At 68.6% G+C, this 47,464-nt stretch carries 27 protein-coding genes; 6 read left to right on the forward strand and 21 right to left on the reverse strand.

What is annotated here, in order from left to right; translation table 11 throughout:
• Positions 1-12,132: amino acid adenylation domain-containing protein (locus tag ACFW3F_RS20335; protein ID WP_388060598.1), on the reverse strand; the 12,132-nt coding region annotated here is incomplete at its 3' end.
• Entirely contained in the window at positions 12,129-20,351 is an 8,223-nt protein-coding gene (locus ACFW3F_RS20340) for an amino acid adenylation domain-containing protein (RefSeq protein WP_388060647.1), read from the reverse strand. The genes ACFW3F_RS20340 and ACFW3F_RS20335, both read right to left, overlap by 4 nt.
• Positions 20,352-20,810: 459 nt before the next feature.
• On the opposite strand from ACFW3F_RS20340, the gene ACFW3F_RS20345 reads away from it, so the two are divergent.
• Entirely contained in the window at positions 20,811-21,713 is a 903-nt protein-coding gene (locus tag ACFW3F_RS20345) for a hydroxymethylglutaryl-CoA lyase (RefSeq protein ID WP_388060600.1), read from the forward strand.
• Between the two features lie 58 nt (positions 21,714-21,771).
• Here ACFW3F_RS20345 and ACFW3F_RS20350 read toward each other — a convergent pair whose 3' ends face one another.
• From ACFW3F_RS20350 to ACFW3F_RS20360, 3 genes are all read right to left on the reverse strand, one after another.
• Positions 21,772-22,215, reverse strand: a complete 444-nt coding sequence (locus ACFW3F_RS20350) for a universal stress protein (protein WP_388060602.1) — start codon at positions 22,213-22,215, stop codon at positions 21,772-21,774.
• Between the two features lie 193 nt (positions 22,216-22,408).
• Positions 22,409-24,565: an excinuclease ABC subunit UvrB gene (gene uvrB / locus ACFW3F_RS20355; protein WP_388060604.1), complete on the reverse strand. Its 2,157-nt coding sequence runs from the start codon at positions 24,563-24,565 to the stop codon at positions 22,409-22,411.
• Between the two features lie 20 nt (positions 24,566-24,585).
• A complete protein-coding gene (locus ACFW3F_RS20360; RefSeq protein ID WP_388060606.1) occupies positions 24,586-25,263 on the reverse strand; it encodes a hypothetical protein in 678 nt (225 codons plus the stop codon).
• Positions 25,264-25,376: 113 nt separating this feature from the next.
• Between ACFW3F_RS20360 and ACFW3F_RS20365 the strand changes: the two genes are divergently transcribed.
• Positions 25,377-25,967 carry a DUF402 domain-containing protein gene (locus ACFW3F_RS20365; RefSeq protein WP_388060608.1) on the forward strand — a complete coding sequence of 197 codons (591 nt, stop codon included), beginning with the start codon at positions 25,377-25,379 and terminating at the stop codon, positions 25,965-25,967.
• Between the two features lie 19 nt (positions 25,968-25,986).
• Here the strand turns inward: ACFW3F_RS20365 and ACFW3F_RS20370 are convergent, their stop codons facing one another.
• The 5 genes from ACFW3F_RS20370 to ACFW3F_RS20390 form a co-directional block, all read right to left on the reverse strand.
• Positions 25,987-26,394, reverse strand: coding sequence for a hypothetical protein (locus ACFW3F_RS20370; RefSeq protein ID WP_388060649.1), 408 nt, complete (start codon positions 26,392-26,394; stop codon positions 25,987-25,989).
• A gap of 244 nt (positions 26,395-26,638) precedes the next feature.
• Positions 26,639-27,535 carry a dephospho-CoA kinase gene (gene coaE / locus ACFW3F_RS20375; RefSeq protein ID WP_388060610.1) on the reverse strand — a complete coding sequence of 299 codons (897 nt, stop codon included), beginning with the start codon at positions 27,533-27,535 and terminating at the stop codon, positions 26,639-26,641.
• A gap of 129 nt (positions 27,536-27,664) precedes the next feature.
• Positions 27,665-28,900 carry a zinc metallochaperone AztD gene (gene aztD / locus ACFW3F_RS20380; protein WP_388060611.1) on the reverse strand — a complete coding sequence of 412 codons (1,236 nt, stop codon included), beginning with the start codon at positions 28,898-28,900 and terminating at the stop codon, positions 27,665-27,667.
• 123 nt (positions 28,901-29,023) lie between these two features.
• Entirely contained in the window at positions 29,024-29,770 is a 747-nt protein-coding gene (locus ACFW3F_RS20385; RefSeq protein WP_388060613.1) for a TetR/AcrR family transcriptional regulator, read from the reverse strand.
• Between the two features lie 120 nt (positions 29,771-29,890).
• A complete protein-coding gene (locus ACFW3F_RS20390; RefSeq protein ID WP_388060615.1) occupies positions 29,891-30,106 on the reverse strand; it encodes a hypothetical protein in 216 nt (71 codons plus the stop codon).
• 27 nt (positions 30,107-30,133) lie between these two features.
• On the opposite strand from ACFW3F_RS20390, the gene ACFW3F_RS20395 reads away from it, so the two are divergent.
• Together ACFW3F_RS20395 and ACFW3F_RS20400 are read left to right on the forward strand one after the other, a co-directional pair.
• Positions 30,134-31,594, forward strand: a complete 1,461-nt coding sequence (locus tag ACFW3F_RS20395) for a DEAD/DEAH box helicase (protein ID WP_388060617.1) — start codon at positions 30,134-30,136, stop codon at positions 31,592-31,594.
• Positions 31,591-32,193 (forward strand): SWIM zinc finger family protein, encoded by a 603-nt coding sequence (locus ACFW3F_RS20400; protein WP_388060619.1) that lies wholly within the window; start codon positions 31,591-31,593, stop codon positions 32,191-32,193. Before ACFW3F_RS20395 ends, ACFW3F_RS20400 begins: the two co-directional genes overlap by 4 nt.
• A 77-nt stretch (positions 32,194-32,270) precedes the next feature.
• On the opposite strand, the gene rpsA is transcribed toward ACFW3F_RS20400, so the two are convergent.
• The gene (gene rpsA / locus ACFW3F_RS20405) at positions 32,271-33,752 is read right to left on the reverse strand and encodes a 30S ribosomal protein S1 (RefSeq protein WP_388060621.1); all 1,482 of its coding nucleotides are present in this window, start codon (positions 33,750-33,752) and stop codon (positions 32,271-32,273) included.
• A gap of 225 nt (positions 33,753-33,977) precedes the next feature.
• On the opposite strand from rpsA, the gene ACFW3F_RS20410 reads away from it, so the two are divergent.
• Entirely contained in the window at positions 33,978-34,547 is a 570-nt protein-coding gene (locus ACFW3F_RS20410; protein ID WP_388060623.1) for a 2'-5' RNA ligase family protein, read from the forward strand.
• A 290-nt stretch (positions 34,548-34,837) separates the two neighbouring features.
• Here the strand turns inward: ACFW3F_RS20410 and ACFW3F_RS20415 are convergent, their stop codons facing one another.
• The 9 genes from ACFW3F_RS20415 to ACFW3F_RS20455 are packed head-to-tail and all read right to left on the reverse strand — an operon-like array spanning position 34,838 to position 45,637.
• A complete protein-coding gene (locus tag ACFW3F_RS20415; protein WP_388060625.1) occupies positions 34,838-35,599 on the reverse strand; it encodes a glycoside hydrolase family 16 protein in 762 nt (253 codons plus the stop codon).
• A gap of 32 nt (positions 35,600-35,631) precedes the next feature.
• Positions 35,632-36,843, reverse strand: coding sequence for a glycosyltransferase (locus tag ACFW3F_RS20420; RefSeq protein ID WP_388060627.1), 1,212 nt, complete (start codon positions 36,841-36,843; stop codon positions 35,632-35,634).
• Positions 36,816-37,577: an alpha/beta hydrolase gene (locus tag ACFW3F_RS20425; protein WP_388060629.1), complete on the reverse strand. Its 762-nt coding sequence runs from the start codon at positions 37,575-37,577 to the stop codon at positions 36,816-36,818. Before ACFW3F_RS20425 ends, ACFW3F_RS20420 begins: the two co-directional genes overlap by 28 nt.
• Entirely contained in the window at positions 37,574-38,755 is a 1,182-nt protein-coding gene (locus tag ACFW3F_RS20430) for a glycosyltransferase family 4 protein (protein WP_388060631.1), read from the reverse strand. Before ACFW3F_RS20430 ends, ACFW3F_RS20425 begins: the two co-directional genes overlap by 4 nt.
• Positions 38,752-40,017 (reverse strand): hypothetical protein, encoded by a 1,266-nt coding sequence (locus ACFW3F_RS20435; RefSeq protein ID WP_388060633.1) that lies wholly within the window; start codon positions 40,015-40,017, stop codon positions 38,752-38,754. Before ACFW3F_RS20435 ends, ACFW3F_RS20430 begins: the two co-directional genes overlap by 4 nt.
• Positions 40,014-41,747: a hypothetical protein gene (locus tag ACFW3F_RS20440; RefSeq protein WP_388060635.1), complete on the reverse strand. Its 1,734-nt coding sequence runs from the start codon at positions 41,745-41,747 to the stop codon at positions 40,014-40,016. The genes ACFW3F_RS20435 and ACFW3F_RS20440 overlap by 4 nt, the downstream gene beginning before the upstream one ends.
• Positions 41,744-43,429: a glycosyltransferase family 2 protein gene (locus tag ACFW3F_RS20445; protein ID WP_388060637.1), complete on the reverse strand. Its 1,686-nt coding sequence runs from the start codon at positions 43,427-43,429 to the stop codon at positions 41,744-41,746. The genes ACFW3F_RS20440 and ACFW3F_RS20445 overlap by 4 nt, the downstream gene beginning before the upstream one ends.
• Positions 43,429-44,763: a lipopolysaccharide biosynthesis protein gene (locus tag ACFW3F_RS20450; protein ID WP_388060639.1), complete on the reverse strand. Its 1,335-nt coding sequence runs from the start codon at positions 44,761-44,763 to the stop codon at positions 43,429-43,431. The genes ACFW3F_RS20445 and ACFW3F_RS20450 overlap by 1 nt, the downstream gene beginning before the upstream one ends.
• A complete protein-coding gene (locus tag ACFW3F_RS20455; protein WP_388060641.1) occupies positions 44,753-45,637 on the reverse strand; it encodes a glycosyltransferase family 2 protein in 885 nt (294 codons plus the stop codon). Before ACFW3F_RS20455 ends, ACFW3F_RS20450 begins: the two co-directional genes overlap by 11 nt.
• 485 nt (positions 45,638-46,122) lie before the next feature.
• Here ACFW3F_RS20455 and ACFW3F_RS20460 point away from each other — a divergent pair, with 485 nt between their 5' ends.
• The gene (locus tag ACFW3F_RS20460; RefSeq protein ID WP_388060643.1) at positions 46,123-47,220 is read left to right on the forward strand and encodes a class I SAM-dependent methyltransferase; all 1,098 of its coding nucleotides are present in this window, start codon (positions 46,123-46,125) and stop codon (positions 47,218-47,220) included.
• On the opposite strand, the gene ACFW3F_RS20465 is transcribed toward ACFW3F_RS20460, so the two are convergent.
• The coding region (locus ACFW3F_RS20465; protein WP_388060645.1) for a hypothetical protein at positions 47,170-47,464 on the reverse strand (295 nt) is incomplete at its 5' end. The two genes, ACFW3F_RS20460 and ACFW3F_RS20465, sit on opposite strands and share 51 nt — an antisense overlap.

The following is a 47,464-nucleotide window of genomic DNA, read 5'->3' on the forward strand; positions in this document are numbered from 1 at the left end:
ATCACCCGCCCGCACCACCACCACACCCACACCAGCCGTCTCCAACATGAACCCCACCCGCTCCGCAGGCGCATCCACCTCCACCGGCACATACCGACCACCCACAGCCACCACCGCATGCACCGCAACCAACAACTCCAACGACCGCGACATCACCACACCCACAGCCGAATCCACACCCACACCCAACCCCGACAACCGACGCGCAACACCCCCAACCAACCCACCGAACTCCCCATACGACACCACCCGCTCACCCACCCGCACCGCCACCGAACCCACCGACAACCCCACCCGCTCAGCAACCACCGACCCCACCGAACGACCCGACCACCCCAACCCCACCCCAACACCACGCGACCAACCCTCGACCGTCGAGCGCATCGCGGCCGGCATCGGATCGAGCGCCGCGACCGGCACAGTCGGGTCGTCGATCACCGCGTCCAGAAGGTCGGTCAGCGTCGTCGCGATCACCTCGGCGATCCCGTCCCCGACGACGGCCAGATCAGCCTTGACGGTGAGGCAGAGGTCGTCGCCCTCCGGTGCGGCGATGAGCGCCAACGGATAATGAGTGGCATCGGAGGTGCTCACATCGCGGACCTCCAGGCCCGAGGTCCGCGACCCCTCCACGACCATGTCCACGTCGACGGGATAGGACTCGAAGACGACGAGGGTGTCGAAGAGCCGCGCATGTCCCGTCGCCGCGGTGATGTCGCCGAGCCCGACGAACTGGTGGTCCAGCATCCGGGCGCGGGCGCGGTGCAGTTCATCGATGAGCCCGGCCAGCGACCGACGTGGGTCGACGTCGGCGACCACCGGCACGGTGTTGATGAACAGACCGATCATGCCGTCGGCACCGTCGAGGTCGGCGGGCCGCCCGGACACCGTCTCACCGAAGATGACTCGTTGCTCGCCGGTGAACCGGGACAACACGATCGACCACGCCGCGTGCAGCACCGTGCTCGTCGTCGTGCCCAGCTGACGCACCTTGTGTTCCAGCGCCGCCCGGTTGTCCGCCGGAACCCGAACGGTCACCTGGTGCCGGCGGGGTTCGCCATCGGAGCGGGGGTCCTGCGGGCAGACGAGGGTCGGTCCGATGCCGGCGAGGTGCTCACTCCAGGCAGCCATCGCGGTCGCGATGTCGCGACGGTCGAGCCAGACGAGGTAGGACTCGAAGTCGAGGGCAGGAGTGATCGCAGGCCGGCCGAGATGTGCCGCCAAGAGATCGGCGACGAGAATCGGTCCCGACCAGCCGTCCAGGATGATGTGGTGGGCGGTGATCACCAGCGTGTGAGCCGGGCCGGTCACGGTGTCGTGCGACACCGCAGAGAAGCGGATGAGCGGCGGAGAGTCCAGCACGAACGGGCGACGCAGATCCTCCGCGGCGATCTCCACGATCCTGGCCGCTGCGTCGGCGATGTTCAGATCCGTCAGATCGACACCACGGAAGTCCGGCTCGATGATCGCCGGGTGGTCCTCCGGCGGTACGACCACCACCAGCCGGCCCGACGGGGTGCGGGAAAAGCCCGAACGCAGGACGCGTTGCCTGGCGAGCAGTTCGCGGATCGCCGGCAGGACAGTGTCGACTGGGTGATCGCCGTCGAACTCGATGATCGACTGTGTCACATAGGGATCGGCGCCGGTCAACCGCTCCGACTCGTAGAACAATCCCTGTTGCAGCGGCGTCGGCGGCCAGATCGCGGCCGGCGTCCGAGTGGGTGTTGTCCAGGACTCGGCGGCGAGGACGTGGTCGATGTCCGCCTGATCCAGCCCGCCGACCACATCGGTCTCACTGGGCCCCGGATCGCCCACGGCGTCGACGTACGATGCCAACGACGACAACGCGGACGCCCAGCGATCAGCGATGCCGGCCAGCGCGGCCTGGTCGAGCAACGCCTCCGGGGCGGTGAGGTCCACCCGCAGCACACGACCGCCGGCGGTCACCACCGAGCCGACCGTCACGGTGAGTGCGGCGAGCGCCATCATGTCCCCCCGAACCGACGGCGGAAGTGACGGCGCGTCCGGGACCGGCACGAATTCCATGGCAACCATGCCGGTGTCGTCGATGTCCCCGCCACCCAGCAGCCCCAGATAGTTCACGGTGATCGGAGGGAGGGGCCGACCCCGCAGCGGCGAGTCGGTCCGCAACCATCGCAGGGGTCCGAACGCAATGCCGTTGTCCGGCATCCGAGCCTGGGTGTCCTTGAGCGCCTTCACCATCGCCGCCAGGCGACGCCCCGGGGTGACGTCCTGCGCGGGTTGGACCGGACCCGCGACGCCGGCTGTCTCCGCCGTCCCCGGCACCTCGACGCTCACCGGCACGAACGAGGTGAACCACCCGACGGTCTCGGCCAGGTCGGCACCGGGCGCGACACCCTCTTCACGGCCGTGGTTCTCGATCATCATCGACACCGGACCCGACGCTGTCTCCGAATGCCGGACCGCGAACGCGACCGCGGCGGCCAGCACGGTGTCCGCGCGCGCGCCGAACGCCTCGACGACTGAGCCCAGCACCCGTTCCGCGAGACCGGGTTCGACGACGCGGGTCACCGAGTTCGTGGTGGCGAGTCTGTCCCGGGCGCGATCGACAACCCACCCCGGCGGTGTCGGCGGCAGCTGACGCGACCACCAGTCGATCTCCGTCGTCCGGTCGGCGAGTCCGGCCAGCACGCCCGCCCAGCGCCGGAATGAGGTGCCCGATGCTTCGAGGACCGGGGACTCCCCGTTGCGGTACTGCCACCACGCGCGGCCCAGGCCCGCCACGATGGTCGGCCACGACACGGCATCGACGCCGAGATGATGGGCCGCGATCACCACCCGGCCACTGCCGTCGGCGAATCGGACACCGATCGCGGCGAGCAGGCGCCCGTCGGCGGGCGACAGCGTGGCGAGGGCTCGCGCATGGGCATGCCGGATGGCGTCGTCCACCGAGGGTGCCGCAGGCAACGCGTCCCCGGCGCCCGGACCCGGGATGTCGGAAAGGTCGAGTATCTCGACCGCGACGTCCTCAGGGGTCCCATCACCCGCGCGGACGGTCGGCCCACCGTCGGCATCGACCCGTAGGGACGCGGTCAGCATCGGATGGGCCGAGGCCACGGCCGTCACCACCGCCCGTAATGCCGGCACGTCGGCCTCGGCCGGAAGCGTGAGCACGGTGCTCTGCGAGAAGTCCGCGAGGTCGTCCGGTTCGTCGGCCAGTTCGAGCATCCATGCCAGGCCCGGGGTCATCCCGACCGGACCGTCTGCCCCGCCGGGCAATTCGTCGAGTCCGGCGACCGACTCCGTTCGTGCCACGTGGGCGAGTTCACGGATGGTCGACGCCGCGAAGACATCGCGTGGTGTCAGGTGCAGCCCAGCGGCGCGCAGCATCGACGTGAGCCGGATGGATGCGATCGAGTCCCCGCCGAGCTCGAAGAACGAACGGGTCACCGGCACGTCCTCGAGCCCGAGCACCGACGCGACGATCGCGGCGACCGTCTGTTCCGTCGCCCCGACGGGAGCAGCATCCGTGTCCTCGGCCGCCGACAACGGGTCGAATCGCGGCGCGGGCAGTGATTTCCGGTCCAGCTTGCCGGTGCTGCCCAGCGGGGCGTCGGTCAGCGACACCCACAGCGTCGGCCGCATGTAGGGAGGCAACGACGCGCCCACGGCCTCCCGTGCGTGCCCGACAGATCGCGCACTGTCCGGTCCGATGAGGTAACCCACCAGGTGATCCGAGCCGCCCGGCGCGCTCGCGACGGTGACAACGGCCTGGCGGACGCCCTGCACCTCGGACAGGACTGCCTCGATCTCACCGAGCTCGATGCGCTGACCGCGGAGCTTGACCTGGAAGTCGCTGCGCCCCAGATACTCCAGGTCGCCTGCACGATTGCGTCGGACGAGGTCGCCGGTGCGGTACAGGCGCGATCCACCGCCCGCGGGATCGGCGACGAAGCGGTCGGCGGTGAGTTCGGGACGCGCGGCATATCCACGGGCGAGCTGGACTCCTCCCAGATACAGCTCGCCGGTCACTCCGGCCGGCACGGGCCGCAGCCGCGCATCGAAGACGAAGGTCTGGGTGTTCCACACCGGTCGCCCGATCGGCACCACGTCGGCACCGGGGTCCGGTGTCGCCGCGGTGACCTCGACCGCAGCCTCGGTGGGACCGAACAGATTGACGATGCGCACATGCGGCAGCGCGGCGCGCGTCGCCCGCAGGACTGCCGGGGGCAGCGCTTCGCCGGAGCAGTAGAGGTGGCGCAGGCTAGGCAGAAGCGTACCGGCGCCGGGAGCGGAGCGAGCGGGCCGAATCACACCGGCGCCGCGAGCGGGCCGGAGAGTATCGACGAAGACGGCGAGTAGCGATGGGACGAAGTGCACCGTGGTGATGTGCTCGGAGTCGATCAGGCGGGCGATCGAGTGCGGATCGAGGTGCGCATCGTCGGGCGCGATCACCAGCCTGGCGCCGGTCAGCAGCGGTGTCAGCAGTTCCGGCACGGACACGTCGAAGGTGAAGGGCGTCTTCAACAGGATCGAGTCGTTCGGCCCTATCCCGAATTCCTCTGCACCCCAACGCAACCGGTTCAGCACCGCGCGATGGCTCACTGTGACGCCCTTCGGCCGCCCGGTCGAGCCCGAGGTGAACATGGTGTAGGCCGCGTGCTCGGGGCGCAGCGGCGACCGGCGTTCGATGTCGGCGACCGGGACCGTGTCGAGGTCGACGGGACTCCCGGCGTCCACCACCACCATGCGACCGACGACATCCGCCGCGGGTGCCCGGTCGTCGCAGACCAGAGCGATTGTCGCGCGCGCGGTGTCGACCATGTACCGGACACGTTCGATCGGTGCGTCGGGAGCCACCGGCAGGTACTGTCCTCCGGCGGCGAGTACGGCGTGGACCGCGACGACCAATTCGACCGACCGTGGCATGCAGACCACGACGCAGTCCTCCGGGCCGACCCCCAGATCGATGAGTTCCCGGGCGAGGGTGGCAACCCGCGCGGCGAACTCCCGATGGGTGAGGGTGCGCTCGCCGCAACGCGTCGCTACCGCGTCCGGAGATCGGAGCGGGTCGGCGGCTGCGAATGCCGCCGGCACCGTGAGATCCGGCAGAACAACCGTGCGTCCGATCGAGAATCGTTGTTGCGCAGCAGCTTCGACCGGAGTCAGCACCGGGATGTCGGCGACCGGGAGGTCCACGTCGGCGGCGATGGCGGCGAGTGTCGAGGACAGCGCCGAGGAGATCATCTCCGCGGTCGCCGGATCGAACAGCGCTGTGGCATAGGTGATCGAACCGGTGAGCCCGCCGTCCACGGTTTCGCGAAAACCGATGCCGAGATCGAATTTCGCCGCGGTGTCCTCGATCTCGACGAATTCGGCGTCGAGATCGACGAGTGTGCCGAGCGATGCAGCGCCGGTCGTGGTGTGCACGAGCAGGACCTGCGCGAGCGGTTCCACGTTCTCGATCCGCCTCGGGTTCGCCGCGTCGATCACGCGCTCGAACGGGACGTCGGCGTTGTCGAACGCAGCGAGGTCGGCGTTCTTCACCCGTTCGAGCAGAGCGCCGACAGTGAGGTGCGGCTCGACGTCGACCGACAGGACCACGGTGTTGACGAACATGCCGATCAGCTGGTCGATCTCCTGCCGGCCACGGCCGGCGACAGGTGTGGCGACCGCGATCCGGGTCGTCGAGGTCAGGCGCGCGAGGACCGCGGCGGTGGCAGTGTGCGCGACCATGAACAGGGTGGCGCGCCGTGCGGCGGCGCGATCGCGTAGGCGCGAGACGACCGGTGCGGACAACGACCAACGCACCGTGGCCGCGCGACCGTCGGGCATGGCTGGGCGGGGGCGGTCGGTGGGCAGTGGGAGGACGTCGGGCAGGCCGGTCAGCCGCTCGCCCCAGAATCGCAGCTGTCGTGCCATCAGGGAATCGGGGTCGGTGGCGTCGCCGAGCCGATGTCGCTGCCACACCGCGTAATCCGCATACTGGAACTCCAGGGCCGACCAGTCCGGCGCCCGTCCCGAACGCCGGGCGCGATAGGCCCGGGCGATCTCCGCCGCCAGCACCGGGGCAGACTCACCGTCGGCGGCGATGTGATGCAGAGCGATGACGAGTAGGTGCTCGGTGGCCGACACGGTGACGACGCGAGCCCGGATCGGCAGATCGATCGTCACGTCGAACGTGGCCGTGACGAGCTCGTGGATCTCCTGGCCGACCAACTCGTCGGCCGATGCGACGGCCCGGGGCGTGAGCACCGTGTGACCGATCGTGATGCGCTCGGCCCAGTCGTCCAGGACGTGCGCCACGGGTTCGCCACCGGCCGAGGCAGAGAGGTCCACGGCGCCGGAATCCGGTGATCCGGATTCCACGGGGCCGGCGGGTCCGTCTCCGCCCGCCGGCATCGTCGGGTAGATCGTACGCAGCACCTCGTGCCGGTCGACGACGTCGAGAACCGCCGCGGACATCGCGGACACGTCGAGGTCGCCGCGAAGCCGGACCGCGATCGGGATCACGTAGGCGGCCGAGGCCGGATCGAACTGGTTGAGGAACCACATCCGACGCTGGGCATAGGAGAGGGGCACCGGATCGGGGCGGTGAATCGCCTCGAGTGCCGGCTGGTCGGCGCCGCGAGCGTGATCCCCGGCGTCGACCGCGGCGGCCAACGCCCGTACGGTCGGCGTCTCGAACAGCGCTCGCACCGGAATCTCGACGCCGAGAGCAACTCCCAGGCGTGCCACGACCCGGGTTGCCGACAGCGACGTGCCGCCGAGCTCGAAGAACGACGCCTCGGCCGACACCTCCTCGGCGGAGGCGAGCCCGAGCACTTCGGCGTAGACCGCCGCGACGGTCTGCTCGGTACCCGATTCGGCCCGGACGTGGACGTCCGCGCCGAACCGCGGCGTGGGCAGGGCCTTGGTGTCGAGCTTCCCGGCCGCGGTCAGTGGGATCTCGTCGATCGGCAGGACGACGGTGGGCACCATGTGAGCGGGCAGTCGACGGGCCGCGTGCGCGGCCACATCGCCGGTGTCGGGGGCAACGCCGGCGACACCGTGTACCCAGGACACCAGCACCGTCTCGCCCGACGTCGGGTGCGGCACACCGGCGGTCGTCGAGAAATCCACCGCCTCGTGCTCCCCCAGGACCGCGTCGATCTCTCCGAGCTCGATTCGGAATCCGCGGATCTTGACCTGGAAGTCACTGCGTCCCAGGAAGTCCAGCGTCCACCGCCCGTCGCGTCGGCGCCACCGGACGATGTCACCGGTACGGTACATCCGTGTCCCCGGCGCAGCGAAGGGGGCGGTGGTGACCGGGGCGGCGACGAATCGTTCCGCGGTCAGCGCGGTCTGACCGACGTAGCCGGCCGCAACAGCGGGACCGGCCAGGTACAGCTCACCGGCCACGCCGGCCGGAACGGGGTGCAGGCGCGGATCGAGCACCGCGGCGGTGATCCCGGCGATGGGACCACCGATGGTGATTGCCGACCCCGAGCGCATCGGTGCCGACGACGTCGCCCAGATGGTGGCCTCGGTGGGACCGTACAGGTTTCGCATCGCACGACCGGACGACCAGGTGCGGACCAGTTCTGGCGAGCAGACGTCACCGGCGACGGAGATGACCCCGAGGTCGGGAAACCCGTCGGCAGAGGTCGCGTCGGACACCGTGGCGAGGGCCGTCGGGGTGATGGTCGCGTGCGTGACGTGTTCCCGGCGCAGGATTGCCGCGAGTTCGACACCTCCCGTCACGCCGTCGGGCACCACGACCATCGTCGACGCGGCCGCCACCGCGACCAGGGTTTCGAACACAGTGGCATCGAAACCTGGTGCTGCGAAACGGAGTACGCGTGCAGTGGGCGTGAGTTCGAATCTCGCACGCGCGTCGGCCACCAGATCGGCCAGCCCGCGGTGGGTGACTGCGACACCTTTCGGCCGACCGGTCGACCCGGAGGTGAAGATGACATAGGCGGTGTCATCTGGTCGCGGCGGCCGGGCGGCCGTCTCGATTCCGGTCTCGTCCCTGCCGGTCTCGTCCCTCCCGGTTTTTTCGGCCCCGTGGTACTTCTCGCCGACGATCCACTCCACCGCGGCCGCCAACTGCTCCAGACCTGCGACCACGGCGGCCGAGGCAATACCGAGCCGTGCATCGACGGTGCTCAGCATGTGGCGGAGGCGCTCGCCCGGCAGCGCGGGATCGACCAGGGCGACTGCTGCTCCCGTTCGCGCCACGGCCCAGAACCCCACCGTCCCGCCGAGTGACCTCGGTGTGGCGAGGGCGATCACGGACCCCGGTCCGGCACCGCGCGCCCGGAGCGCACCGGCCAGCCGTCGCGTCCCCTCGTCGAGTTCGGCGTAGGTCAGGTACCGCTGGTTCTCGGTGATCGCGATGCCGTCGGGGTTGAGGGCGATCGCCGCATCCAGCAGTTCGGCCAGCGTCGACCTCGACGGCGCGATGCCCGGTGACGCGACCACCGAGCCCGAATCGTCGTCGCCGGTGGGCAGGTCGCCGACCGGCGTGTCCGGGTGGGCCGTGACCGCTCGCGCGATGGCGATCATCCGACGGAGAAACGCCTCCACCGTCTCGGCGTCGAACAGGGCGGTGGCGTAGGTGACGATCACGCGGGTGTCGTCGTCGTCCGGGCGACCCGGCTCATCGAGAACCGTGACCTGCAGGTCGACCTTGGCCGTGGTGACCGGGGCCTCGATCTCCGCCACGACGAGACCCGGCAACTCGACCGAGGGCCGGGAGGCGTTCTGGAACGCGAGGGCGACCTGGACGAGAGGCGGGTGTGCGGTGTTCCGTACCGCGACGACCTCGTCGACCACGGTCTCGAACGGGAGATCGGCGTGATCGAGCGCGGTCACGTCGATGTCGCGGATGACGTCCAGGAGATCGGTGAATGCGACCTCACGACTCACCCGGCTGCGCAGCGCCAGTGTGTTGACGAACATCCCGATCAGTGAATCCAGATCGCGCTCGCCCCGTCCGGCCACCGGTGTTCCGATGACGAGGTCCTCGTCGGCGCCGGACCGGACGAGCGTGACCGCGAGCAGTGCGTGGACGACCATGAACATCGTCGCGCCGTGCCGGCTCGCGAGCTGTCTCAACCCGTTCCAGGTGACGGCATCGAACACCGAAGACAGTTCGGCACCCGCGTCGTCGCGGAGCGGGGCGCGCGGCCGGTCCACCGGCAACGCGATCAGTTCCGGCACACCAGCGAGGCGGGTCCGCCAGTAGTCGAGTTGGCGTGCCGCGAGAGAGTCGGGATCGGCGGTGTCGCCGAGCCGCGTGTGCTGCCACACCGCGTAGTCGGCGTAGTGGACCGGCAGCGGCGCCCAGCCGGGCTCCCGGCCGGCCACGCGCGCTTGGTAGGCCGCCACGAAGTCGGCGACCATCGGCGCGACCGAACCACCGTCGCTGATGATGTGATGTACGACCAGGACCAAGATCGCGTCGTCGTCTGCGACGCGCAGGAGGCGGGCCCGTACCGGCGCGGCAGCCTCGAGATCGAAACCACGAGTGGTGATCTCGGCGATCGTGGCGGAGATGTCGACCTCGTCGGCGCCGCGCATGTCGATCGGGGACGCCACCCGGACGTCGTGCCGAGGGTCCCCCGCCGGGGCGATCACCTGCTCGGGGACGCCGTCGACCGACACGAACCGCGTGCGCAGCACTTCGTGGCGCGCAAGCAGATCCGCGAGCGCAGCGGCGACGACCGCCGGGTCCGGAGTCCGGCGACCATCGCCGCGACCCGGGCCCGGCGCGGCGCTCAGGCGGAGGACAGCCGGGATCAGGTAGCCGGCGCCACCCGGGTCCAGCGTCTCGAGGAACCAGATTCGACGCTGCGCGGGCGACAGCGGGAGCACGCCGCCACGGTCGACTCGGCGCAGGGGCACCCGACGCGCGGCGGCGCCGGTCCCGGGACCGTCCCGGTCTTCCCGCCCCTCGATGATCGCGGCCAGACCACGCACCGTCGGGTCGGCGAACACCGCACGCGCGGAGACGGTCGTGTCGAACCGCTCGGCCGCCCGAGCAGCCACCCGGGTCGCGGTGAGCGAGTTGCCGCCGAGGTCGAACAGCGACGTGGTGACCCCGACGTCGCTCACGCCCAGGATCTCGGCGACGAGCTCAGCCAGCGCCGACTCGATGGTGGTGGCCGGCGGCTCGGCGACTGCCGGACCGTCGCCGGACCCAGGGTCGGGCAGGGCCCCACGATCGAGCTTGCCGTTCACGGTGAGCGGCAGACGCGGAAGCCAGACGAATCGCGTGGGCACCATGTAGTCGGGCACCGCGTTCGCGAGACGCGCACGAATGTCGTTCTCCGACAGCGTGAAACCATCGGCGACGGCCGAGTCCCCCGCCCCGTCGGCGGCAGCCGACTCCCCAGCCCCGTCGGCGGCGACCAGATAACCGACGAGATGCTCGGTGTCACCGAGCGTGCGGATGTCCGCCCCCGCCGCGTCGATGCCGTTCAGCGCCGACATCGCCGACTCGACCTCACCGAGCTCGATGCGGAAGCCGCGGAGTTTCACCTGACCATCGCGTCGTCCGACGAACTCGATGGATCCGTTGCGGGACACCCCGACATCGCCGGTCCGGTACATCCGGGCACCCGGCGGCCCGAACGGATCGGCGACATACCGCGTGGCGGTCTGACCGTGCCGCCGCAGGAATCCGCGGGTGACCTGGGCGCCGGACACATACAGTTCACCGGGCACCCCGTCGGGCACGGGCGCGAGGCGGCCGTCGAGAACGTGCACGCGCGAGCCGAGCAGCGGGGTCCCGATGTCGGAGGCTCTCGCCCCGTCGACAAACGACTGCGTCAGTTCGCGGCGGGTCATGTAGACGGTGGTCTCGGTCGGACCGTACATGTTGTTCAGTTGCGGGCCCGCGACGTCGGCGCCCGGCCTCGTTCCCGATCCGTCGGCCGCCCGGTCGGACTGCCACTTGCGAACCTGCTCGTAGTCGAGCAGTTCTCCCGAGAAATGCAGGCGTCGGACAGATCCGGGCAACCGTCGGCCGTGGGGCGGCCGGACCGTCGCAGCGAACTGATAGAACGACGACGGGGTGAAGTTGACGATCGTGACCCCGTGCCGGTCGAAAGCCTCGACCACGTCGTCGGGGGCACGTGTCGTCGCGTGGTCGAGTACGAGGAGGCGCCCGCCGGCACGCAGCGCCGCCCAGATCTCGCCGACCGACACATCGAACGCGTAGGAGTGGAACATCGACCACACGTCGTCGGGCGTGCTCTCCACGACGGCGTCGAGTGCCGCCAGCAGCGACACCACGTTGTCGTGGGTGACGACGACGCCTTTGGGCCTCCCCGTCGACCCGGAGGTGTACATCACGTACGCACTCGATTCCGCGCTCACGTGCTCCGGCAGCGGCGGGGGCTGCGCGCCGTCGACGCGGATGTCGTACTGCGCCATCATGTCCTGCGGAGTGCACAGCGGTACGGACATCGTCGCCCAGGCCTCGACCGTCTCGGCCCCGGCCAGGACGACGACAGGCGACGCGTCGTCGACGATGCCGTTCAGCCGCGCGACCGGATGGGTGCGATCGAGCGGCAGATATGCGGCGCCGGTCTTGAGGACCGCCACCAATGCCACGACGAGGTCCACCGAGCGCGGCAGCGCGACACCCACGAGGGTCTCGGGTCGCGCGCCCCGAGCGACGAGCGCATGGGCCATCCGTTCCGATCGTTCGTCGAGTACCCGATAGCTGATCGACGCCCCGCCGAGATCGGAGAGGGCGATGGCATCGGGACGACGACGCGCGGCGATTCGGAAGAGCCCGGGCAGCGACTCGCGGTCACCGGAGCCCAGGATCTCGGCGAACCGCGCATCGAGTTCGTCGACGATCTCGGCCGCGGCGGCGGCGAGTTGCGAACCGCTCAGCCCCGCGCGCGGCATCAGCGCGGTCACCGTCGCGCGTAGGGCGGCATCGGGTGCGACGCCACGTGCGGCGAGGGTGATCGCCGAGGCCGACACCCGGCGGTGCAGGTCGCGAACGGACACCGGGCCCGCCGCACCCGTCATCGCCTCGGCGTCGCCCGCAAGGGTGGCGGCGAGCGCCAGTAGCCGCAGCGCCGAGGGACGGCGCGGCGACGGCGGGACGGGCCCCGCCGACGCGCGGGGAATCGAGGTGTCCGACGTCACGCGGGTCCCACACGATTGCGCGGGACCGCACTCGGTCCGGCGCCTGCGCCGCGGTGCAGCACGGCATCGGCGGCGGTGCGCACGCTCTCGAACACGTCGTCGATCGACCTGTCGGCGTCGGCGAGAAGCGTCGCCACGGCGATCGTCAGGGCCTCCGCCGGATCGTCGTCGGGAACCGAGATCGACATGGCGACGGCAGTCGCCTCGAGGTCGGCGAAGGTCACCTGTGGCGCCCCGGCGACGCCGATCACCGTGTCGGGTGCGATGGCCGCGACCTCCGACACGATCTCGTGCAGCGGTGCGACATCGGTTCCCCGGTGGTCGGCCACGGTCCGCTCCGCCCAGAGGGCGAGATCGCCGACCGCGGTGTCCGGACGCGACACGATGTCGCTCAACAGGTTTCGATACCGCTCGGCGAACAGGGCGACCGTGTCGGGATCGAACAGGTCGGTGTCGAAGGCGATCTGCCCGCCCAGCGCGCCGTTGCGGTCGACGCCGTCGGGGTCGCCCGGATAGAGCATGACCTCGAGATCCACCTTGGCGGGGAACGACGCGGGCAACCGCGAGCGGACGTGCAGGCCGTCGAGTTCGACATCCGGGAATTCGAGGTTCTGGTAGGCGAGCATCACCGAGAACAGCGGGTTGCGTCGCCCCCGGCGGACCAACCCCCCCTCGGTGCGGGCGAGGTGGTCGACGATCTCGTCGAAGGACACGTCGGTGTGTCCCAGGTCGGCGAAGTCGTCGGTGTGCACTCGACGCAACAGATCCACGAAGGGCTCGTCGAGGCGCAACCGCGTGCGCAGTGGCACCGTGGTCGCGAGCATCCCTACCATGTCGGTCAGAGCGGGATCATCGCGACCGGCGAAGGGCGTGCCGATGACGATGTCGTCGCTACCCGACAGTCGTCCGATCAGGACCGCGAGCGCCGCATGCAGCACGGCGAATTGGGTCGTGTTGCCCACCCGTGCCATCTGGGCGAGCATCGTGGCGGTCGACGACGGGATGTCGAGATCGACGACGCCGCCGAGATGGCGCGGTTCCATCGGGCGGGGACGGTCGGTCGGGATCGTCGCCGGCTCCCCGGCTCGGTCGAGGCGCCGTCCCCAGTACTCGAGTTGACGCTGCCTCTCGGTGACACCGTCGGGTCGCATGGTCTGAAGACGTTCGGCATGCCAGATCGCGTAGTCCGCGAACTGAACCCGCTGCCCGACGGCACTCCTCGACCCGGACCGGCCGGTGATGCGGGCGGCGTAGAACTCGGCGAGGTCGCGTGCCAGCGGACCCAGTGAACCGCCGTCGGCGTTGATGTGATGCACGACGAACACCAGTACGTGTCGGTCCGCGCTCAGTCGGAGGATCGTCGCACGGACGGCCGGGGGTCCGGTCAGATCGAAACCGGCTTCGACGACGGCGGCGACCTCGGCGTCCCACCGGTCGCCTGCGGGCACACCGAGCCGGTCCCCGGCGAGGTCGACGAGCGGGATCCGCAACGCGTGCACTGCATCTGCGGCGGGAATGATGAGCTGTACCGGCGCGCCGTCGTGCAGTGGGTAGCGTGTCCGCAGCGACTCATGTCGGGCAACGAGATCGCCGACCGCGCCGGTGAGCGCAGGCACATCCAGCCGGCCGTCGAGTTCCAGGGTCAGGCCGACGTTGTACGCGGGCGAAGCCGGATCGATCTGGTTGATGGACCACAGTCCGCGTTGGACCCCGGTGAGGTCGACGACATGTGTGCGTTCACGCGGTGTCAGCATGCGACCCGCCGCCGCCTGGTCGACCGTCGCCACCGCTGCCACGAAATCCGCCACGGTGGGATTCTCGAAGAGCAGCGACATCGGCACACGACGTCCGATGTGCCGTTCGACGCGATAGGCCACCTTGGTCGCCGACAGCGAGCTGCCACCGAGCTCGAAGAACCCGTCGTGCACGCTGACCTCCCGCACCCCCAGGACATCGGCGAAGATCTGAGCCACGACACCTTCCAGTCGGCTCCGCGGCGCGACGTACTCACGCGCCGGGGATATCTCCACCTCGGGCAGTGCGCGGCGGTCGACCTTGCCCGTCCGTGTCATCGGCATCTCGTCGAGCACCACGACGGTGTGCGGCACGAGGTGCGCGGGGAGACGGGCCGCCGCGTGGTCGAGGATGTGCTCGGGTGCCGGCACTCGGTCGGCCGGGGCGGTCACATACGACACCAGCACCGTATCCCCCGCCGGCGTCGACATCCCGACGGTGACCGCGGTCTCCACATCGGGATGACTCGCGAGAACCCCGTCGACCTCGCCGGGCTCGACCCGCATGCCGCGGATCTTGATCTGGAAGTCGTTGCGGCCGTGATAGACGATGTCGCCGCACGGCGTCCTCGTGACGAGGTCGCCGGTGCGGTACATCCGGCCACCGGCGTCGAACGGATCAGCAACGAACCGGCCGGCCGTCAGTCCGGGCCGACCGTGGTAACCGCGCCCGAGCGCCCGCCCCGACAGATACAGCTCGCCGAGAACGCCGTCCGGCACCGGGCGCAGGCACGCATCGAGGACCTTGACGCCCACTCCGGCGATCGGGCCACCGATCGTGACCGGCTCCGACGGCTCGAGGGGTGCCGAGACGGTGGCCCAGATGGTGGTCTCGCTGGGGCCGTACAGATTCAGCAGCGGGCGGCCCGCGGCACTCCACCTCGTGACCAGATCCGGCGGGCAGGCCTCACCCGCCACCATCACGACTTCGAGTTCGGGCACCGCACCGGGATCGAGCGTGGCGAGCGCGGTCGGGGTCATGATCGTGTGCGTGACCCGATGCCGGGCGATGACGGACTCCAGCTCTGGACCGGCGAAGACGTCCGGCGGGCTGATCACCAGCTGGGCACCCGAACACACCGCGAACACGATCTCCCAGACCGCGACATCGAAACCCGGTGCGGCGACGTGGAGTATGCGCGAGTCCGATGCCGCGCCGAGCCGATGCTGTTGCTCGGCGACCAGCTCGGCGAACCCCGCATGGGTCAACGAGGCAGCCTTCGGACGCCCGGTGGATCCCGAGGTGAACTGCAGGTATGCCGCGTCGTCGAAAGAGATCGGTCTGACCCGCTCGGCGGCGGCAACCGGATTCGACGGCCGCCGCGCGATGCCCAGATCGACCTCGAGGTCGTCGAGGATCAGGTGCGGGACAGAGGACACCGTCGCCGATGACCGGGCCTGCGATGGATCGCTGTCACCTACGGGGGGCGAATCCGCCGTGATCAACAGAACCGCCCCGCTGTCTGCGAGCATCGCCGACCGTCGCGCGACCGGCAGACCGGGGTCGACCATGACGAAGGCGGCGCCACTCACAGCCACCCCCAGCACGGCCAGGACCGAACGGGGTGAGCGGGGGATGCTCACGGCGACGACGTCGCCCGGGCCGATGCCGCGGTCGATCAGGACGCGTGCGATCTGATTGGTGGTGGTCGCGACCTCGGACCAGCGCACTGCGCTGTCCCCCACGAGAGCCGGTGCACCGGGATCGGCGCGGGCCAGACCCTGAGCCAGCAGATCGGCGAGGGTCTGTTCGGGACGCGCACCCCTGGCCGGCACGCCCAGGGTGGCCGTCTCGTCCGGCCGGAGGAGGTCGATCGAACCGATGGTCCGAGATGACTCGCGCACCATCTGCTCGAGGACGAACTCCAGGTGCCCCGCCATGCGCCGGACCGTACCGACATCGAAGAGATCGGTGGCGTAGGCGAATTCGACGTCGTAGCACTCGCCACGGTCGGTCACCGACACGGTCACGTCGTACTTCGCGGACGGCACCCGCGCGTCGAGCACTTCTGCGGACCCGGTCCAGCGTGCGAGCTCGGCGAGCTGGTCGGGCTGTACCGTCAGCGCGACCTGGAACAGCGGTGAGTGCGACGGTGACCGGTGCGGGGCGACAGCGTCCACGACACGCTCGAACGGGACGTCGGCGCACGCCATCGCACGAGCGCACCGGCGATGGGCGGCGGCGACGAGGTCGGCGACGGTGTCCCCCGGATGCAAGGCCGTGCGCAGGACAACGGTGTTGACGAACATCCCGACCAGCTCGGCGACCGCCGGATCGTCCCGGCCGGCCACAGCGGTCCCGATACTCACATCGTCGGTGGCGGCCAACCGGCCCAGCGTGATCGCCAGAGCAGACTGGAAGACCGCGAACGGGGTGGCCGACAGCGACCTCGCGAGCTGCCGGATCCCCGCGGTCAGACCGGGACCGAGCACGGTGTCCACGTGCGCTCCGCTACTCGACATCACCCGCGGGCGCGGGCGGTCCGTGGGGAGCTGCAACAGATCCGGCGCCCCACGCAACTCCGCGCGCCAGAACTCCAGCCCCTCCACCAGGAACGGCGATGGCGACTCCGGTGTGCCGAGGGTCTCGGCACGTTCCACGGCGACGTCGGCGTACTGCATCGGCAAGGGCGGGAAGTCCGGCTCCTCGCCCGCACGCCGGCTGTCGTAGGCGGTCATCAGATCTCGCAACAGCGGGCGGAGTGACTGCCCGTCGGCCGCGATGTGGTGAAGTACCAACACGATGACATCGCCGTCGGGATGGCCTGTCACCAGCCGGTACCGGAACGGAATCTCCTCGGCCAGATCGAATCCCACGTCGGTGATCGCCGCCACGGCGGTGGTGACCTCGACCTCGCTGGCTGCGCTCCCCGCGAGGGTGACATCAGTCCCGAGGCGATCGACGACCGCCTCCAGGTCCAGGATTCGTTGTTCGGGTTCACCGTCGACGACCGGGAACACGGTCCGGAGGATCTCGTGCCGGTCCATGACGTCGACGACGGCTCGCAGCAGAACGTCGGCGTCGGCCGCATGCGACAGACGCAAGGCCCCCGACATGTTGTAGGTGGATTCCGACGGCGACATCCGATTGATGAACCACAACCGGGTCTGCGCCTGCGACAACGGGATTCGGGCAGGACGCGGCGGCCTCGGCAGGTCTGCGGCGGACTGGACCGATGCCGACGTCACAACGGCGCGCGAGGCGAGATCAGCAAGGTCGACGGCATCGAAGACGTCGGTCAGCGCGATCTCGAGCCCATGGTCGACACGAGCGCGGGCCACCATCCGGGCAGCCAGCAACGAGTCGGAGCCCAGTGCGAAGAGATTGTCCGAGACGCTGACACCTTCGCGGTCCAGCGCCTGCTCCACGAGTGACACGATCGCCCGCTCGGCCGGTGTATGGGGCGGCCGGAAACCGGCTGGGACAGAACCGAGTACCGGCGCCGGCAGAGCGCGCCGATCCAGCTTGCCCGACCTGGTGGTGGGGAACGCGTCGAGAACGACCACCCCGAGCGGCACCATGTGCCCGGGGAGTCGACGCCGGCAGTGGGCGCGCACGGCTTCGACATCCACCGCCGCCCGGACGTCCTCGTCGCCGTTCGCGGCACGGGACTCGTCGCCCGCCCCGTCCCGGCGAGCGCGGAGGTAGGCGACCAGGACCGGCGCGGGCCCGAGATCGCTGCGCGCGACCACCGCCACCGCGTCGACGCCCGGCATGGTGGCGATCACCGCCTCGACCTCACCGGGTTCCACACGCTGACCCCGGATCTTGATCTGCTGATCGGTGCGTCCCAGATACTCCAGCTCACCGCCGCCGGTCCAGCGGACCAGGTCGCCGGTCCGATACATCCGTGCACCGGCAGCGCCACGAGGATCGGCCACGAACCTGCTCGAGGTCTGACCCGCCGCGGCGACGTAACAATTCGCCAGCTGTGCCCCCACCAGATACAGCTCGCCCGCGACCCCGACCGGAACCGGACGTAGTCGACCGTCGAGGACCCGCACCACGCTGCCCGGCACCGGGCGACCGATCGGAACGACGGCACGCTCGGTCGTCACCCGCTGGGCGGTCACGTCGATCGCGGCCTCGGTCGGCCCGTAGAGGTTCACCAGCCGGGCGCGGGTGGTGAACCTCACCCGCCGGGCGAGTCCGGCGGACAATGCCTCCCCGGAGGTGAACAGCCATCGCACGTGATCGGGCAATGAGACCCGTTCACGTGCTGCGTCATCGAGTACACGGATGTCGCCGACCGTTTGTCGAGGAGCCGGCGGCGGGCCGCCGGGGTCCGGACCGAGTACGACGTCGAGGTACGCATCGAGCATCGACGGCACGAAGTGCAGGACGGTCACGCGGGAACGCGCGATGAGATCCCGGAGGTAGGTGGGATCGCGGTGCCCACCCGGAGCCGCGATCACCATGTGTGCCCCGACGCGCAACGGCCACAGCAACTCCCAGACCGACACATCGAACGTCGCCGGGGTCTTGTACAACACGGCGTCCCCGGTGGTGATCGGGTGATCGTGTTGCATCCAGGCGAGTCGCTGTTCGATCGCACGATGATCGATCTCGACGCCCTTGGGGATACCGGTCGAACCCGACGTGAAGATGACATAGGCCGCCAGACCCGCCGGAGCCCGTCGATTCCCGCACCGTTCGCGGCCGCCCCCACCCTTCGTCGATATCGGCGTGCCGGAGAGCGGGGAGCCGGCGAGGTCGGCGAGGTCGGCGACGAACCGAGCGTCGACGACCAGGGACGGCGCGACCGCGGTCGTGATCGCCTGTCGACGCTCCTCCGGTTCGGCCGGATCGACCGGAACGTAGGCCGCTCCCAGCCCGATCGCGGCGTAGATGGCGCACACCTGCTCGATCGACCGGTCCAGTGCGACGACGACCCGATCACCGGCCTGCACGCCGAGATCGGCGAATCGGTGCTCGAATTCCGCGCAGGAACGCGCGAATTCGCGGTATGTGAGGGTGGTGTCCCCGAAGGTCACGGCGGGTGCGCCCGGCGTCGCGATGACCTGGCGGTCGAAGGCGGCCAGCACGTGCTCACCCACGGCGTCGACGGCCGGTCCGCCCGAACCGAGATGGTCCAGTGCTGTCGACTCCCCGACCATCAGGAGATCGAGGTCGGCGACGGGTCTGCTCGGCTGGGCCACGAACTGCGTGAGCAGGCTCAGCAGGCGGTTCCGGTGAGCGTCGAGTTCGACCGGCTCGTACAAGGACGGGTTCGCGTGCAACCCGACTTCCAGCGGCGCGTCCGGGCCCGCCGCGAAGACGTTCATCACGAGATCTTCGACCATCCCGGCGGACAACATGTGATAGTGCACGCGGGCGCCGTCGATGACGATCGGCTTGTCGAACAGCAACAGGTTGACCAGCGGACCGAATGACGTACCGAGGGCATCACCGAAACCGGCTGCCGCCCTGATGTCCTCGGACCGATAGCGCTGATGGCGCAGACCCGCGGTGATCTCGGCGGTGACGGCCGCGACGACGTCGGCGCACGTGGCCGACGCGATTCCGTCCACCCTCAGGGGCAGCATGTTGGAGACCATCCCGGCCGAGTGGCGGATGCGGGCTGTCGTGCGCGCGGTCACCGGCAGACTGAGGACGATGTCGTCGCTTCCGGACATACGCGCGAGGAATGCGGCGAACGCAGCGGTGAGGATCGCCGCAACCGAGGCGTCGAGGTCGCGGGCACAGTGCCGGAGCGCCTGATCCAGTTCGGGACCGAGCATCCCGGCGGAGACGATCGTCTCGTTGCGGACGCCGGTGGTCGCGGGATGGGCCGCGAGGCTGACACGCTCGGGTAGTCCGGCGGCGCGCTCGAGCCAGAATTCGCGGTCCTTGTCGAACCGCGAGCTCTGCCGATACGCGGCATCGTCGGCGACCACCTCGGCGACAGTGGCACGCTGCACCGGACGGCGACCGGCGCGCGACGATGCCGGGCCCGGGACATCGACCCCGGCGCCCTGCTCCCGGTGCTGGTTGTACCGTGCCACCGCCTCGTGCAAGCACATCAGCGCGCCGTATCCGTCGAACGCGATGTGGTGACCCCGCATGTACCAGTACGTGCGGTCGTCTGCGACCCGGATGAAGGCGGCGACGGCGACCGGATCGGCGAGCAGGTCGACGGACCGCTGATGGTCGGTGCGCATCCAGTCCTCGGCCGCCGCCACGGGATCCGGTTCGGCCCGCAGATCGACCTCGACGACATCGAACGGCACGGCGAAGTCGATGAACTGATGCGGTGTGCCGTCGACCTCGACCACACGGGTGTACGCCGTCTGCAGGTCGCGCGCCGCCTCGAGGACCCCGCGACGGAACAACTCCCGATCGAAAGGGCGCCCGTCGTCGACGATGTCCAGGTAGTGCGCGACCGTGACCGAGTGATCGTCGATGAGGTTCTCGGCAAACCACATGGCGCGTTGCGCCGCGGTCAGATCCAACAGATCCGCCCCTCGAGGCGCTCGGGGTGTCCCCGGGCGCCTGTCTCCCCCAGTCCCATCTCGGTGGGACGCAGTGTCATCCATGCCTCGTCCGACGTCGGTTTCGGCGATTGGGTCGCCCGACGAAGGCGCCCCCGCGTCCCCCCGCAGCGATCGTCGAACAGCAACGAATCATACGCGGTACATCGCTCTTGCTTCCGAAAGTGATACATCCCGCACCGCCCGGTGAATCGCGGCTGCGAAGCGGTTCGAAAACTGTTGTGACAGATGGGGTCACCCGAGTCCAGCAGGGCCACACTGGTCACTCTCGTACCGCCTGCAGCGATTCGCGGTCGGCCAGATTCGGTCGTTCGACCGACACCGGGGTCGAACGACATCCCGTGGGGGCACCGCCCGTGGAGTCGGGGCCGCGAAACGGGCAAGATCGAACCCATGTCAGACGTGCAGTTGATCGAGGTGGGCCCGCGGGACGGTTTGCAGAACGAACAGACCCTGCTCTCGGTCGACGAGAAGGTCGAGTTCATCACCCGGGCTGCGGACGCCGGTGTTCGCCGTATCGAGGCGGTCAGCTTCGTGAACCCCAGACGTGTACCGCAGATGGCCGGCGCCGAGGAGGTGATGAAGCGGGTGCCACGCGTGGACGGTGTCTCCTACATCGGGCTCGTCCTCAACCGTCGCGGGCTCGACCGCGCGCTCGCGTCCGCGGTCGACGAGGTGAACGCGGTCGTCGTGGCCACCGAGGAGTTCAGCCGCCGCAACCAGGGCTGCAGCGTCGAGGAGACCGTCGCGGCGGCCGTCGATGTCGTCCGCGACGCGCGCGCGGCCGGCGTCGCGACGACGGTGACCATCGCGGTCGCGTTCGGCTGTCCCTTCACCGGAGAGGTGAGCCCGCACCGGATCTCCGACATCGTCGCCCGGCTGACCGACCAGGCCGCCCCGGACGAGATCGCGATCGCCGACACTATCGGCGTCGGGGTGCCCGCACAGGTTCGCGACCTCGCCGCCCGCACCGCGGAGCGCGCTCCCGGTATTCCGCAGCGCTGGCATTTCCACAACACGCGCAACACCGGCTACGCGAATGCGCTCACCGCACTCGATTCCGGGGCAAGCGCACTCGACGCCAGTATCGGCGGCTTCGGCGGGTGTCCGTTCGCGCCGGCCGCCACCGGCAACATCGCGTCCGAGGACCTCGTCTACGCACTCGACCGGTCAGAGGTCACCACCGGTGTCGACCTCAAGCGGCTGGTCGACGCCGCGGAGTGGCTGGGCAACGCGCTCCACAAAGATGTCCCCGCGCTCCTCGGACGTGCCGGACCCTTCCCGGCCGCCCGCTGAGGCGGGGACAACTGCTGTCGGCCTCACCGACGATCGCGGTGAGGTACAGCGAAAACGACTAGCCGGTGGTGTGCACGATCAGCACGTCGCAGGCCGACTTGCGGGCGACATCGGCGGGAACCGACCCGAGAAGCCGGCCGGCGATCGAATTCAGGCCGCGGTTGCCCACGACGAGAAGATCGGCCTTGACGTCGCTCACCAGCTGCAGGAGCGCATCGACCGGAGCACCCTTGACCGGGCGCTGCACCACGTTCGTCGCACCCGCCTTGCTGGCTCGTTCCTTCGCGGTCCGCAGAATCTCCTCGGTCGGGGTCGACCCGGTGACCTGGTACGCCTCGTCCTTGAGGACATCGGCAGCGTCGCCGGCTCCGCGCTCGTTCGGGAAGTACGCGCAGGCGATCACCAACTGGGCGTCACCCGCGAGTGCACCCGCACGCTCCACAGCCTTCATCGACGACTCGGAGCCGTCGGTTCCGACGACGACGGTTTCGTAAGAGCTCATCCCAACCTCCCGACATGAAATCGCCTCGCTGCCCATCAGCGAGGCGTCACCGCGTATACCCAAAACTGCAGGGGTCTTGCACCGGGACACTAGTTTGCCACGCACGTGTCTGTCCCCCGTTCGTGGTGATCGGCACATCGGTGACCCGGCCACCGGTGACCCGGACCATCGCACGCGCGACACCGGTGACGCGTCACTTGATGCCGGCCGCGTCCATCCCACGCATCTCCTTCTTCAGATCCGCGATCTCGTCGCGGAGTCGCCCGGCGAGTTCGAACTGCAGGTCACGCGCGGCACTCATCATCTGGTCGGTCAACTGGGCCACGAGATCGGCGAGCTCGGCGCGCGGCATCAGCGAGACGTCACGTTTTTCGATGACGCCAGAACTGCCGGCCTTCGAGACCTCGCCCTGAGCGCGGCGTCCGCGGCTGGAGTTCCGTCCGGAACCGCCGACCGCCACGGACTCGTCCTCGGCCTCGCGGTATACCTGGTCGAGGATGTCGGCGATCTTCTTGCGCAGCGGCTTCGGATCGATACCGTTCGCCTTGTTGTAGGCGACCTGCTTCTCGCGGCGTCGCTCGGTCTCGTCGATCGCGTTGCGCATCGAATCGGTGATCTTGTCCGCATACATGTGGACTTCGCCGGACACGTTGCGGGCCGCGCGACCGATCGTCTGGATGAGCGACGTGGTGCTTCGCAGGAAGCCCTCTTTGTCGGCGTCGAGGATCGCGACGAGGGACACCTCGGGGAGATCGAGACCCTCGCGCAACAGGTTGATGCCGACCAGGACGTCGTAGTCGCCCGAGCGGAGCTGGCGCAGGAGTTCGACGCGACGCAGGGTGTCGACCTCCGAGTGCAGATAGCGGACCCGGATACCGAGTTCGAGCAGGTAGTCGGTGAGATCCTCGGCCATCTTCTTGGTCAGGGTCGTCACCAGGACGCGCTCGTCGCGATCGGTCCGCTCGCGGATCTCGTGGACCAGGTCGTCGATCTGGCCCTTGGTGGGTTTGACCACGACCTGGGGATCCACGAGACCTGTCGGGCGGATCACCTGCTCGACGAACTCACCGTTGGACTGGCCCAGTTCGTAGGGCCCCGGGGTGGCGGACAGGTACACCGTCTGGCCGATCCGATCCACGAACTCGTCCCAGGTCAGTGGCCGGTTGTCGACGGCGGAGGGCAGGCGGAACCCGAACTCGACGAGGTTGCGCTTGCGCGACATATCGCCCTCGTACATGCCACCGATCTGGGGCACGGTCACGTGTGACTCGTCGATGACGAGGAGGAAGTCGTCCGGGAAGTAGTCGATGAGCGTCGCGGGGGCACTCCCCGCGGCACGGCCGTCGATGTGTCGCGAGTAGTTCTCGATGCCCGAGCAGAACCCCACCTGACGCATCATCTCGAGGTCATAGGTGGTACGCATGCGCAGGCGCTGGGCCTCGAGCAGCTTGCCCTTGCCCTCCAGATCGGCGAGTCGCTCCTCGAGCTCACGCTCGATACTCGTCATCGCCTTCTCCATGCGTTCAGGTCCGGCGACATAGTGGGTGGCCGGGAAGATGCGCAGCGAGTCGACCTGGCGTACGACGTCCCCGGTCAGCGGGTGCAGGTAATACAGCGACTCGACCTCGTCACCGAAGAACTCGATGCGGACGGCGAGCTCCTCGTACGAGGGGATGATCTCGACGGTGTCGCCGCGTACACGGAAACTGCCGCGGGTGAATGACATGTCGTTGCGGGTGTACTGGACGTCGACGAGGAGTCGAAGCAACGCATCCCGGTCGATCTCCTGCCCGATCTCCACTTCGACAGATCGGTCGAGATAGGACTGGGGCGTGCCGAGGCCGTAGATACAGGACACCGAGGCGACCACCACGACGTCGCGGCGGGACAGCAGGCTCGACGTCGCCGAGTGACGCAGGCGCTCGACGTCGTCGTTGATCGAGGAGTCCTTCTCGATGTACGTGTCGGTCTGGGCGATGTAGGCCTCGGGTTGGTAGTAGTCGTAATACGACACGAAGTACTCGACCGCGTTGTTGGGCAACATCTCGCGCAATTCGTTCGCGAGCTGGGCAGCGAGCGTCTTGTTCGGTGCCATGACCAGGGTGGGGCGCTGCACCTGCTCGATGAGCCAGGCGGTCGTCGCCGACTTTCCGGTGCCGGTGGCACCCAGGAGCACGATGTCCTTCTCACCCGCGTTGATCCGTCGGGTGAGGTCCTTGATGGCGGCGGGTTGGTCGCCCGCCGGTTCGTACTCGCTGACGACCTCCAGGCGGGCTTCGGTCCGCTCGATCTCGCCGACCGGCCGGAACTCCGAATGCGCGATGACGGGGCGTTCTGCTGCAAAAGCCATAGTGCCAGGGTAAACGCGGCCTATGACATCGATGTTCCCGCTCGGTGCGCGAACCGTCGCCCGACGAGAGCCGTGACGAGCACGACCGCCGAGCAGAGCGGTATGGGCTGGCCGACTCCGACGAACACGAGGACGTCGCCGAGGAGCGCTGCGGGCGCCGCGACACGGACCACGGCACCCGGGACCGGCGCCTTCCCCGGAGGCCGGTGCGGCACCCGCGACCACGGTTTGGCGATCGACAGCCAGCCCTGGAACCCGATCAGCGTCGCCATCACGACCGTCGCCACCAACAGCCCCACCGAGGCCTCGGCACCGGTTCGTGTGGCCGCGTCGAGCGACGGCGAGAGCACCGCGATCCCGACGACGAGTTGGCCGACCGTGATCACGAACTTCACGAGCACCCACCAGTGCAGGAAGAACCCCCACGCCGTCGTCGCCGACAAGAGGAACCCCGACATGGCCGACACATTGGCCGAGACCACGAGCACCGTGGTGTCGAGAACGTGCGCCGCGACGACGCCTCCTTCCTCCGGATGCAGCATCAGGACGGTCAGCGCGAGCGCCTGACTCATCCAGCTGACCGAGGACAGCACGTGAATCCACAGGAGCACCTGCCTGGAGCGCTTGGCAGGCGATCTCGACGCGGCGCGTTCACGTACGTGAGCACGGTTCGCCGCACCGCCGCTGGAAGTCCTCATCGGTCGACCATGCGACGAACCACACACCGAGCACATCGGTGAGAACTCGGGCTTTGACCCTGAGATCGTGGGTCGTCCGGTGTGAACCCGATCGCCCTGTCAAGATTCGGTGCATGACGAACAACCGCGGACGTGCGGCCGAGACCGAGCTCGCATCACACCGGCTGCACCCGCCCAAGCGGGAGGCCTTCGACGTGCCCGGCATGACCAACACCGACAACAAGGGCTTCGTCCGGCAGGTCGAGGAGTATCGCGTCACCGAATTCGGGCTGTACATGTCGCGCCGTGCACCGGGCCATCCGCGGTTCGACCACCTGGAATCCTGGCTGTTGCCCGCTTTGGGACTGCGCGCCAACATTTTTCACTACCAGGGCGGCTATCGGGAGGGCCAGCGCCTGTACCTGGACGTCGGTGAGTTCGCCGGTCCCGACGACGACGGACGGTGGCACGCCGAGGACTGGTATCTCGATCTCGTCGACGTACCGGGCACCCCTCCGGTGCTGATCGACACCGACGAGCTACTGGAGGCGCATCGCGACGGGTTGCTCGACACCGCGCAATGCGTCGAGGCGGTCGCGATCGCCACGCGCGCGCTCGTCGGTTCGGCCGAGCACGGGAACGACGTCCAGGCCTGGCTGGACGCCGCGGCGGGTGGCGTGGTCGCCTTTCGCGACCACGACCTACCCGCAGACGGCGCCCGGTAGACCTCCGGCCCGGTGGGACTCAGTAGGTCGGCAGGACGAAACACGCTCCGCCACGGATGAATTCGGGGAACTGCACGCCGGTACCGACCGTGACCGCGCGCGACCGCGCGACTCCGTCGAGGGTGGCCCTGAGTACGTACCGTCCCGGCGCCGACGGACGCCACGTCGGCCTGACCTCGACACTCGTGGGCTTCCGGTCGTAGATCGTGACAGTCCGACCCGCACCCTCGGAAGTGACCTTGAGATTCGACTTCGCCGACCCCGGACTGCCGACGAGCACGGACAGCTCATACACGCAACCCGCGCCGTACACGCCGTAGTTGAACGAGCCGTTGGCCGACGATCCGTAACCCGGCAGCGTGTCCACCGCGATGCCCTGCAGGGCCGCCTCGGCCGGTGCGGCCAGCGCGACACCGGCACACGCCACCGCAACGAAAGTCACTGCGCCGCCGACCACTCGCGCTCGACCCCTACGTCCCCGATCCCTACGTTCCCGATCTTTGCGTTCACGATCTTTACGTCCCCGACCGACCATGCTGCGCTCCACTCCTGGGCTCTGTCCTCGAGCACACCGCCACCGCGGCGGCGTGCCACTCAGAAGCTAGCAGCGCACACCGTCGTCCGTACGCATTTTGGAAACGTTCGTAGTCAGTTTTCGGGCCGAACGTCCCTCATCCGGTGACGACCCGCACCGACGCCGGCCGCCCGGGGTCGCACGAGCCGTACAGACCCGGTCCGGCCGGTGCGAATCCACCGTCGGCGAGACGATCCACCAAGGACTCGGCGGCGCCGGCATCACGCGCGGTCACCTGCAACCCGGCGGCGGCCGCATCGGTGACCTCGACCGCGGTGGCGAGGTCACCGGCGATCGCCCACAGACGATTCACCAGCCGCGCGGACGGACCGTCAGGGTTCGGCTCGGACGCCACGAGTCCGGGCACCGGCTCGGCAACCCTGCGATCGCGGACATTCATCTCGAGCGGCACGAGCCGCTCGTCCCAGATCCGGGCCGCGGATGCCGCCAGGTCCTCGGGTGCGCCGGAATTGTCCAGCCACACGTCGGCGACGGCACGTCGCTGTTCGTCGGTCGCCTGCGCCGCGATGCGGGCGCGGGCATCGGCCTCGGCGACACCCCGCATCGTCGTCAACCGGTGCAACCGCACGTCGGCCTCCGCGAACACGATCACCACCAGATGGAAGAACGGTGCCGTGTGATTCTCCACCAGCAACGGGATGTCTTGCACCACAATCGCGTCCGCCGGGGCTTCGTCCAACAGGGCTTGCGTCCGTGAACCGATGAGCGGATGTGTGATGCCGTTGAGCGTCTGCCGCGACTCGTCGTCGACGAACGCCTTCGCGGCGAGTGCCGGACGATCGAGACCGCCGTCCGCGGTGAGGATCTCCGGCCCGAACGCCTCGACGAGCGCGGCCAGGCCCTCCGACCCCGGTTCGACCACCTCCCTGGCGATCTTGTCCGCGTCGATGATGAACGCGCCTCGCTCGACGAATGTCTTGGCCACGGTCGATTTGCCGGCTCCGATGCCACCGGTCAGTCCAAGCCTGATCACGCCCCCCAGTCTGACAAACGTTCCCGCTGCCGGCCCGGACGGCCCCGGGACAGGCAGAGACCTCGTCTCGCGCGTGGTGATCCCTGTTCGGGATCACGGCATCGAGACGAGGTCTCCTCGAGCTGTGGGTCAGCCGGTGACCGCGGTGAGTTCGATGGTCTCGTGCGGCAGGTCCGCTTCCCCGACCTTCTCGTTCGTGTTCAGGTCGATGGCGACGATCTTCTTGGCCGCCGGATCACTGACGTAGGCGATGTTCTCCTGCACCACGACGTTCGGCATCGGGGACTGCCACTCGTCCGGTTCGGTCCACGCGCCGATCGCCGGGATCGTGGCGGTCTTCGCGGCCGTGTTGACGTCGTAGACATGCAGGGCGCCGTCGGTTCCCAGGATCACGCCGGATCCGCCGGGGCCACGCTCGATGGAGCGGAAGCTGTACGAGGTGCCCAGATCCACGAGCCGGAGCTGACCGGTGCGGGTGTCGGTGAGCGAGAATCGGGTCGGCCGTTCGAGCTCGGCGTCCGGATCGGACTTGTAGTCGCCGAGGATGATCGGGGACTCCTCGCTACCGGCCTGGTTGCCGATCCGACCGTATGCGTCGGGGCTGTCGACCTTGCGGATGTCGTTGCCGTTCACGATGAGGAGGCCGTCCTCGCAGCCGAACGCGAGGACCCCGTCCGCGCCGGCGGCCTCACCGTGCACACCCGGGCACTGGTCGTTGCGCACGATCTCCTTGCGGTCGCCGTCGAGGATGGCGATCCCGCTGCGCTCGTCCTCGTTGCCGACGGTGACGACAACGGTGCCGTCCTCACGGAACACCGCGACGCCGTGATGGGGCTCAGGGACTTTGAAGGAGGTCGACGCCGGGTTACCACGCAGGAGTTCGGCGGGCTCGACGATGTCGACCTCGCCCGTCCCATCGGTGAAGAGCGCGATCCGCGAGTCATGGGGCACGACGTGTCCCGGCTCCTCGCCGCCGAACGTCATGTCGGTGAGGGCCGGAGTGGTCGTGTAGTAGTGCCCGTGATCGCCATGCTGGCGCGTCCAGGTGCCCATGTCGAGAACCCGGAACCCGTCCGACTCGGAGACGAACACGTTGCGTCCGTTGTCGGCGCTGTTGAGCCGGATGAAGCCGTCGACGGGGAGGTCGGCCACCTGCTCCAGCGACTCCGCGTCGAGAACCAGGATGCCGCCGTCGTAACTCAGCGCGAGACGCGGCGTGGCGCTCTGCTGTTCGACGGCTTTTGCCGAACTCGAGGCGGCGGGGGTGGATTCGCTCGAATCCTCGCTCCCGCAGGCGACGAGTGCAAAGGATGCGGCAGCCAGAAGCGCCAGAGGTCGGGTCAGATTTGTCCGTTGTGCAAACACCCGAACAGTGAACAGTCGGATGAAAATGATTGTCAACAACGCATGTATTCGCGCGGACCCGAGCACAGTTGCCGCGCACGCCGATCCGCCCCCGTGGCGCCGGCATGCGGCGATCGACGACCCTCAACGCAGCAGCGGCCGCAATCCGTCCAGCACCCGGGCGAGACCGAACTCGAAGACATCGTCCGGGGCGCCGGGCGCCTGATGGACCTCACCGACCGCGCTACCGACCCGCCCCGCGAGCGGAAACACACCCGCGGGCATGACCGCGGCGAGTTCGGGGCCGACGACCTCCCACCACTGCGCATCGGTCATCCCCGTCTCCACCGCGGCGCGACGCTCCCCGACCGCCTCTCGCGCATTGCCGGTGACAAAAGCGCCGACCAACGCAATGATGTTGTCTCGCTGCATATCCGAGATGGCGAGCTCTTCGAGGAGCTCGAGTTGCCGTTCGTAGCGGAACAGCCGGTGCGGGCCGAGTACCTGACGCCACGGCGTCGCTTCCAGCAACCACGGATGGGCCAGATACTCGGCCCGCAGCACACGAGCCACCCTCGCCAGCGACTCCAGGACCGTGGGCGAGGGCGACGGCACCGAGGCCTCGGCCGTGACCTGGTCGACCATGAGCGCCACCAACACGTCACGTGTCGGCACGTAGGTGTAGAGACTCATCGGCCCGATACCCAGTTCGGCGGCCAGAGCGCGCATCGACACCGCGCCGAGTCCGTTCGCATCCGCCAGACGGATCGCAGTCGTCACGATGTCGTCGACGGACACCCGCTGCCGCGGCCCACGCCGCGGCGCCTCGACGCCGGCCTCGGCCCGCCACAGCAGTCGGACCAGCACGCGTGCGTCATCGGCGGTCGACACGACGAATCCTTTCCCGTACGGTGTACCGAGTAAAACTCCGTACACCGTACCAAGAGGGGTGCCCAGCTGACCATCCAGGCCACTTATCTGCCGGATCTCCACCAGTTCGCTCTCTGGTCGTCACACGACCCCGACGCCGATCGGCCGGAGACCTGCCGTCTCGCGGTTCCCCACGGCCGCGGCCTCGTCGTCCGCGACGTCGGTTGCGACCTCGTCGACAGCCCGGCACTCACCACCCGCGAGACCGGTGATCACAGCCGGGTCGCCGAGTCCGTCCACGCCTGGCGACGCGCGCTCGCGGGCGAGTACACGACGCCACTGCCGCTCGCCGCCCATGCCGAGGTCGACCCCACCGGTACCGCGATGACGACTGCGGATTTCGCCCGCGCCGCACTGCAGGACTCCCTCGCCACCGAGGACGCGCTACGCGGCGTGCTACGAGCAACGCTGCGGCCGTACCAGATTCGCGGCGTCGCGTGGCTGGCTCGCACCACCGAGGTCACCGGCGGCGCCGTTCTGGCCGACGAGATGGGGCTCGGCAAGACCGTGCAGGCGATCGGGCTGTTGACGCTGCGGGCACACGAGGGGCCACAGCTGGTCGTCTGCCCGACGAGCCTGGTGACCAACTGGGCGCATGAGGTCACCCGCTTCGCACCCGCTCTCGACGTGCACACCGGCGCACTCCGGGAGGCTTCGGACGGACCCGGTTCGATCACCGTGACCTCCTACGCGAGGCTGCGGTTGAGCATCGACGCGGTGCGCCGCCATCCCTGGGCGACAGTTGTGTTCGACGAGGCACAGGCGTTGAAGAATCCGCGCACCCAGGTCTCGCGCGCGGCGCGCGCCGTCGACGCCCGGGCTCGGGTCGCGTTGACGGGCACTCCCGTCGAGAACAGTCTCGACGACCTCTGGGCGATCCTCCGCGTCACCGCGCCCACGTTGTTCCCGCACCGGGCGGTGTTCCGACGCAGGTTCACCAAGGCCGTGGACGACGGCGACAGCGGCGCTCTGCAGCGACTACGGGTGGCCGTGTCGCCGGTGATGCTGGCGCGCACCAAATCCCGCGTGGCCTCGGCACTCCCTCCGAAGATGCCGAATCCTGTGCTCGTCGATCTGACCGACGAGCAGGCACAGCTCTACGACGCCCACCTCGCACACGTGGCGGACGGTGGCTTCGGGGACGGATTCGAGAGGCACGGAAGGATTCTCGCCACGCTCACCCGACTCAAACAGATCTGCAACCATCCGGGTCTGGTCACCGGTGACACCCGCGTACTCGCAGGCCGCTCGGGCAAGCTCGATGTGTGCACGGAGATACTCGGTGACAACCTGCGCACGGACTCCCCCACGCTCGTCTTCACCCAGTACCGCGACACCGGCGAACTGCTCGTCCGTCACTTCGCCGAACAGTTCGCCGTCGATGCCCCGTTCTTCCACGGTGGTCTCCCGGCGAGCCGGCGCGACGAACTCGTCGCCGACTTCCAGGCGGGCCGCGGCCCCGGCGTGATGGTGATGAGTCTCAAGGCCGGCGGCGTCGGACTGACCCTGACACGCGCGTGCGACGTCATCCATTTCGATCGCTGGTGGAACCCGGCAGTCGAGGCCCAGGCGTCCGACCGGGTGCACCGCATCGGCCAGCAGCGTCCGGTGACGATCACAACCCTGACCTCGGCCACCTCGCTCGAAGAGCACATCGACGATCTGCACCGGCGCAAGTCCGCACTCAGCGCGCACGCCGACGACACCTCGGCCCTCGCCGAGCTGACCGGCCTCAGCGATGAACGGCTGATCGACGTGCTGCGGCGCAATCGGGAGGTGCGATGACCGCCGACCGTCCCGCTGAGTTCGGCTTCAGCCGCTGGGGTGCGGAGATCGTCCGGCTCGCCGAGCCGATTTCGACCCGCTCCCCCAACCCCCTGGCGCCACGCGCCCGCAGTGTCGCCCGCAACGGCGGTGTCACCCTCACCGTCGAGGGACGCTCGGTCAGCGGTCTGGTGCAACGTGGTGGCGAGGCATCGGTGGCACATCTCGAATTCGACCCGATGACCTCGGCCACGGCGGCCGCCCTGCGAGAGATGCTGGGCTCGGCCACCGAGCCGACCGACGACATCCACCGCAGGCTGGTCCAGGGACCATCGTGGGCGCCCGCGGGTCTCGAGGTGGCCGACTGTTCTTGTCGCGCCCGCGGCGACCGGTGTCTGCACATCCTGGCCACCCTGTACGCCCTCGCCGCTGCCATCGATCGCGAGCCCGCCCTCGCCCTTGCCCTGCGCGACTTCGAGGCACCGCCCGGTGGTGCGCCCGGCGATCCCACATCTGGCCCGGACACGCCGTCGCGGATGCCACCGAGGTGGACAGCACTGACCACCTTCGACGTCCGGGACTACTGGCAGGCGGGACACCGCACCGATCTGCCCGGGTGACCCGCCTGGGGCCAACGAGAGAAGCCCTCCCGGTTTCCCGGGAGGGCTTCTCTGTGGTGCTCAGTGAGCGATGCGTGTCAGGCGTTGCCCGACAGCTTCTCGCGCAGTGCGGCGAGCTGCTCGTCGCTGGCCAGCGAACCACCGGTCGACGACCCACCGGTCGAGCTGCTGCTGGTCGACGAGGAACCTCCGCGGCTCTCCGATGCCGACGAGTAGTCGGTCGGGGCGTTGGCGGCCTCGGCGGCGGCAGCGGCGAACTTCTCCATCTGGGCGGTGTGCATCTTGTGGCGACGCTCGGCCTCGGCGTACCGGGCCTCCCATGCCTCACGCTGCTTCTCGAAGCCTTCGAGCCATTCGTTGGTCTCGGCGTCGAAGCCCTCGGGGAAGATGTAGTTGCCCTGCTCGTCGTAGCTGTCGGCCATGCCGTACTTCGACGGGTCGAATTCCTCGGTGTAGTCCTCGTTGGCCTGCTTGAGGCTCAGCGAGATCCGACGACGCTCGAGATCGATGTCGATGACCTTGACCATCGCGTCGTCACCGACGGCGACAACCTGATCCGGCACCTCGACGTGACGCTCGGCCAGCTCGGAGATGTGGACCAGACCCTCGATGCCCTCGTCGACGCGGACGAACGCACCGAACGGCACCAGCTTGGTGACCTTGCCCGGCACGATCTGACCGATCGCGTGGGTGCGGGCGAACTGACGCCACGGATCTTCCTGGGTTGCCTTGAGCGACAGCGACACACGCTCGCGGTCCAGATCGACGTCGAGGACCTCGACGGTGACCTCGTCGCCCACGGCGACGACCTCGGACGGGTGATCGATGTGCTTCCAGGACAGCTCGGAGACGTGGACCAGACCGTCGACGCCGCCGAGATCGACGAACGCACCGAAGTTGACGATCGAGGACACGACGCCCTTGCGGACCTGGCCCTTCTGCAGCTGGTGCAGGAACTCGCTGCGAACCTCGGACTGGGTCTGCTCGAGCCATGCACGACGCGACAGGACCACGTTGTTGCGGTTCTTGTCGAGCTCGATGATCTTGGCCTCGATCTCCTTGCCGATGTACGGCTGCAGATCGCGGACGCGACGCATCTCCACGAGCGATGCCGGGAGGAAGCCGCGCAGACCGATGTCCAGGATCAGGCCGCCCTTGACGACCTCGATGACGGTGCCCTTGACGGCCTCGTCCTTCTCCTTGAGCTCCTCGATGGTGCCCCACGCCCGCTCGTACTGCGCACGCTTCTTGGAGAGGATCAGACGGCCTTCTTTGTCCTCCTTGGTGAGGACCAGGGCTTCGACCTCGTCACCGACGTTGACGACCTCATTGGGGTCCACGTCGTGCTTGATCGACAGTTCGCGAGAAGGGATGACGCCTTCGGTCTTGTAACCGATGTCGAGCAGAACCTCGTCCCGATCGACCTTGACGATGGTGCCTTCCACGATGTCGCCATCGTTGAAGTACTTGATCGTGGAATCGATGGCGGCGAGAAAGTCCTCGGCAGTGCCAATGTCATTGATGGCTACTTGCGGCGAGGTGATCGTGGGGGACGACATATGTTGAGGTGCTCCGGACAGGTGAGTAGTAGGTACGATTTGTTCAAGCTCTGTGTGATCGACACCGCCTGGACCGGCCTGTCACCGGTCGGGCAGGTACGATTCGCGCGTCATCGGGCACACGCGCGTGTAGAAGCCTACTCCAGCGTCGTTGTGCTGGGCAAATGGCCACTCGGGCGAGGCCGGCTCCGACGTACCCCGCGCGGGAAGTGAGACCATCCCCACGTGGCGCACTCACTCGAACTCCTCCTCGACGACTCGTCCGACCAGCAGGTTCGGTCCGAATGGGCAGCCCTTGCCGCCGCCGGATTGCCCCATCAGGGGCGGGTCGCCTCGACGACCAACCGGCCCCATGTGACCCTCGTGGCTGCGGCGCGCATCGATCCCCTCGCCGATGCGGCGCTCGCCGGGGTCGCCATGCGCCTTCCCGTCGGCATGCGACTCGGCGCTCCGATCGTCTTCGGCAGCAGATCGACGCTCGCGCGGCTGGTGGTGCCGTCGACCGACCTGCTCTCGGTCCATGCGCAGGTCTCCCGGCTGTCCGCGGAGTTCGTCGGATCAGGGCCGGCCGCCGACTCCGCAGCATCCGGAAGCCGCGCGACGCCGTTCGCGCACACCGCACCTGGTCAGTGGACTCCCCATGTCACCCTCGCCCGACGGATGGACTCCGACCAGCTCGTCCGGGCACTCGAGATCCTCGACCCGCGCGCGGAGATCATCGGCGAGTTCACCGCACTCCGTCGTTGGGACCCCGACGCGGGAATCGACGTCGTGCTCGCGGGACGGGCCTGCTGAACGAAGCCCATCCGGACCCGACGCTGCGGTCACCGGTTCGGGAACCGCAGAGCGGATCAGTCAGGTGGGCCCGGAGCCCGGCCGGCCGGGCAATGCGCCGAGGAGACGACGAAGCCGGGAGTTCCGACGGAACCGGGGACAGGAGCGGGCGCCGCACATCGCGCAGTCGGTGCCCGCCCGGTAGTGCTCGTGAGCCGAACGGTCGTGACCGCATCGGCAGGTCTCGTCACCCACGGCGACAGAGTACCCAAGCGTGACCGGCGACCACCGATATTGACGGGATACGGCCGTCACACCGGATATTCGGCCACCCAGTCGACGACCAGCTCGCCGCCGGGCACCGTCGGCCCGCCGAAGTTGTCGAGCTGGAGGCAGAGGTGCATCGAGCGTGGCGGGAACCGGGAGACATCGGTGCTCTGCGCCCACAGCTCCCCGTCGAGGAACACCGCGATGCGTCTCGGCGTCCATTCCACCGCCCAGGCATGCCATTTCGTCGCATCGACGTCCACCCGGTGGTGCTCGATGTCGTCTTGTGCACCGTAGTGGAGGTTGTACTCGACGGAGCGCCGGAGCGGGTCGATCATCTCCATGAAGTCGATCTCTCCGCCGACCGGCCAGTCGTTGGTGTCGGGCCACAGCAGGGCGACCGCATGCCACGTGGGCGCGGCCACCGACGCCCGTGCGCAGATCTCCCAGCGTCCGTATCTGCTGCCGCCGCCCCGAACGGCCATTCCTCCCGAACTGCCGTCCGGACGGGCGCTGATCACCAGGTTCCCGTCCGTCACCGCGACCGCGTCGGGGGTGCGCCGGCCATTGCCCGCATGCCCCGGGCCGTCGTAGAGCCACCAGTTGTCCAGAGATGCCTCGGTGTCGAATGGGTCCAGTCTCGATGGACTCCCCCAACTGCCCCGCTGCGCCGCGGTGGCGGTGCAACGTTCCGCGTCCGCCGACGACGACCCGACGCCGAGATGATGACCGCCGGCGAGCGCGAGGGTTGCGACGATCGCAATGACCGCCAGTGGCACTGCGATCCAGAGGTATGGATGGCGCATCCGAACGGACCGGCCGGGCGCACGATGACGGTTCACCGGCGGCCGGTCCGGACATCGAGTCGGCCCATGAGAGATCCGTACGCCCGCACCGAGTGCTGCCAGGACGCGGGGTCCTCGAAGGTCGTCGCCCGCATCGTCGCCACGGCCGCGAGGGCAGCACGCAGGGCCCCGATGTCGCCCGACGGGAAGAACACACAGCCGTCGTAACCCTGTGCGGCCTCCGTCAGGGACGGCACATCGGTGACCGCCACCGGCAGACCGAGGGACATGCCGACGTGCAGTGGGCCGCTGGCCGACGACCTCCGGTACGGCAGGACCAGCGCGTCGGCGCCGGCGAGCCAGCTCGCGGCCTCGGCATCGGTCACATATCGGTTGACGAAGGTGATCCGATGCGCGAGCGGGCTCGTGCGGATGCGTTCGGCGGGCAGGTCCCATCCCTCCCAGGTCTCACCGATGACGGTCAGCCAGAAGCGTTCCGGGTTCTCGAGAGTCTCGAACGCAGAGATGAGATCCTCGAGGCCCTTGTAGGGCCGGATGGTGCCGAAGTAGGTCAGGTTGGTGCAGTCGGCCGGCGCCGTTCGAGTCGGTTCCGGACTCGACGAGTATTGCCGGAAGGGCCCGTGCCGGACGACCTCGACCGGCTTCGAACCGATCGGATAGGTGGTAGCGAGCGGCATCAGATCCGCCTCGGAGTGGATGACGAAGCCGTCGACGAGCCGCAGCAGGAGTGTCATCATCGCGCAGGTGTACCGGCGCACGAAAGGTATGTCCGCTTCGCCGGTGTCCTGTATCTCGTGCATCTCCATGATGATTCGCGATCCACGGCACCGCGCGACCGCCGCGACCAACAGATAGGTGTGGGCGACCGTCCCGGTCCACCATTGGAAGGTGACCACCTGCGGACGCCGCCGCCACAGCAACCACAGGGCCCGGAAGATGGACGGGAACCAGAACCAGTCGACTCCGTCGTACACATCGACGGCCCGGGGATACTCCAGGTCGGCGATCGGCGAGCCGACCCGGTCGGCTCCCGGGTACATCCGGGTCGGCAGCAGGCGTCGCATCAGGATGACGGAGGTGTCGTACCGTTCGCCGAGCGCTTCGCTGAGAGCGTGTGTGTAGTAGCTGATTCCGCTCAGGAAGTACGGCCCGGAGCCCACGACCATGACCCGTTCGACGCCGGTGTCCGGGGCCGACCGTGTGCGCGCCGTCTCGATCACCACCGGGCTAGATCGTTGAACCATGTCACCACGTCCTCTCCTTGCAGGCACGACGGAGCCAGGTGTGGTCCCGTGCATTCGACGATCGAGATGTCCGCGACACGACCGAACCGTGCGCGGAACGCGTCGGCGTTCGTCGACGTCGGCACCAGGGTGTCGTCGGGGCTCACGTACAAGCGGATGTTGCTACCGTTCAACGACTCCACCGGCAGTTTCATCGGATCGACCTCCGCCGGGTCGGGGTTCGCGTCCGCGATACTCGTCCGGTAGTCGTCGGCCGCCTCCTCGAAGCTCAGCGCGGGCCCGATCGCAGCCAGCCCACGAGGTCGCGGACCCGGGTCTTTCGCCAACAGGTTCACCGCGGCGATCGCTCCCATCGACTCCGCGAGAAAGAAGACATCGGAGACGCGATACCGATCGGCCGCCCAGGTCGTCAACTCTGCGTAGTTGACCTGGGATGCCTTGTTTCCGAATGCGTTCCCTCCGGCACGACTGGCCACCACCGCATATCCCGCATTCGTGAGGTCGCGCACGAGGTCGCGGTGCGGATCATCCTTGTCGAGGATCGACTCATCCTCGTCGAGTCCGTGGAAGTAGACCACGACGCCTCGCGTGGTCACGTTCGCGTCGACGACGCTCAAGGTGTTCTCCCCGTCGACGACCACGCGGTCACGGGTGAGCCCGTCGTCTACCGACGAGCACCCTGTCGACGCGAGCACAGCCGCCAGGGCCATCACGAGGCCGGCCCGGCACGTCACCGGACCGCCGCCACACGCTGGTACAGCGATCCGATCCGACCCGCGCGCACCGGAGCGGTGTACTCACCGCGCACACGGTCGCGGCCGGATCGCGCGAGTTGCCCGCGCAGGGCGTCGTCCTCGACGAGGCGCACGAGCGCCGCGGCGAGATCGTCGACGTCCCCGGGCCTGACGAGCAGCCCGGTGTCGCCGTCCTCGATGAACTCCGCCGGGCCACCCGACCGGCAGGCGATCACCGGGATCTCGCACAACTGCGCCTCCAGCAGGATCATGCCGAAGGGTTCTGCGAAAGACGGACAGGCGAGCATGTCGATCGCGCCGAGCACACCCGCGATGTCGTCGGTGTGCGGGACGACCCGCACGGCCTCGCCGAGAAGTTCCGCACCGAGGACGGTCAGCCCCGACAGGTACCGTCCATCGTCGGTCCCCGGCGAACCCACCAGGGCCAGCTGCACCGGGTGGCCCATCTCTCGGGACCGCGCAACCGCCCTGATCAGGACATGCAGTCCCTTCTCGGGGTCGACGCGACCCACTGCGGCCACGACCGGTTCATCCGGGTGAGCCGCGAGTCGTCCGCGCCATCCGGGGTCGGCCGCGCCGTACCCGTCTCGGTGGGAGTCGAATCGGCGGGTGTCGACGCACTGCGGGATGACGACCACGCCGGCCCGTGCCCACTTCGGTACCTGTTCGCGTGACGCTTCGCTGATGGCGATGGTCGCACCGGACAGGCGGATGAGCGCACCGAGAAGCTGCCGCGGAAGACCGGGAGCAACTATCTCGTGGAGTTCGAGCACCGGCCTCGCCCTGGTGAGCAACCCGGTTATCACGCAATCGACGTGCGTCATCAGCAGATTCGAGTGGATCACGTCGGCGTCGGTGGCCCGAACGGAGCGAACGAGTCGACTGATGGCCTGCACCGTCCGCAACACACCGGTCACCAGTTCACGCAGACCATGCCATCGCCGGCCGTCGGCGGACCGCAGTCCCTGCCGGGCTGGGACATCGACTGCGTGAAACCCGAGACCCGTCTCACGCCAGCGCTTCTCGAAGGTTCCGCCTGCCGGAGCAGCCAGTGTCATCTGCACTGCGGACCGCTCGAGGAGCCCCGCGACGTTGAGCAGGCTCTGCTCGGCGCCGGTCACGTCGGGCGACGGCGACACCGCGAGGACCTTGATCACCGCACCTTCCCTCCCGCGACGATCGTGCCGAAGTCGAGTGTCAGCGCGGTGAGCGCCGCCTCGACGCGGCCGGCATCGACAACGTTGTCGTGGAACGACACCGACAGCAGACTCGCCTCGCGGGTGTGCAGGGCGACAACCGTCACACCGTGCGGCCCGTCGGGTTCGGAACTGCTCGCGTACAGCGGGCGGTCACCGGGAGCGAACGGGATGTCGGTACGCATACCGACATCGGAGAAGGAGACGACCGCGGGCATCAACCGGTCGACCGAGTCGGGGACCGCCGTGCGATGTCGCCGTCCGCCGGTGCGCGCGGACGACAGGACCGCCCCGGCGAGGGGTCGCCCCGTCCGCAATCCCGATCGGATCGATTGCGACACATCGGCGATCGAGGTGTCGTCGTCGACCCGGATGGGAAGCGATCCGAGGAAGTTACCGTTGATCCAGTCCCCATCGAGGTAAGTCCGCAGGTCGACAACCACATTCGAGATCGGCGCGACGGCGATGCCGGCCTCACGCAGTGCACGGATGACGGCGAAGGCGACGACCGCGAAGTTGCTGACCTTGCCCGCCGCCGCCCGCGCGGCGGACACCGCCTCGTCGCGAACCGCGCCGTCGATGCTTGCGTACAGCGTCTTGCGCGACGGTCGCCACGGCACGGTCAGACCAGGCGGAGGCGTCGCCGGACGATCCGGCCGGTCAGCGAAAGCCGCTCGCAGTCGCTGCGGATTTCGACCGAAGGTCGACCAGGCGGCGGCGAGAATCGGCGCCCGCCCCGAGGGGTGCGAGGCCACCGGCTTGTACTCGCCGGACGACGCCGCGCCTGCCACCGCCTCGATGAGGGCCCCGTTACTCCGTCCGTCGCCCAGCGCGTGCCAGACGACCATCCCGAGATGATCCGGGAACACGACGAACTGCAGGGGCAGGTGCGGGTCGGCGTTCTCGACCATCGCATCCACGACCTCACCGATGTCGGTGGAATCGGTCCACGGTTCACCCTCGCTCACCATGGCATCGGTCGGCTGCCCGGGCTTCCAGCGCAGGGCATCGCGGTCGAGTCGCCATCCGATCCGGGCATGCGGGTTCTCGTCCGCGACCCGGGCCAGCGCCGCCCGGACGCCGTCGACGGAAGGTAGGTCGATGGGGCCCAGCAGGAGGCTCAACACCGTTCCGACCCAGGGACGGTCGCGCCTCTGCACCGAAAGAGACTCGGCCTCAGCGGTGCTCCTGATCGCAGTCTCGCCCATCACGGCATATCTCATCTCGAAACCTCCTCGTACAGGTAGACCCACACGCCGGGTCGCTCGTCGACGACCTCCCAGCGCGGGTCGGTGGACACATGGGAGCGCAGGTTCGCGGCCGAATCGGCCGGGAACAATCCGAAGTAGGCACCGTAGGCCCGCATCGGTTCGGACAGGACGAGATAGGTCGGTCGGTCCCGACCGGTCACGACCGACATGAACAGCTGGTAGTCCCCGCCGGACGCGAAACTCCTACCGCGCATGCCGGGTACGAACATCAGTGAGTGGTCGTAGGTGTCGGTGTATTGCGCGAAGCGCACGTAGTCGCCGGTGCTGCGCTCCGGCCATACCGGTACGAGTGGGGTCACATAGGCGGGAAAAACGCTGCCGCCCAGCACTTCCTCGCTTGCCGCCACCTGCGGCTCGCCGATCAGGTTCGTATACCAGTTTGCCGAGGACGCCTGTGCGGCCATCGCGGTCACCACGAGGAGCGCCGCGAGTGCCGGCACGAATGTCCGGCGCCGAGAGCGCAATCCGCTCACCAGAACCGGCGACAGCACGAATGCACAACCGACGAGCGAGTACAGGAACACCCGGAACACCGCCTCGCCCCCGTAGCTCTGACCCCCGAGGATGAGAATGGGACTCAGCGCGAGGACCCCCAGCGCCCACACCGGTTGGCGACGACGCCATCTGACCAGCAGGACCGCCGCGGTGGCCGCCCACAGCGAGACCGTCAGCAGTCGCATCACCCAGCTCGCGACGACCTGTCCGGCCATCCCGGTCTGTCCCGCCCCGTTTGTCCGCGCATTGCCCGTGACGTCGCCGGAGAACAGGGTGTACTGCGACACGACGTCGAAGTTGTAGACCAGAACAGCGGCAAGGGTCGCACCCATGAGCAGGACGATCCACCAGGGCTTGAGTTGTCGTCCCAGCACGAGCAGGCAGGCGGCACCGAGAACCCAGTACGGAGTCAGCTGATGGGAGATCGCAAGGGCCGCGAACAGAATCAGGAGGGCGAGGGTCCCCGTGGGTCTGGTCCGGGAGAGCCCGAAGAGCACGAGGATGCCGACCGTGAGGAGTATGGCGAAAGCCTGCGGTGCGAAGTAGTCCTGCTCCACCCAGTTCAGCGACACCACGAGGAAAGTCGCCACCAGACCCTGGTCCCGCGTCAGCTGCCAGGCACGCGCCGCGGCGTAGACCAGGCCCGCCAGCGCGAGACAGTACACCGGGGTGAATCCGTGTGCGATGTCGATCGGCTCGATCCCGGTCAGTTCGCCGAGCCAGGCGGTCAGCGCGAAGAGGCCGGGCCATCCGTTGTAGACGTCGACACCGTGCGCGAGCGAACCACTCTGCTGGACATGGTCGACGACACCCAGGTGTTTGTAGGTCCACGCATACATCGGCGCCTCGGTGGAGATCGCTCTCGGGAGCCGCTGACAGATGACCATGGCGATGATCGCGGTCACCGCTGCGAACGAATTACGTTGCCGTATAGCGACTCCGAACCCCAACGCCGCCAGGACAATCGAGGTCGCATACGTCGGCGACGCCCCGACCAGTAGCCCGAACTGACTGAAGGCCGACGTCGGGATCGTCCGGACTCCGTGGACGAAACATGCAGCGCACAGGGCCAGCAGCACCCACGGCGCGGCCGTGCGCCAGGTCCGGCGCATCGGTGTGCTCGACGCACCGCTTGCCGGCCCGCCCGCGGCAGTGGCATCGCGCTCCATCGTCTGGGCGGCCGTCATCGCCGCACCACCCGCGATGCGAGATAGGTGCCCCACGCCAACCCACCGGCGGACGTGAGCACCCCGAGCCCCGCCAGCACGATCCACGGGTGCCAGAAACCCGCCATCAGCAGACCGGTCACGGACAACGCGCAGACGGCTGAGCCGAGCGTCGGGACCAGCGCCCATCGTGCCGGACCCGGCAGGTGCGGAGAGAACGAGACAGCGAGACAACCGGGACCCGCCAGCACGAACACCGCCACGGCCGAGGCCTGCAGCACTCCTGGCAGCACACCGGTCGCCGCCAGCACACCGATCGCGCCGCACCAGACGGCGACGCCGGCCAGGCGACCGGACAGGATCGTGTTGCGGGGGTCGCCCCACATCTGCTCGCGACGAAAGTCCAGGACGCCGGTGATCCCCCGCGCACGGTCGCGCAATGGTGCACCGCTCCGACCGGCGAGTCTGCCGCGCAGCAACTTCCAGGGACCTCGCGCCACTCCCGTCAGCTCTCGCCGGCGGACGGTCGCGAGACCGGGCTCGGCGGTGAGCGCCGCGTCGTGCTCGACATCGGTGACCGCTCCCAGGTGACGGACACCGACCACGAGTCGCTTGACGACCATCACCATGGTGCGCGGATGCACCAGCATCTTGACGAGCAGGGCACTCAACCCGACTCCGTAGTCGTGCATCTGCTTGTCGAGTTCGGCGACGGTCTCCCGGTGGCTGTGCCAGACGACCGCGGCGGGTTCTCTCGCGAGGAGTCGTCCCGACAGCAGAATCCGGACGAAGATGTCCATGTCCTCGCCGCTCCCGGCGGGTGAACCGGCACCGAGTGCCTCGTCGAACCCGCCGAGTGCGATCACAGCCGCCTTGCGCACAGCGAAATTGGCGCCGGTCCCGAACTCCGACACGCGTAGCGGGAACAGATCGTCGTCCGCCGCGTGATCGTCGAGCCCGTAGAGCGCCGGCTCCCATCGCCGCGCCCAGCTCACCCGATGGTCGAACCAGGCCTGCGAGGGCGTGAGCACCTCCACGGTCGGCACCATCCCGCACACACAGGCCACCCGCTCGTCGCGTTCGAAGCCGATCACGAGGTGGGCGAGCCACTGCGCGTCGATCACCACGTCGTCGTCGGTGAACGCGACGATGTCGTGGGTGGCATGGCGGACACCGACATTGCGCGCGATGGACAGTCCCTGCCCGACCGCGTCGACAACGCGCACCGAGACGCCGGAAGCCGCCTCGACGACGGGGCGGGTGACACCGCTCGCCGGGTTGTTGTCCACCACCACGATCTCGTATTCCGGGTAGTCGAGTGCGACGAGGCTCGCCAGCAGACGCGCCAGGTGGTCCGGCCGGTCCCGAGTGCAGATCACCACCGAGACCCCGGGCGTGGTCCGTCGACGCGGGAGCACCGACGTCCGGGGCAGGTCGGCGGCACGTGCACGCAGGATCGACCCGTCGACGGTGTCGTCGGTGAGTGGGACCTGGACGAACCCGAGTGGTCGGCCGTCTCGCCAGACGAGGAACCGCGCCTGCGAGAAACCCGAGCCGTCGATCACCGGGATATGCGCCGAGGGGATGTAACCGTCCTCGACCTGCCCCACCCAGATGGCACCCGGCCACGCCGGACCATCCCCGTCGAGCCGTCTCACCGGCGCCAGCATCGCGGGCCCGGCGCCCGTCACGGTGTCTCTCATCAGTTCCCCTTCTTCCGAGACGACGAGCGGGGCACCGCTCCCCGACCACGTCCATGGTCGCCGAAGTAATTGCGCGCGAACACGATTCCCGCTCCTGCGGTGAGTACTGCCTGGTGCGCGAGAATGGCCCAGGCGGCACCGACGGCGCCAAGCGCCGCGCAGCACACCGGCATCATCGCGAACAGGAGGATCGCGGTGGCGCCACTGAGCACCAGAGGCGCCCGGAGTCGCCGTTCCGATTGCCGGAGGGCCGCCCACACCAGATAGGGCAAGCGGATCATCGATCCCGCACACAGGATCACGACCACCTCGAGGGTCGAACCCATGTCGTACGCGGGGTTCAGCGCGTACAGGGCAACCGGCACGACCGCCGCGGCGCCGATCGATCCCAGCACGGTCACCACGCCCGAACGTGCCAAGAGCTTCTTTGCCATCGCCGCGGCAGACCCTGGCTCACCGGATGCATGGACCGCGAGCGACACCGCCATCGATGCACCGATGAAATCGAGCGTGGCCACGATCGAGAAGACGAGGGCGAATCGAGCACCCTCGCCGGGACCGGCGAAAAGCGTGACGAGGAAGGGCGTCAGGGCGAGAACGCCCAGGTTCAACCCCGACAACGCGGTGGTGCGGGTGACGACGCGGCGGAACTCGACCATCGCCTGATCCTCGGAGATGGTCCCGGTCGTGGGGAGACCGTCGCTGGTGTCGATCAGACGCTTGATCGCCGGACGCAGAACCACCACCATTCCCACGGAGGCGATCACCACCGCCACGGGCACGCTCTGCCACGCGATGGTGGCACAGAGCGCCGGCAGCACGACGATCTTGACGACTCCGTGCGCGATGTTCGACGGTGGTGCCCAGTTGGCCCGCCCGATGGCGATCAGCGTCGAGCCCTGCAGGCCGTACGCCGACCAGGCGACGATGCCGACGGCGATGAGCGCGGCGACCGCGTAGTCGGCACGCACCTCGGTCAGCGATGCGACGACGATCAGCCCGCTGGTGACGCCGGCCACGACCGACAACAGTGCCGACAACCGCAAACCGCGCCGGAACACCGCCGGACGAGCGCGTCCGACTGCCGGCAGAACCGCCGTGTAAGCGTCCCCGACCCCCGCGGCGATGACCGAACCGACGGCCGTGATGACCGACAGGACCGCGGTCATCACGCCGAGCTCGGCCGGAACCACGAACCGCGCAGCAAATGCCCAGAATGCAACCCCGAGAACAGCATTGATCACCGAGCCGAGTGCTACCGCGATGGCGTCGCGGTGCACCCGTTGGGCGCCGTATCGTGAGGGTGGGGTCCGGGCGTCGAGGTCAGCTGACACGGCGGGATCTCGCCCAGCCTGCGTCGTCACGCTGTTCCGGTTCAGCCGGCCTCGAGGGCCGGACGACTCGCACCGGGCTCGTCGACCGAATCGACCTTCGCTGATGGGTGAATTCCTGGCGAATTGTCCGGAGCACCCGCAATCCGTCACTGACCGCGTTGAGATTGCTCTCCCCGTGGATCCGATTCGCCTCGAAGCTGTGCACCTCTGCGACCCGGAGGCCGCTCACCGCGACGCGGACGTTGATGAGGGTCTCGATCTCGAACCCATCACCCCACTGCGGATCGCTCTCCACTGTGGACGGCAATTGCATGACGGCAAGGCACTGCCGCCAGAACGCGTTGTAGCCGTAGCACAGATCGGTGAAACGGCACGAGAAGAGACTATTGACAACCAGATTCAGTCCCCAGTTTCCGACGCGTCGGACCCGGGTGATGTCCGCGCTGCCGCCGCCGGCAACGAAGCGTGAACCCTTCGCGTAGTCCGCTCCGTCCACGAGCGACGAGACGAACCGCGAGATCTCCTGCGGGTCGGTACTTCCGTCCGCGTCGATCATCACGATGATCTCGCCGGCGGCGGCCTCGAAACCACAGGCGAGCGCATTGCCCTTGCCCTTACGGGACTGCGTGATGTGGACGCCGTCCGGCCACAGGGCACGGCCTACCGCCGCCGTCCCGTCGACCGAATGCCCGTCGACGACCACGATCTCGTCGACATCCGGCGGCATCCGCGCCGCGACATGCGGCAGATTCTTTGCCTCGTTCATCGCAGGCACTATCACCGACACCGTCGGGCGCGTAGCGCCCGGCGGCAGATGGTCCCAGATCCCGGGGACAGCAGAGCCCTCCCCGGGAGTGAATTGATTCTCCCCCATGACAAAACCTTTTCCGGTCGACCAGAAATGAAGCGCTCACCACATGGCCGGTCCGACACGCCGCGTTCGCGGCCCGTCGGACCGATGAGTTGCGCATGAAGCCCTCGAGACTCGGGGCGGGCGACGCCGGAACCATTCCCCCCGGAAAGGTTTCCCCCCGGGCATCGCTGAATCCAATTTGGCACAGAACCCCTATGTGCGCAATCGCGGAAGTGTGAACAGCGCACTTAAACTCAGTGAGTTAGATCACTGAAGAGGTTAGTGTTGCGCACCAATCCGTTTCGGGCCGCCGGCCGAAAGAGTCAATGAATGCCGAGCGCCCTTCAACGGCGATTCACCCCTAATCTGGGGCGGCCGACGAAGCCCTATTTCCGTACCTTCCGGAATGTTCCTCGGGCCGCAGTTCGCGCGCCCGGGCGGGACCGGCGATGAGTTCGTGACCACCGTGAGAGCGACGTGAGAGGCGCCGGCGCCAAGATCGGGCCATGACCGAAACACTGAAACCCGCCGCCGACCGACCAGCGCCGAGCGCCGACGAGTTCGCCGAGAGACTCTTCACCTCGACTCTCGCCACCGCCGAGACCATGAGCGTCTACCTCGGCGAGCGGCTCGGGTGGTATCGATGCCTGTCCGAATCCGGGCCCCTCACCGCCGACGGACTGGCGCAACGCACCGAAACCGACGCACGTTACGCCCGCGAGTGGCTCGAAATGCAGAGCGCGTTCGGCATTCTCGATGCGGACCTGACCACTCAGCCGCCCACCTTCGCCATTTCGCCGGGCGTCGCCGAGGTACTCATCGACACCTCGAGCCTGTCCTATCTCGGCGCGCTTCCGCGCATGTTCGCGGCGTCCGCACGCCACCTACCGGAGCTGCTGGACGCCTACCGGCACGGAGGCGGGGTGAGCTGGGAAACCCTGGGCGCCGACGCGCGCGAGTGCCAGGCCGACCTCAACCGGCCGTGGTTCGATGCCCGACTTGCGCCGGCGCTTGCCGGCGTCACACACCTTCACGAACAGCTGTCGCGCCCGGGCGCGCGCGTCGCCGACGTCGGGTTCGGGGCAGGCCACTCGACCATCGCACTGGCCCGGGCCTACCCGGAAGCGACATTCGTCGGCCTCGACGTCGACGCGGCGTCGGTCGCGATGGCCCAGGCGAACGCCGCGGCCGCGGGGGTCACCGAGCGCGTCACGTTCCTCGTCGCCGACGGTGACGAGGCGGCGGGGCACGGTCCGTTCGACGCCGCCTTCGCATTCGAGTGCCTACACGACATGCCCCGGCCGGTCGAGGTCCTCACCGCGGTCCGGGGCTCGCTGGCTCCCGGCGCCTCACTGATCGTCATGGACGAAGCGGTGTCCGAGGAGTTCGCAGGTCCCGCAGACGATCTCGACAAGATCATGTACGGGTTCTCGCTACTGGTCTGTCTGCCGGATTCGATGAGTTCGCCCCCGTCAGCGGCCACCGGCACCGTGTTCCGGTCCTCGATCCTCCGGCAGTACGCGCAGGATGCGGGTTACACCGGCGTCGAGGTCTTACCGATCGAGGACTTCAGCTTCTTCCGCTTCTACGAGTTGACGACCTGATCTCGTCGACGCGCGTGCGGTACCCAACGCGGTGACGGCGACGTCGACGACATCAGCAGGCCTCACGGCGCCACCGGTCGCGACGAGATCATCTGTCGTCGTGTCGCCCAGAGCGGACCGGATGCGGCTCTCGGCGGAGCGGAGTCGTTCGACGTCACTGCCGAACGGATCGGACCCGGCCACCTCGCTCGCGCGCCGGATGGCCCCGAGGATCAGGGCGGCCGGTTCACTCCGTCCGAGCTCG

Source organism: Gordonia sp. NPDC058843, from assembly GCF_042743165.1.
GTDB lineage: Bacteria > Actinomycetota > Actinomycetes > Mycobacteriales > Mycobacteriaceae > Gordonia.

Excerpts from the sequence above, each read along its gene's own strand:
- ACFW3F_RS20340 (WP_388060647.1), bottom strand. The coding sequence starts at position 20,351 with ATGTGGTTTGCCGAGAACCTCATCGACGATCACTCGGTCACGGTCGCG.
- ACFW3F_RS20345 (WP_388060600.1), top strand. The coding sequence starts at position 20,811 with ATGTCAGACGTGCAGTTGATCGAGGTGGGCCCGCGGGACGGTTTGCAG.
- ACFW3F_RS20350 (WP_388060602.1), bottom strand. The coding sequence starts at position 22,215 with ATGAGCTCTTACGAAACCGTCGTCGTCGGAACCGACGGCTCCGAGTCG.
- uvrB (WP_388060604.1), bottom strand. The coding sequence starts at position 24,565 with ATGGCTTTTGCAGCAGAACGCCCCGTCATCGCGCATTCGGAGTTCCGG.
- ACFW3F_RS20360 (WP_388060606.1), bottom strand. The coding sequence starts at position 25,263 with ATGAGGACTTCCAGCGGCGGTGCGGCGAACCGTGCTCACGTACGTGAA.
- ACFW3F_RS20365 (WP_388060608.1), top strand. The coding sequence starts at position 25,377 with ATGACGAACAACCGCGGACGTGCGGCCGAGACCGAGCTCGCATCACAC.
- ACFW3F_RS20390 (WP_388060615.1), bottom strand. The coding sequence starts at position 30,106 with ATGGGCGGCGAGCGGCAGTGGCGTCGTGTACTCGCCCGCGAGCGCGCG.
- ACFW3F_RS20395 (WP_388060617.1), top strand. The coding sequence starts at position 30,134 with ATGACGACTGCGGATTTCGCCCGCGCCGCACTGCAGGACTCCCTCGCC.
- ACFW3F_RS20400 (WP_388060619.1), top strand. The coding sequence starts at position 31,591 with ATGACCGCCGACCGTCCCGCTGAGTTCGGCTTCAGCCGCTGGGGTGCG.
- rpsA (WP_388060621.1), bottom strand. The coding sequence starts at position 33,752 with ATGTCGTCCCCCACGATCACCTCGCCGCAAGTAGCCATCAATGACATT.
- ACFW3F_RS20415 (WP_388060625.1), bottom strand. The coding sequence starts at position 35,599 with ATGCGCCATCCATACCTCTGGATCGCAGTGCCACTGGCGGTCATTGCG.
- ACFW3F_RS20420 (WP_388060627.1), bottom strand. The coding sequence starts at position 36,843 with ATGGTTCAACGATCTAGCCCGGTGGTGATCGAGACGGCGCGCACACGG.
- ACFW3F_RS20435 (WP_388060633.1), bottom strand. The coding sequence starts at position 40,017 with ATGAGATATGCCGTGATGGGCGAGACTGCGATCAGGAGCACCGCTGAG.
- ACFW3F_RS20440 (WP_388060635.1), bottom strand. The coding sequence starts at position 41,747 with ATGACGGCCGCCCAGACGATGGAGCGCGATGCCACTGCCGCGGGCGGG.
- ACFW3F_RS20445 (WP_388060637.1), bottom strand. The coding sequence starts at position 43,429 with ATGAGAGACACCGTGACGGGCGCCGGGCCCGCGATGCTGGCGCCGGTG.
- ACFW3F_RS20455 (WP_388060641.1), bottom strand. The coding sequence starts at position 45,637 with ATGGGGGAGAATCAATTCACTCCCGGGGAGGGCTCTGCTGTCCCCGGG.
- ACFW3F_RS20460 (WP_388060643.1), top strand. The coding sequence starts at position 46,123 with ATGACCGAAACACTGAAACCCGCCGCCGACCGACCAGCGCCGAGCGCC.